Genomic DNA, 50360 nt, shown 5'->3' on the forward strand with positions numbered 1-50360 from the left:
CTTTCCGGAAATACATCCAACCACTGTGGTCTGAACCTAAACCAAGTGTTTATCCCTATGTTTTCTCCAAATCCTGGACATTATACGGAACCTAATTTTATATCCATCACTTCCTTCACACCCGGGGCCACCATCTATATCACTACGGACGGTTCTTTACCGACGACAAACTCTACTCCCTACACATCACCTTCTTCTATTTGGAGGTTGGCAGGACAAAGGATCCGTGCGGTGGCGACCAAACTAGGGATGGACAATAGCCCCGTTGCCGAAGCTACCTATTCCCTTATCCCATTAAAAACGGGCCAAACCACAATTTACAGTTCGGGTGATGATGGATCTGTCCGCTCTGGATTTTCTACCAATTATTCTGGACCTAGTGCCAATGCAACCTACCCCAATGATTATACAACCTATGACCAATCCACCGGGATCCTTTGGAAATCTTGTTCGCAAGGTTTAGAAGGGCCGACTTGTGGAATTAACAGTGTGTCAGTGGGAAATGCTGCCACCTTAAGTTCTTCCTGCACCGCACTCAATTCTTTAAATTCGGGTAATGGTTATGCCGGTCATAAAACTTGGCGCCTACCTACATTAAAAGAATTGTTTACCACTAACGATGCAAGTAAAGCAACAGCAACGATAATCAATCCGACAGCTTTTCCTGCAACGATCGCCTTTGCTTATTGGGCATCAACTCCTTACCTTAACAATGTTACAAATAGCTGGTATTTAGATTACCAATACGGTGATTCGTATATTCAAAATACAAACTCCTATCATGGTCGTTGTGTTGCTTCACCGGCACCAATAGAAACTCTTTCCTATACCGACAACGGAGACGGAACTGTCAGAGACAATGCCACTGGCCTTACTTGGCAAAAATGTTCTTATGGACAAAACAACGATAGCACATGCTCACTAGCAGCGAGTGCTACTACTTGGTCAACAGCTCTCGCTTATTGTAGTTCTTTGAATTTAGGATCTAGAACTTGGAGACTACCCAATCGAAATGAACTAGCAAGTTTGTATGATCATTCAAAGTCTACTCCCCCGATGATTCACCTGTCTGCATTTCCCAATACAACTGGCGATCATTATTGGACTTCTACAACCCATGCAAACACAACTGCGAATGCCTGGTATGTCAATTTTGGTACGACAACAACCAATTTTTACGAAGGATTTCCTAAAATAAATTCGATCTATGTTCGTTGTGTCTCTCAGTAATCTTCAGTTTTCCGCAAAGAAGTGAAATTGGATTTGAAGTTGAGTACAAATACCTTTCTCTCTCTATAATGCTTTCAAAAAAGTACAAAAAGTTATAGTTCACAAATTAAGATCACAAATAATTCTGCCTTAAGATCCTAAAGAAATATTGCAGTGACCAAACGACAAACTGAACAAGCCGTACCAACGGCACTATCTTAGTATAAAAACTGATTCGATTAGGCAATAAGACTACAGAAAGCAAAAAGATTCGTTTATCAATATATTATAAATTACAAATTCAATTGCGTATTGCAAAAAAAAGGTAAGAAAAAAGATTGGGCCTGAACCAAATTCCGATCAAGTTTTGAAATGCGATACGACATAGTTCTGAAAATCTCTTTCTATTTAATTACGAACTTTTTTTCATACGCCCACTTGAATTTATGAATTTATTATGTTATAAATTAAGTCCGTTCAAAATGTATTCTAATTCTAAAACTGAGGCTGAAATGACCGGAATGTCCACGGATGATATGATTAAATCTTTTGCCGGTTCTTTATTTCCCTCCCTACCCTCTGGAACCTACATCCTTCTATCAGCCACTGGAAAAATTGTAGAAACGTATACTTCAGAATCAAATCCATTGCAACTGGATCCAAGTGCTGTTGGCAGATCTTTCGAAGAATTACTTCCGCAAACTTATGTAAACTTGCGAGAAACAATAACTAAGGTAATGGAAACCGGGATTCCTTTTGCTTCCAGTTTTTCTTTTTCAAATTCTCAATTGTATATCAAGGTAGCTCCTTTTTTCTTTCCCGACCAAACACAAAAATTTTTCCTCATCTCTGCTTTGGAAATCTCAGAAGATACTGAAACTTTGACAAACCTTTCCCAAGTAGAAAAAGCAGTCGTACAATACGAAGAAAATTTACATAAAGAAATCATCAAAATCTTTAACTGGCGCCACGAGATTGAAGGTAAAGGAAACCATAAAGATTGGATGGAAAAAGCTTTACCCAATCTCAACACATCGCTTATGCAAGGTTCCGGACTTGGTGCCCTCGTAACTACGGTTGGTTCCTTGATCAGGAAGGCCAAAAAAATAGGTGATCATTATGAAGTCCCTTCCGCAATCTTCGAGTTGATTGACGACAATTTCCGTAGTACAAAAAAATTAGTCCAAACCTTAGCCGAAGCACAAGTGGTTTTTGAAGGAAGTTCCAGCGAAACAGAACCTACTATGTTAAAAGACCTACATGGCATGATTCAAGAAGAAGTCAGTTATCTATCCGATATGACTATTATCAAAAATCAAAGGTTTCATATCTCTAACCTACAAAATGGACAAGAAAATAAATTCAACTGTCATTTTAAACTACTGAGAACCGCCATTCGGGAACTTTTGATCAATGCAATGAAGTATGCACCTGATAATTCCAGTATATATATTCTATTTATGAGAGCAGGAAGTAAACTCTCTCTAAAAATTTTAAACTCACCGATGGATCCCTCCATCCACCAATTTGATTTTAAAAAATCAGAAGAGATCATTTTATTCCAACCATTCTATCGCGTGAATCGATATGTAGATGAAAGGTATTCGAAAGAAGAATTTGGTTTAGGACTTGGATTACCAATTGTTAAAAAAATATTAGAAGATATGAATGCGAAAATCTATTTCAATGTTTTAGATTCAAATATTTATAAGGATAAATCTTCAGAAGTATCTGTAACTTTGGAATTTGATATTATTCCATAAAATAGATATTTTAGTTACTTTATGATTTTGATGACGTTAGCTCCGATTTTACTTTTTTCGATCACAAGTAGGCGACACGATGAACAACTTAGACATGGACTCACTTTCCGACGAAAATGATGATTACGATGACGATGATACCTTAGATGGTCGCTTTCTAATCTTCTCACTCGCTGACCGAAGTTATGGGATCGAAATCAAATTCATCACCGAAATCGTAGGAATGCAGAACATTACCGAAATCCCCGACATGCCTACTTTTATCAAAGGAGTCATCAATCTCAGGGGAAAAGTGATTGCACTTATCGATGTTCGTGACCGGTTCCGTATGCAATCCATTGGTTATAATGACAAAACCTGTGTTATCATTCTCAATGTGAACCAACAACTCATTGGACTTATTGTTGATACCGTAAAAGAGGTAATCAAAATTCCACCAACAAATATGGAAGAAGCACCAAAGTTTGGAGACCACCAAGGGAATCAGTTCATTAAGTCCATAGCAAAAGTCAGCGATGATGTCAAAGTTTTACTCAATATTGAAAAACTTCTGAAAGACGAAGACCAACTTGCGTTAGATGTAGCAATTAATAATCAAACTTAAAAAGAGGAATAAAAATGTTTAATTTAAAATCCATGACAGTGAAAGGAAAATTGATCCTCGGATTCAGTTTGTTAATTTTATTTATAGGTATAGGTACTGGATCAGGAATTTACAGCGTTAATATCTTTAACCAAAAAGTAACCGATTTGGTTTTGATTTATTCTCCGAAGGTTCAATTTTCCGAAAAAATTCGAACAAAATTCATCTGGCTGGCCCGGAACGAAAAAAACCTAATTCTCGATCAAACTATGGAATTAATGAACCAAAGATTAACTGCACGAAAAAAATATGAATCGGAGTTATTTGGATTTATTGACGAATTAGAAAAGTTAGGAAATCAAAAGGATAAAGAAAAATTAAAAGAATTAAAGGAAACATACAAAGATTATGACGCGGCCTTTCAAGAAGTCAAAGTTGTTGCTTTAAAAAACTTAACCCAACAAGCGCAAGACATTTCAACATTTAAAGGTCGACCTGCCGCAGATAAGTTTGACTCAGTAGCCGATGATATTGCGGCCATGGCAGCTGCCGATATGGACGAAGCTAACAAACTTACAGATGAACTCTATCAATGGATTTTTATTTTTATGGCAGGTCTTTTTGTAGTTTCTGCCGTTATTTCTATAGTAATCGCTGCTTGGATCATCATTAGTATCACAAAGGCATTAAACTCTGCGGTGGAAATCGCAACAACTGTATCAACCGCCGCAGAACAAGTTTCTTCCACAGCGTATTCTCTCAGCCAAGGTGCCAGTGAACAAGCAGCTTCGATTGAAGAATCAACCGCTTCTATTGAAGAGATGTCATCTTCCGTAACTCAGAACTCACAAGCGGCCAACGAAACAAATGAAATTGCATCTAACTCTGCCAAAGAAACCACAAAAGGTAGAGAATCTGTTTTCAAAACTTTGGACGCCATGAAAAACATTTCTTCCAAAATCAAAATCATCGAGGAAATTGCTTACCAGACCAACTTACTTGCATTAAATGCTGCGATTGAAGCCGCTCGTGCAGGAAAACACGGAAAAGGATTTGCGGTCGTAGCAGATGAAGTCAGAAAATTAGCAGAAAGAAGCCAAGTGGCAGCACAAGAAATCAATCAACTTTCGTTTAATAGTGTTTCTCTTGCTGAAGAAGCTGGTAAAGTCATTGAAGAAATTGTTCCGAGCATTCAAAAAACTGCAGAACTTGTTTCTTCCATTGCAGATGCTTCCAACGAACAATCCTCAGGAATCAACCAAATTTCTCTAGCCATGACACAAATGGACCAAACAACTCAAATTGCTGCGTCCTCTTCGGAAGAACTAGCGGCAACGTCCAATGAGTTAAAAGAACAATCCGGCCACCTAATGGAAATTATGGGAACCTTGGTTAAAATAGATAAAGATAAATTGGCGCATTTAAAACAGAAAAAAACTATCCCAGGCAAACCTGGTGATCTCAAAAACATAGCTGCTGAGTTTGGAAAAAATAATAAATCTTCCAATGTTTTTGGTTCTGGGCATGAACACGCTGCTTTAACTGAAAAATTCTGAGTTAAGTTATGGGAAGAGAACAGCTCTTACTCGATTTTATCCCTGAAGGATTTGAACTCATAGAGGTTTGTGAATCAGCAATTCTCTCTATTGAAGAAATCAATGATAGATCAGGTGATTATGATGAAGAGTTAATTAATAACTTATTCAGGGCCGTCCATACCTTTAAAGGTTCAAGTGGATTACTAAAACTGGAAAGTTTGGTAAAAATTTCTCACGAAGCAGAAACCCTGATGGATATTTTGCGAAAAGAAAAATTACTTCCAAACGAAGATATATGCCAAGTATTAATTAACACCTGTGACCAACTCCGAAGGTTATTACAAAAAGTAGATGAAACCAAATCTAACCCGGAACTAGATGAAGAGTCAGAAGCAATCATTGAAGTTCTCAAACGAGAGATCAAACAACTGGCCCAAGAAACAAATGTTTCGGAAATAGAAGCCAAAACAAATGAACCAAAGAAAAAAAGTTACGAAATTTTTGGAGAGGAATCTTCCAATGTTTCTACGGCAGTCGTAACAAAAAAACCTGCTTTTGAAATTTTTGGTGAATCACCTGCACCTTCTCCCCAACCGGAAGAAGTCAGAAACCCGGAGATTCTGCAACCTCAAATTAATACGGAAAAACAATCAAAGGATTCATTTACCCAAACAAAAACCCCTATCGACAAAGAGGGAATGAATGTTCCGACAGCAGTCCATAAAAAAGAGATAAAGGTCGCCAATGAAAAGTTAGATGCTCTTATGGATTTAGTTGGTGAACTAGTCATTGCGGAATCGAATGTAACCCAACACCCAATGTTGAAATCGTTACGAAACGAAGATTTTAATTCTTCAATCAATCGCCTTCGTAAAATTGTTTTAGATCTACAAGAAGTTGCACTCTCCACACGAATGATACCAATTAGTGGAGTTTTTCATAAAATGTCCCGCCTGATCAGGGATCTACAGAAAAAAGCCAATAAAAAAGTAGCATTGTACATAAGCGGAGAAGAAACAGAAATCGATAAATCCATTGTTGATTTAATTGCAGATCCCATTATCCATATTTTAAGAAACTCAATCGATCATGGAATTGAAAATGCCGAAGAACGTTTATTATCCAATAAACCTGAAGTAGGATCCATCCAACTAAGCGCCAAACAATCAGTTAACGAAGTTTGGGTGATGATTCGTGACGATGGGAGAGGACTGAACCGAGAAAAAATAATCAAAAAATCAATCGAAAGAGGAATTCTATCTGGTGATACGGATCAACTTTCTGATAAAGAAGTTTACAATCTAATTTTTGTTCCTGGTCTATCAACTGCAGAATCAGTAACGGATATTTCTGGCCGTGGTGTCGGAATGGATATTGTTCGTCAAAACGTAGAAAGGATGGGCGGAAAAATAGAAATCCATAGTCGTTATGGTAAGGGCACAAGTTTTATATTAAGAATTCCATTATCCCTTGGAATTATGGAAGGAACCGTTGTCCGTATAGGAAATAAATTTTTCACAATCCAAACAACTGAACTGAGAGAGTTTATTAGCCTTAGAGATAGAGAAGAAATCCCTTTGGAAGACAACCAAAAGGTAATCGATGTTCGTGGGACATTCATACCCATCTTTGATATTAATAGAATCCTTAACCATAGAGAAGAAATTTTTTATGATGGTTTGGATCCACTTATGATTGTCCTTGAATATGAAAAAAAACTAATAGGGATCCGAGTTGATGAAATCATCGGCAACCAAAACGTTGTCATCAAACCGTTGCAAGGAATTTTAGAAGAAGCAAATGGTGTAAACGGATTTACCATTCTCGGCAGTGGGAATGTCAGTTTGATTTTAGATGTTAAATCCATTTTTCAAAAAATGCAAAGAATCGACTGATGATTAAGTTACTCATTGTTGATGATCAATCGGTTGTGCGAAAAGTCCTTTCGGAGATGTTTATTGGTGACAAAAACATACAAGTTGTTGGAACAGCAGCTAATGCTTTGGAAGCCAAACGTTTGATTCCTCAACTCCTTCCAGATGTAATAAGTTTGGATGTGGACATGCCTGGGATGTCAGGAATCGAGTTTTTAGACTGGCTTATGCCAAACTTTCCAACGCCAGTAATTATGCTTAGCACCTATACAGTATCAGGTGCTAATGCGACAATCAAAGCACTTGAAAGAGGTGCCATGGATTTTGTAAAAAAACCAGATGGTACGGAAGCTGATTTTTTACGAATGTTAGAAGAACTTACAAACAAAATTAAGAAATTAGGTTTAGGCGCAAAACCAAAACAATACGTCACAAATTCCCAACCAAAACTGGTCAGCCCCAAAGGCAAACAAACCAACATCAAACTGATTGCCATTGGTGCATCAACCGGCGGAACCCAAGCATTAGATTTTATTTTACATAAATTACCAAACGACCTACCCCCCATTGTTGTTGTACAACATATGCCAGAACATTTCACAACCTTGTTTGCGCAAAGGCTTAACCAAACGACTGGCCTTCCCGTGAAAGAGGCAACCCATGGAGATATTTTAGAACATGGTCATGTTTATTTAGCACCCGGTGACCAACATCTCCTCGTTCGCCGAATGGCAGGACGTTTTTATTTAGAAGTCGAAATGTTTGATAAAGTTAGTGGCCATCGTCCATCCGTAGACGTAATGTTTAACTCTATCTCACAAGGAAAGATGGGAAATCATTGTTTGGCCATTTTACTCACAGGAATGGGAAGAGATGGAGCTAGTGGATTAAAAGGAATCAAAGATGCTGGTGGACGAACCATCGGTCAAGACGAAGAGTCTAGCGTAGTTTATGGAATGCCCAAAGAAGCGTTTTTGTTAGGTGGTGTTGAAAAACAGGTAAGTCTTTCCGCCATACCAGATGTTATTTTACAATATTTATAATGAAAGTGGAGATTCAATATGTCAAAAAAAATATTACTTTGTGATGATGCACCAACTGCCTTAAAACTAATGGAAATGGTTCTTGGTGATGAAGGTTACGAAATATTCAAAGCAGAAAATGCAGAACAAGCAATGAAAAGCCTGGAACTCAATGGCCCTTTTGATGGTTGTGTATTTGATGTCAACATGCCAGGAAAAAATGGAATCGAATTATCTCGTGATTTTTTAGCCCACCCCAAAGGAGCTGGAGCCAATATCGTGATAGTTTCTACAGAATCTAGTGATCACTTGCGGCAAGCCGGAAAAGACGCAGGTGTAAAAGCTTGGATTGTGAAACCATTTGATGATGAAGATTTGATCGAAGTACTAAAACGGATTACAGCTTAAAATGTATAAATGGCCGTTTTTTTAACCATCCTTTCGCGAACCTTAGTTTCAAAATGTCTTTCTTGTGTGAGAATTTCAGTAGATAGGTTCGCAGGTATCCTGGTTATAAAAACGTCATAACTATCCGTATGGAAAACCAACTTTCGATACAACTCCCCACCTGTGTCTTCACTGACGATTGGGATTTTTTCCGTTTGCAAAAAACTTTTAACAAAACTTACATTTTTAGGGCCAGCATGACTCGTTGTTAGTTTTAAAGTCTGGGATCCACCAAAGATTTTTGCCTTTAATTCATTACGTGGGATATTGAGTTTCACAAATTCATTGATGATAAGTTCCATGGAAGTAATTCCGTAACGTGAACTTTTTTTCTCTTCTATTTTGTCGTTACTACCTGGTAAGAGAATATGATTGATGGCGCTATGTTTTGTTTTTTCGTGAAACAAACAGACAGAAACACAAGATCCCAAAATAGTTCGGATTTCATAAAAGCCTGAGGTAAAATAAGCTTCACCAATATTTAGAAAAACTTGTTGTTTCATACAAAGTGATACACGGGGCAGAGATCTATTTTCATAATTACCGAAGAAATGAATTTGTCATTCCAAATTATTTTTCGTGAGAAACCATTCGTGAGAAAATATTCGCATGAATGATAAGACGTATTTTTTTCTAAAAAAAACGACCACCCAAACAAGGGGATCCCTAAATCTATTGGATGGTCAAAATGTAGTTCTAGTATTTTATCTCGTAGTTCGGTATCTAGCGTACACTCCGTCAATGTCCGGCCCATTGGAAATGGCTTCTTTTACAAAAGCCAAATTTGTATCTGGGTTTTTCCAACGAACCGAAGATGCAGAAGACAATCTGATGTAAGTAAATCCAGTTTTCAATTCATCTCTTAAACTGGAATTACATCCAGATCCACCTGCTGAATTAGATACATCACTTAGTTCATCTAAATCAAATCCATCTCCGCCAGAGTTTGCCAATTCAAAAACTAAACTAGGATCATGTCCAAAATTTTTCGTTGTTTCATGAAATAATACTGAATTTCTGCCAGCAAACCTTGGCCAATCAGCAGGATTTTTAGAATATGTTGTTTCTGGCGCAAAACTATAATTCGGATTAAACCCACACCAATTGGTAGTATCGTTACTAACTTCAACGATAATGATATCCATAAAATATGTACTCGGGTTAGATACTTTGAATGCATTTTCAAAAACAATAAAATCAATACCAGGACCATTGGTAATTTTGTGACCAGACCATTCTAAAATAATATGATCATTTGCTAATGTATAGTATAAAGAAAATACATCGGTTCCACCTCCAGTAAGACCAGCACCGCGAACTCCATTCACTGCATTATTACTATTTCCGATTCCTGAGCCTGTATGCCCAGGCGCAGACTTTACTGTATCTGCCAACCAAACACCAGGATGAGAGGAGACGGGACCAGGAATGTCTGGATTGTCCGATCCATCGATGGGGTTTGTATTTTCCATTTGTAACAATGGTAAAAGTAGAGTCGAATCTACGTTAGATGGTTTTGTTTCGCAATTCCAGACCAAAAGAAAGGAAGTGCTGACAAGAAGTAAGTTTGTTTGAATTTTCAATTTTGTCTCCTTTGTTGTCATTAGGAGCGCAGAATTTGTTCAGTTGTAGTTTGTTCAATTGCAGACGACCCAATGACATATTTGTCCGGGGCCCTGAAAAAAATTTTCGGTGCAAATGATCGTTTACGGGCGATTCATTTACGGGAAGATCCGACTTATTCCATAGTAGTATGGAAATCACGGTTGCGCCGTCAGCTGAGGATTTACACCCCATTCCTCCCGGAATTAAGTCCAGCTTTTGCAAACGAACAATTTAAACAAGAAATAAAGAAAATATCATTTCAACTATCAAGACATTTATAAATGAAATTCGGTTTGAAATCGGTTACACAATTGGGCTCCGTAGCCATAGGCAAATCATAAAGGATCTAAACACAAATCACAATTCCCACAAATCTCGAAAGGAGAATCAAAATATTCATGGATGAACTTCCGCCGACAATCTTTTGTTTTTGTATAAAGAACCGTTTGATAGAGTCGTTTTTGATTTTCCTTTTTTTTATCCAACAATTCGGCTTCTGAAAAAAAGGAATCAGACCAAGTGGACTCAATTTGTAAAGTTCCACGTTCGATATCCCCAGAAATAAGACCTTTACTTGCCAATAAACTTAGAGCTGTTTGAATTCGATGGTCTCCTTTGTTTTTATAAGTCAAATAAGATTGTAAGGTTTCATAATCCAAACTGGGTAATTCAGTTTGTTTTTGTAGTAAGGTTTGAAATAATTTTTTCAAATACGATACATCAGGGTTTTGCCATTCAATAAATTCCATTTGTACACTGAGATCATCTTGGCAATAATAAAGTCTACAATCAGAAGGGTGACCATCTCTCCCTGCGCGACCAATTTCTTGGTAATAAGACTCTATACTTCCGGAAATTTGTGCATGATAAATATTACGAATATTTGGTTTATCAATCCCCATTCCAAAAGCGTTAGTAGCAAGTAGAAGCCCATCTTCTGATTTAAGAAATAAAGATTGTATTTTGTTTCTTTGATCTGGAGAAAGTTTGCCGTGATAAAAAAAATGCTTTTTATGTTTCGTATCCAAAAAGTGGCTAAACTTTTCTAATTCGCTAATCAAACTAAAGTAGATAATAGTAGCACCTTTCGACTGATTCAAATCTTCCAAAATTGTTTTGTATTTTGATTCCGAATCAAAACAATCCATTACCGATAGTTTCAAATTTGGACGAAACAAACCATTGTCAAAAATCTGAATTTTTTCTTTGGAAAATCCCAATTGAGTGATGATATCATCTTGTACTCGTTTGGAGGCAGTCGCCGTCAATGCAATGGTAGTTGGAGAACCTAAAATTTCACGAAACCAAGCAACTTTAGTATAGTCAGGCCGAAAGTCATGACCCCATTGGCTGATACAATGTGCCTCATCAATGGCAAGAAGAGAAATATTGATTCCACTAAGTGCATCCAAAAATTCTTTTTTTTGAAATCTTTCCGGAGAAACATATACTATTTTATACTCTCCAGATTTTAGTTTGTCATACCGATCCAACCTTTCCTTTTTCCCCAAACTAGAATTGATAAATGTTGCAGGAACAGCTTTACTTTGTAAGGCGGCAACTTGGTCTTTCATGAGAGCTATCAGAGGAGAAATGACAATACACGTTCCTGGCAATGTGAGAGCAGGGATTTGATAACACAAAGATTTGCCCATACCCGTTGGCATAAGGACGAGAGCATGTTTTTTCGATAAAACATGTTTGATGATTGTTTCCTGGTTTCCACGAAATTGGGAAATGCCAAAAATTTCACAAGATTGCTTTAGAGTCATTTATTTTTTTAGAATTCTAAGACTCATGTGTGACAAGAAAAACTTCAATTGGCTTTAGCTTTCCTTTTACAGTTTCTTCTGCAACAAACTTTGTCTGAAACAATTCAGGCCGCTCCAAACTAGCAATCGTAGATCCAGAAACAAGAATATCGGCAGAATATTTTTTTGTTAACCCTTCTAAACGACTGGCGGCATTGACAGTATCGCTAATGACAGTGGAGTCCATCCTTCTGTTTTCACCGATAGTCCCAAGCATTAGTGGGCCAGTATGAATTCCAATCCCAAACTCCACAGCCTGATATCCACCCCTAACCCGCCCATCGTTGTATTCCCGAAGTGCATGCCTCATGGCGATGGCTGCCACCAAAGATTCATCAGGTGGGCCAGGAAAAAGTGCCATCATTCCATCTCCCAGGTATTTATCCACAAATCCATTATGATCTCTAATGATGGGACCAAATAGTTTAAGAAACGAATTGATAAACTTGAAGTTTTCTTTTGGACTCATTGATTCAGATAAACCAGTGAAATTTCGAATATCCAAAAAGAATACAGTCATTTTCATTTCGGTAAAATCACCTAAAGCAATTTCTGTGATACTTTTTTTATTCAATAAACCCAACACTTCTCGAGGAATGAATCTTTCAAGAGAGGAATTTATTTTTTCTAAGGCGGCAGAATGCATTTCGCTCGTAGCAAATGCATTAGCAAAAAGACGTGCAACAACCAAAGACTGTGCTAATAAAAAAACGAATGTCCCTACATTCACTAAAGATGGAAGATTCCAGAAAAAATGACTTTTTACAATATCAAGCAATACGGTGAACAAAAAAACAACTGTTCCCCCAACAAATAACCCTGCTCCGGGTTCTTTATGAAGAAGTGCTCGGCCAACAATGATTAAACTATAGATTCCATAAGAAACAAGTAACAATTGAAAAGGAACTAACAATTTGGTTGTCCAAACAATAGGGGCAGTAACATTAATGACTGCATATAAAATCCCACCAATCATGGTAATGATTGTTGCTGGCCGATATGAAAATTTGGGATACAAACGATCAACAAAGGCAGCAAAACTTACCAATGCCAATGCCATGGTAACATATACACCACGAATCACAAAATACCAGCTAACATCTGGGAAAATTTCTAAAAACAATGTTTCACTGTAAAAAGTAGAACGAAATGAAATCATCAAACAAAATACACCGAACCATAGTGGCGCCCTATTTTGACTACGGAAGAAGAAGGAACCACAATGATAAAGTCCCATAAGAAAAATGGCGCCAAAGAGAAAGGCCTCCCAAATCACTGCTTGTGTTCGGATCCCTTGAATTTGATCTAAAGTACCGAGTGTTAAACTATAATAGATACCGCCAAATTGATCATCCCAGTTTGATACCTCAACCTCCAAATCCATTTCAGTTTTTTCTGTTTTCGGAATTAAGATGACCCTTGGCCGATAAGAAGGAAAACCACTTCCCGATACGGGCGAAACAAGACCTTCTTTTGCTATGACAGCCCCATCAACTGACAACGAGAAGGCGGTTCCGACCAAGGGAGACAATATAGCTAATTGATGAGAATTGTCCGGTAGTATAATTTTTAACCGATAAACACCATGCCCCAGAGGATTTCCATGAAATCCCTTGGTGGACGGGACTTCCCAAGGAACTCCATCGAGTTTCCATTCCCCATCTAGAGGAACCGTCCCCTGAAGCCATGACCACAAACTTAGATCTAATGTTCCTGCCGCCGCAGTGGGAATTTGTAATTGTCCAGATCGCGGCGAACAGTACGAACAAATACTAATGGCAATCAAGACTACAGCAATACGAATATATGGAAACATTTCCTGGAATGCTAACGGACAGTAGGAGATTGTCAATCGAATTCGATCTTTAAGAAGAACAAGAAAAGGCAAAATCTCGATTCTTGGTTCGTATAAATTCAATGAAGTAAGAACGATTCATTCATAACAAATCTATTAGTAATGAATCCAACGAAACCACTTACAGTAATTACGGTGTACTACTAATCCTTTCCAATGATATAAAGTTTTTTAAACCAGTTAGTTATAAAGAAATGAAGAGACCTTAAACAAAAAAGAAGTCCAAAGAACTTGACAATGAATTTTAGAACTTTAAAGTTTTGTAATCTAAAGGAGACTAGATGAAATTAAAATTTTCCAAAATCATTTCGATTTGTATTTTTTTTACGCTGACTGCATCCGTTTCAGCACAAAAAGGACAACAGTACGAAGCAAAACCACAAGGTGGATTTACAAAAAATATATCAGGCACTTGGGATTGTGGTGACTTTGGGAAACTTACACTCAAACAGAACGGAATTTCAGTCACTGGTGTTTATGATAACAACGGAGGAAGTTTGAGAGGAACCATTACTGGTAATACATTCAGTGGTGTCTGGTCTGAATCAGAAACTGGTGATTCCGGAGCATTTGAATTCGAACTAGCCATCAAACGTATGTCTCCAGATCCAACACATTTAGATGGGAAGTGGAATCACACAAACGATCGCAAATGGCAGACCGGATGGAACTGCGTTAAGTAACATTATGATAATAATAAAATCAATTTTAATTATTGCAGGGTTCATTGTATTAGGCGGGGTCGTCGGTTTTTTTGGACCTTTCATCATTGCGCAATTCGACCAAAATCCTGCTTGGTCTATGATCACAATGGTTACCGTACCAATAGGTTTTCATCTAGGACTTGTCGTCGGTTTGTTTTGGGTTTTTGGATTTTCCTTTCCCGGAGTCATCGTTCCTTTAATTACAAGTCTTGGTTTAGCTACAATGGTTTACTATTTAATTTTTAATCAGTAGGTGTTATGAAATTTCTTTTAACTTTCTTAATTTTCTTTATACCATTACTTGCTAAGTCTAATCTTCCAATTTCTTTTGAAGAAAATGGGCTTTATGGTTTTAAAAATAAATCGGGCAAAGTCATCATCAAACCCCAATACCAACATGTGATGGACTTCACCAAAGAATCAGTCAGTTTTGTTGTGAGTGACAACAAGTGGGTATGTATTGATACCAAAAACAAAATTCTTTTGGAAACCTTTGTTTATGATAATGGGCCTGATTATTATTCAGAAAAACTCGCGCGGTTTGTAGAAAACGGTAAGTTTGGTTTTTTTGATTCTCATTGCAAAAAACAAATCCCTGCGAGTTATGATTTTGTTTTTCCTTTTGTAAACGGTTTTTCTATCGTATGTAATGGCTGTAAATTACAACCAGAGGATGAACATTCAAGGATTGTAGGAGGAAAGTATGGTGCCATAAATAAAACAGGCAAACTAGTCATTCCAATCCAATATGAACAGATTGACTCCATTGATGCAAAAAAGAAAACAGCCAACGTTACCAACAACAAAACAAAGATTACAATCAACTTCAAATAGAGAATCACAATGCCAATTCGAATGACAGATGACGACAAGGAACCAGAAGAAGAATCAAAGTCAAAAGGAAGTTCTTTTTTTCTAATAGCGATTATCGCCTTCCTCGGTGGACTTATTTTTAAATACCCTAAGGTAATGATCCCGATTCTACTGATAAGCCTACTTGGACTCATTTGTATTGGAAGTATTTCAGATGATTCTGACACAGAAGAGGATCATTCCACCGAATCTGTGTCAGATGGCCCTCATAAATTAGGTGCAAAGTTTGATACGAAAAAGTATGACAGAACACCCGTTTATGAACCACTTTCGAAAGATTCTGAGAACACGTTACCTTCCGAAGTTTCCTTACTCAAATACGCTCCCAAAAGACAAAGCCAAGGGGAGCAAGGTTCATGTACAGGTTGGGCCGTTTCCTACGCTGCGCGAACCATTTTACACGCAAAAGCAACGGGAGAGGATCCAAACAAGGTTAGTTTTAGTCCGGCTTATCTGTTCAATCAAAACACAGATAAAGATTGTGACGGGGCTTACCCTGTCGACTTACTGGAAGATTTAAAAAAACAAGGGAATTTACAATTTTCAGAATTTCCTTACAATGAAAATTCGTGCCGCAACAAACCTTCTTCAGAACAAAAGGAAAAAGCAAAAGAGTTTCGAATTGAGGGTTACCAACGCCTAACAGAAGATGGCGAAAAATACGAAACTGATATTGATTCAATCAAACAATATTTATCTCAAGGTTCTCCTATAGTGATTTCGATGGAAGTTGGTGGAACTTTTTTAGACCTAAACAAAGCAGTTTGGATTCCCACTTCAGAGGATTACAAAGCAGTCAAACGTTATAAAAAAGGAAAAGATTCATCGGGAGACTGGGGTGGCCATGCAATGACTGCCATTGGTTATGATGATAACAAAGAAGGTGGTGCCTTCCAAATCATGAATTCCTGGGGGGAACGATTTGGCCATAAGGGAATTTTTTGGATTCGTTACGAAGATTTTAATTTATTTGTTAGAGAGGCTTATGCTCTTTATCCACCAAAAACTTTTGCACCTAACGAAACTTTTTCTTACCAACTTGGTTTGATTGACAATTCCACCAAAGAATTCATCCCATTAGAACAAATTAAGGATAATATCTACAAAACAAAAAACCCAATCAAGATTGGGACTCGATTCAAAGTCAGTGTAAAAAACGAAAAACCAATTTATCTTTATATTTTTGGCCAGGAGACGGATGGTAGCTCCTATGTTCTATTTCCTTATACAGATAAACATAGTCCGTATTGCGGAACCAGTGGAGTCAGAGTTTTTCCCAAAAAACAAAGTTTAGAAGTAGATAACGTTGGCAAAAAAGATAGTATCGTTATTGTTTTTGCGAAAAAGCAGTTAGATTACAAGTCAATCAATGTTTCCGTCAATCGATCAAAATCAAATTCCTATTTAGAAAAGTTCCAATCAGTAGTCCAAACAAAACGATCCCAAGGATCCCAATTCGGAAAGAACGGAGATAAAATTGATTTGGTTTCCACAGACCACGATCCGAACTCACTAGACTTTGTACTAATTGAGTTTGATAAAGAAAAATAAACCTATGACACTAGAACTCAAGTTTGCACGATTGCAGTGTCGGGTAAAATCCGAATCATCGGTTTTTTCGAAAAATGAATTGGAAACTTTTGTTTTGGTTGTTTTGCCTATATAGTTGCGTTCCGCTTTCTCATACAACAGACAGTCCCATTGCCATCCATGGACAGATTGACTTTAGGGATTGGGATTTCCAACAATCCCTTCCCCTATCAGGGGAATGGACTTTCCACTGGAATCAATTCAACCTACCTAACCAATCCATACCAGAGAAATTAATTAGCTCTCATAAACAAAATCAAAACTCAGACAACTCTGATGATTTCCAAACTATCGGAGAAAGATGGAAAAATAAATTTGAAGGCACTGGTTACGCCACCTACCAATTGAATATTTTATTCCCTGAGTCTGCAAAAGAAAATATATACGCACTTCGATTCTTTCAAACTGGTGGAGCAGCGATGTCCATATATATCGATGGAGTTTTGAAGTTACAACTTGGAAAAGTAGGAACATCCAAAGTTACCATGGTTCCCACTCGTAGTTCGGGACTCATAATACTTCCTTATCCGAAGGCAGAAACAAAAATCCTTGTCCATATATCTAATTTTCATCATGATGACGGAGCTTTTTGGTATCCGCCGGTTTTAGGTCTTCAAAAAAATATAAGTCACGATTCCTTCCTAGAAATTACAAGAGATTCTCTACTCACCGGTGCCCTATTATTTATGGCATTCTATCACTTTGTCGTATTTTTATTCAGAAGAAATCGAATTCTAATTTTTTACTTTGGTTTGTATAGTCTCATCATTGCCTTACACTCCATTTCGCTCAATGGAGATTCGTTATACTACTTATTTCCAAATGTCCCTTACCGAATTGCTTTTGTACTTTCTTTGATTTTTTTCTTAGCCATGCCTTCTTATCTTTTATTTCTAACCGAACGATTTCCAGACAACTTTTCAAAACGAATTACTAATTTCTTTGTCATATCTTGTTCATTATTATTTCTTTTTGTTTTAATAACACCATCAGAATTGGGGTCACAAACAACATTTTACGGATTATTTTTAACGATCGTCGGATTATTTTACACCATCATTGGTATTACCCACGCTGTTTTTCAAAAAAAAGAAATGGCCATTCCACTGTTAGTAGTTCAAGTTTTTTTATTTTTGACTGCGATCAATGACACTCTTTATCTCTACGGTATACTGAACTATTTTTTGATCCTAAAATATTCTTATCTTTCAACAGTATTATTTCAATCATTGGTTCTTGCTTCTTATTTCACAAAATCTTTTATCAAAAACGAAACTCTAGGAAAAGAACTGATCGCGCTCAACGAATCCTTAGAAAAAACAGTGATCCTTCGTACTAGTGAATACAAAGAAGCAAAACAAGTTGCCGAAGAAGCGAATGAATGGAAAGATAAATTCATATCTCTTGTTGCTCATGATTTACGTTCGCCACTTAGCACCGTTTACTCTGCGTTAACCATTGCGACAGACGAAGATTCTAACGAAGTCGATAAAACGCATATTTACAAACAAGTGTTTGTGATCTTAGAAAATGCAATGTCAACTGTGGAACATCTATTAAACCTAAACCGGTTCCGCAGAAACCAGGGGCAATACCTTTTACAACTATCAGAGAATCGGTTAGTTGAAATAACGAATCCTCTTAAGACTGGGATCATATTTGATCTACAAAAAAAATCATTACAAATTGATTGGCTCATTCCTGAAAATGTAACCGTTTATACAGATCCGTCCATTCTAGCCGAAATCCTTCGGAATCTCATCTCAAACGCAATTAAATTCAGTTACCCGAATGGTTGGATCCGTGTGAGTTCAGAAGAACAGATTGATTATACGGAAATCACTATCGAAGATAATGGCCAAGGAATTTCACAAGAACTGCAAAAAGAAATTTTTTCTAATCCGAAGCCATCACAAGGAACCATGGGAGAAAGAGGGTTTGGGATTGGTCTTAAACTTTGTTTGGAACTTATGCGTCTTCATGGAGGGAATATCAAAGTGGAATCGGAGCCAAATCAAGGGAGTAAGTTTATTTTAGAGTTTCCGAAAAAAACATCTGCACTCTAATGCAGACAGGATTCACTTTCATTTCTCGGTTTAGAATATTCTTTCCGTTTAAATCATTGATTGCATTGTCTGCATCTTTACGTTCTTTCATTTCGATAAAACCGAAACCTTTTGAACCACCAGTGTATTGGTCTGTAATGATTTTAGCAGAAGAAACTGCTCCGTGCACTGAAAAAAGCTCATTTAGCTTGTTTTCGGTCATTTCGTAAGAAAGGTTTCCTACATAGATATTTACTGACATTTGATTTCCTCAAATTTAAATCAGGAAATCAAAAACTTCCGGGTTTTGCCTATGAAATTTCTTGATTAATTAACCCAAAACTATAGACTTGATTTAGGTCAGGGACAACCAAATGAAGAGATTCACACTACCGTTGGTATTTTTTCTCCTCTCTTCCTGCTCTCTTCCCTCACTGTCTCGTAGTCCTCTAGATTTTTTGGCCTTCCTTCGTTTTTTTTCAGGCCCACAGTTTACAGGACATAGTATCGGTGGTGTGGTCTCTGGACTCATACCAGGAACTTCCGTCACAGTCACGAACAACCAAGAATCGGTTACAGTGAGTTCCGATGGAAACTTTATTTTCCCAACGAAACTCAGTTCAGGACAAAGTTACGATGTTAGTTTTGTTACCAATGGTGCTGGACTCACTTGTTCCATAGCCAATGCCCAAGGTGTTGTACAAAGTAGCAATATAACAAACGTAAGTATCACATGTGGGCTTGGTGCAAACTTTTATGAAGTGGGCGTAAATGTTTCCGGACTCAGTGGAACCATCACAGTCCAGAACAACGGAGCAGATACTTTAAATATATCAACAACCGGCCTGACAAAATTCACAACCCTTGTGTCCACAGGTAACAATTATGCAGTGACCATTACCTCACAGCCGGTGGGTACAATCTGTTCGTTTGATGATCCAACGCTTACTGTGGGAACTATAGCTGCTGCCAATGTAACTATATTTATAACGTGTGTTAACGGATACATCGTAGGTGGAAACATACACCCGAATCCAAGTTCGGATCTTGGAACCAGTCTTATCTCAAGGAAATCTTTTTTAAAAACAAAAGTTGGTTCCTTTCCAGTCAATGCTGGTGGAGCCGGTGCTATCACAGGAGGGGCGGTTGCCAGTGCAACACCTACCACTGCTCGGTTTAATGGCCCGAATATGATCACTACCGATGGTAATTTTATCTACTTAGCTGATTCTGTGAATGCAGTGATTCGAAAGATTGATAAATCCAACGGAACTACCACCATCCTCGCCGGAGGAAATTCGGGAGGGGGAACTGTTTGTCCCGGTACTCTAACAACCAATTGTCAAGATGGCGTTGGAACCGCAGCACAGTTTAATGGAATAGTTGGCCTAACCACCAATGGAAACAATTTATTTGTTTTAGAATCAACAGGCGGAAGGATTAGAAAAGTCAATTTAGCTACTTCCACAGTATCTACGTTTGCTGGAAGTGGAAATGCCGCCTCAGCTGACAACGTATCAGGAATCCTTGCGTCTTTTAATAATCCTTCTTCCATTACCATGTTTAACGGAAGTCTTTATATTGTAGATCGCGGGAACTGCACCATTCGTGTTGTGAATCCGACCACAACTGCCGTAAGCACCATCGCCGGAGGCCCCACTCTATGCAGTTTTGTAGACAACACAACAGGAACTAACGCTCGCTTTGTGTCCCCAATCACTGCGGTTGGTTTAGGAGGATACCTTTATATTACAGATCTCGGCGGAGGAGGTGGCCATAAAATTCGTAGACTTTCCCTTAGCGGCACCAATGCAGTAGATACGATAGCGGGAGATGGAGTGCAGGCATCCACAGATGGATTAGGAACGGCTGCCCAGTTCAATGACCCACATGGACTCACAACAGATGGAACCAATTTATTCATCTCCGAATGGTCAGGACATAAAATCAGACATCTCGATCTATCCACAAACAAAGTCACAACTCTCGCAGGAAACACACCTGGTTATTCTGACAATACTGGCGGAATGGGTCTTTTGAATTTTCCCGGTTATCTATTGTCAGACGGACTCAATATTTATATTTCCGATACGGGAAACCATTCCCTTCGATATTTAGAACCCTCCGAATTGCTTCGTTATACATTTGATGGAAATACAAACGATTCAATTGGAACAAATCACGGAACTATCGTAGGTGGCCCCACTCCCACAATGGATGAAAACGGTTTTGCGGGTGGTGCTTATGAATTTCACGGAGGTGTTGAATACATCCAATCAACTGTAAACATCGCAACCACTATTACAGATAACTTAACAATCTCCGCCTGGGTTTATCCTGCGGGTGGCCTGGTTACACAGTTCATATTCAGTAATGGACAAGGTGGTTCGAATGGATATGGACTCGCCATTGATCCCTCTCGTAGTTTACAAGTGATCCTCGCAGGTGTAGCAGGTAGTGGACTGACTACAATGCGGCTTCCATTAAACCAATGGTCTCATGTATTGCTTCGCAGATCCTACCCCAACTGGCAAATTTTCATCAATGGTAAAGCAGATTCTCTCGTTTTTACCATGAACCCGATCCTACCGGCCAGTACTTTCAAAGTGGGGGAAGCAGGACACGGATACCCATTTAAAGGTAAAATCTCCGATGTTCGATTATTTAATGGAGCCCTAGACAACGATGCTATCCAAAAACTTGCCACACAAGTTCCTTCAGGACTTGTCACCTACTTCCCGTTCAATGGGAATACAAAAGACTATGGAAGCGCTGGAAACCATTTAACCATTTCGGGGGTAGCGGCCACTACAAACGATAGAAATGGTCACCCCAGTGGAGCCTATTATTTTAATGGTGCCTCCTTTATGCAAAGGTTAAACCCAAATGGTTTACCAGTAGGAAGTAGTCCAAGAACCATTTGTGCTTGGTTCAATAAATCAAGTACTATTGGCGAATACATTGTAGGTTATGGAACCTTCATCAATTCCCAAGGGAATGGCCTCGTAGTTACTGATACCGTCACAGGAATGTTTGGTGTAGCCGATGATGTAGTGATCTTTCACGAAGGTTTTCGGAACCAATGGATGCATCTTTGCGGAACATATACTGCCGGCAACATTGAAATTTATGAAAATGGAGTTTTACGTGTTTCTGGATCTAAATCATGGTCTACCGTCCCAGGTCCTAGCCTGGAAGTAGGAAGGCGCCTCGATGGAGTTGGCGGCAACTTTAGTGGCGATCTAGACGAGATTAGAATCTACGATCGTGTCCTTAGCATTTCGGAAATCAGAGCTCTATCAGGACATTATCCAACACAAGTCAGCAGTTGGAACCAAACACCTGCTAGCAGTAGCTTAAAGTTATTTTTAATGCCAGAAGCTGCATCCTTTGGACCGGGAGCTTGCAGTGGAGGAGCCAATTGTGTAGGTGTTTTGGATGACCGGAGTGGGAACGGACTTCATGTCAGTCAAGGCACGGGGGCCAATCAGCCTATTTTCAGTGCTACCGGGCTCAATGGATCAAAAAGTTTACGTTATTCAGATTCTACGGGAACGTTTTTATCAAGAGCTTGTACTCCTGAATTAAATAGTATAGCAAATACCATTTTTGCTGTATTTATTGATTTGCAATCTTCAGGAAGTGATGGTATTTTTCAAAATGGCAATTCTGGTAAGTTATTGTATCTACCTGGTTTTTTAGGTACAAAAGTTGTAAATTTATTTGATTTATCAATTGTTACTACTCGATTGATTACCAATCCTTCTTACCATTCAATCAATGAAGCCGTTCTCATGTCACTTGACTACAACGGAACTTCAGGAAATGTTTATAAAGGAGGGGCCGTAGTAACTTCCTCGAGTTTCGGAACACCTACTTACAATTGCACTAGTGGAAACTTGGATGTCGGAAGGTATTATTGGAATATAGGAGGTGCTCCACCATCTGATGGAGATTATTTAGAAGGTTTTATGGGAGATTTAATTTATTTCGACCAATCCCTTTCCACAAGTGATAGGGAAATCGTTGAATGTTATCTTTCGAATAAATACAATCTCCCTCTGGGTCACACCTGTCCTTAATCTTATTTCAAAAGTCTAATTTACAGTTTACCTTTGGGTAAATATATTTCCGTGTGCACTAAATCACCCACACCTAACTTTCGTTCATCTGTGTTTCTCTTAAACACCAAATAGGGACTAGGAAACCACAAAGCTACTTCATCCGTATCTTGGTTTATTTGCATCACCTCGGCTTCTATTGAATTAAGATTTTTTTGCCGAAAAATTTCCATTGGATTCCCGCTAAAAAGGATCTGGCCTCCAGACACCATAAAGACTCTTTTTGATAGTTTGATGACTTCCGGGATCTCATGGGTGATAAGCAGAACCGTCATTTGAAATCGATTCTGCAATGTTTGGATGAGGGAAACGAGTTGGTTACGAATTCTATGGTCTAGGGAAGTGAATGGTTCATCCAAAAAAAGAAATTTGGGTTTTTGTATGAGAGCACGAACAAGAGCCAATCTTTGTTTTTCTCCCCCTGACAATCCATCGACCTTTTGATTGAATAGATGCCCCACTTCCGCAATAGAGATTAGTTCCGTTAAAAAGGGTTGGTCGCCTTTTCCTTTATGAAAGGCAAACTCCAAATTTTCGCGCACATTCATATTTGGGTACAAGGAAGATTCTTGGAATAAAAAACCAATGGATCTAGAAAGAATGGGTAGGTTTATTTTTTTTTCGGAATCAAACCAAGTTTGACCATCAACGGATATAAAACCACGGTCAGGAGTTAGCAGTCCCGAAAGTAATTTCAAAAAAGTAGTTTTTCCAACCCCTGATTCACCAAAAAGAGAATTTGTTTGGTGTAAGGGAATCTCACATTGAAAATTAAATTCCAGTGGTTTAGAGGATCTGGACAAAAAAGTTTTTTGGATGTCTATTTTGATCATTCGAAACTCAAGACTATGAACTAATTTTTCCCGGCCAATATCATAGTCAAATTCCTCTTATAACGAAAGAGCAAAAGAAGAACTGTCATAGAAATAACAACTAACATCGCTGCATATACATGCGCTGAAAAATAATTCATAGCTTCCACCTCTTCAAAAATTGCGATCGAAGCTACTTTAGTTTTTCCGGGAATACTTCCACCAATCAAAAGCACTACTCCAAACTCACCGATGGTATGAGCAAACGTTAATACCATCCCAGCTAATATGGCTGCCTTACAATTCGGAAGGATCACTCGGAACAAAATAGTCAGTTTAGATTTACCTAGAACCATTGCTGTTTCTATGTAAGATTTCGTTATGGACGAAAATCCAACTTGGAAAGCCTGCAACATAAAAGGCAAACTAAATAACAATGAACCAATTAGAATCCCAAAAAAACTAAATGCAATGCGAAAATGAAATACCTCCTCAATCCATCCGCCAAACCAATGGTTGGGGCTAAAAAGAAGCAAAAGATAAAAACCAAGTACAGTAGGAGGTAACACCAGAGGCAAATTGAGAATGGTTTCGAAAACAAAACGATACCGAAAAGAAGAGAATGTTAGCCAATAAGCAATAGGAACAGTGATGACACTTAAAACAACTGTAGTCAGTAGTGCAAGTTTCAGTGTCAAAAGAAGAGGATCAGGATCAACTAACATAACTCTCGCTAATATTACTATATTTCTTCATAAATTCTAAATAAAAACAATCATTCTTCGTAAGAATCATAACCATATTTTGTAAGAATGGATTTAACATCCTTAGAAGAAAAAAAATCAAAGAACTGATGGAGTGCTAGATTCTTTTCTGTGGCCGGAGTTTCCTTAGGCTTAATGATGACTACACCTTGGTGGATGGGAGAATAGGATTTTGAATCGATATTTTGCCAAAACAAATTGTGATTTTCTTTGGACTTTGCTGTGGAGAGCGAAGTAAAACCAAAATCAGCAGAACCAGTCGACAAGAACTGATTGACCTGAGTGATACTTTCACCAAAAACAAGTTTATCCTTAACCTTTTCATAAATCCCATAATACTTCAAGGTTTCTTCTGCCGCTCTACCATAGGGAGCAGTTCTCGGATTAGCAATGGCAATAAACTTTGTGTTTTCACTCAAAAGATGTTCCGAAACGGAACTTGATTTGTTTTTCTCCTTATGCGACATGAGTATCAATTTTCCAATGGCATATACTTTTGGTTTGTTTTGAGTAAACCCTTCATTGAATAGGGCAAGAGGGAAATCCATATCTGCGGATAAAAACAAATTTACCGGTGCACCATTCCGTATTTGACTCGTTAGTTGGCCAGAAGCTCCGAACACCATAGTAATTTTTATCTTTGGGTTTTGTTTTAAAAATATAACCCGAATGTCTTCAAATGGACTCTTAAAGTTTGCGGCCACAGCCACAAAGATCTCAGTTTCACCTTTGGGATTGTTAAAATCAGGCTCTGCGGTTTCAGAAAAAACACCGTTCACAAAGATTAAGGATAACAAGATCAAGGTTTTGAAGTTTTTCATGATTCGGCCTAACCTAGAAAAAATATTTTTTTTCTAGTTGTGTTCTACTTATTTTAATCACTGAACTTGATTCAGCCAAGAGAAACAACAGGAAAAAAGAGAACTGTTGAAAAAATACTAAAAAAAATCATTTGAATCAAAAGTAAGATATACTAAAACACTAACACTTCTAGTTTTAGCGAACCTTCCCTATGTCTGTTTATAAAAAATTTACCATTTTTTTCCTATCCGTCATCCTCTTAAGTTTACTTGTCAGCTTACTTATTTACAACTTACAGATGTTTGCTTATCATAAAAATCCAGAGACTCAACTAAAACCATTTCATTTTTCAAAAATCCTTTCGCGGACAACTACGGTTGTACTTTTTATTTCACTGATTTGGTTTCGAAAAAAGATCGACAAAAAATCAATACAATCCCTCGGCCTTGAAAATTTTTCTATAAACAAACACCAACTCTGGATTGGATTTTTAGCCGGAATTTTATCATTATCACTTGTGGTTGTTGTTAAAATTTTCTTTGGTGTTTCTACCTTAGCACCAAAAACTTGGGAGTTATTCGATTTAATTAAATGTTTATATTTTTTAGGTGCAGTGTTTTGTATCGCATTTGTTGAAGAATTGTTTTTTCGAGGTTATCTTTTACAATCATGGATTGGTGATTTAGGAGAAAAAAAAGCTGCCGTATACACAAGTTTATTCTTTTCTCTCACTCATTTCATCCGACCCATTTCTGATCCTATGATTTTTGTATCTGAATTCATTGGACTATTTTTAGTAGGATACATTCTATCTTTAGCATGGATTTATACTCGTAAATTGTATCTCTCAATCGGAATCCATGCTGGTTGGGTTTACGTAGTTAAGATGCAGCCGTATTTTGTAGATTCCATCCCCCACGACAATCATTTGGTTTTCGGTGGAGAAAGGCTTGTCTCAGGTGGAATCTCTTGGATGTTTATGATCCTCTTTGTATGGTTTCTCAAACTTTCATACGATAAAACTTTAGAGAATAAAAATATAAATCTGGTATAAATGTATTTCTATAATGAATGCGAAACTCAGTCCATCTCAGTCGGGATCGATTTTCCTGCACTTTTTTCAAATTCCAACATCCTTTCTCGACTAATTCCTATTAGGTTATGCGTTAAAGTCAATTGATCCCCTAAAAAATCAGGTGCCAAACGAATTTCTACAACACGATACCAAGTTTCCTTTGGTGGAACGGTAAATGCATGATTGACACAAAGGCATTTGAATTTGAATCCAAAACTATGTTCCACTGGCATCGCGGAATGTGGAGCAGCAAAAAAATAAACAGGGGAATCCGTTGGGTTTTTCATCACGAGTAAAAATTGTTTTTTGGAACCTGGTTTTAAAACGAGCATATCCTCAGGAATCAAATCCCCAAATGGAGCCCGTTTTCCTTCCTGAACTGAACCAGTAGTCCATAAAACCAAACTTTGTGCTCCACTAGGTTCACGAATTTCCATTTGTAAAGGAAGTTTGGTTGTCTCCCATTTGATAAAAATAGACACCTTACTTGCTTTAGTTGGATTAGATATAGGAGTATCTGTTGATGAAACCTTCGGCCTCTCACCTTCTCCTCCACAGGAGAAGGCAAACATCAGAACAAAAAAACATATAACAGAGGTTAAATTACAGAATAAACGAACCATAAAAATTTTATTCTAAACTTAATTCTAAGGTTGAAAAATCAAGATTTTCCGTTTTTTTAGAATTGGTTAAGTAATATTGTTTGCCTCGAACTTGTAAAGTGACGAACTCCTGAAAAATTTTCTCAGTGTTGTTTGGGTCTGGATTTTTGACTTGGTTACAATCTCGCCCACAACCATTACAATCACCTTCACCATAATCTAAAAAATTAGTGAATGTTTGTTTGCGAAGGAATCCAAAAATACGGAGATGAATTTTTCCTGGACTAGTTTCTTTGACTTCATAATTTCCCATTCCATAAAATCGATTCGAACTTTCTTCGCCCGCGTCGTAATTGGTACGAGCCGTTGAACCCTCTAAAAAGAAAGTTCCATCGGAACGCAAACGAATGGTCCAATCAGAAGCAGTTGGTGGATCCAAATTTTCTTCTACCGAAACTTCGTTATCTGCACCTGCCGGTAGGTCTGTTACCTCACCTTCCGCTACCTCAGTCACTTCCCTTCCTGTCAAACCACGATTCAATACTTTCCGTAAAGCGGCTTTCGTAAAGGCATCAAAATTTTGGGAAGCTGTCGCCTTGGATTTGGGAAGTGTGTCCATCGCAAACCAATCCCCATCATGTCCAAAACGTAACTCGGATAAAACGATTCCCTTTTCGGTTAAACCTGGGTAAATTTCGTCTACCTTCATCGATAGTTTTTGTCCCTTATAAGGAGTGGGAAGTGTGATCTCTTGGCTTCCCATTGTATCTTCTACATTTATCTTTGCAGAATAACCATCATCTCCAGTTAAAAGAAAAGATTTCACTCGTCCATTTTTTATACAATGAACATCGGAACGTTGGTATCCATTCCAAATTTTAATTACAGAAATCTTTTTCTTTTCCGCAAAATCAAAGTTAAATGTGACTCCGACACCTCCTTTGACAGAAGCATATCCATTTTCATATTTAGAATCAAAAAGATTCATTACTGAATATGTTGGTTCTGGTGATGCTGTTTCCGAAGCAGTCACCGAACCTGATATAATTTCAGGAGCGTATGTTCTGTATGATTTTTTCTTTTCATCATAAAACTTCACAGATTTAAGGCAAATATTTTGGTTTCTCTGAAAATTCAAAGTCACTGACCTTGCCTGCACCACGGGGTCAAAAATGACTTCTGAATTTGAATTTTGAACATCTGTACTTGCATACACTTCGTCAAAATTTACATAGGCTGCGATACGGTCTTTGAACTGGCCCGAACAAGACTCAATAGAAACTTTACTGAGAGAGAACGCATTGTCCGCATAAAAATGTAATTTGACAAATTCAGCTCCCGGTTCCGCCTTCCACTCTTTACCATCTAACACGAAAAAGGGGAGTCCATTTTCCATCGATGTGGATGTCACCATTGAAAAGTGGAGTTTTTTGCCACAATTCATAACTAGTAGGGATGTTAAGACCAGAAAGGGAAGTAAATAGGATCTAAATTTCATAACCTGTCCTCTGAAAAGGTGGGTTAAGGAAAACCTGATTCCAAAAAGAAGGCAAGAAATTTTTTAATGACTCATCGTATCTTTTAAAACTCGTTCCCAAGTTTCTGCATTTAAGGCCCCAACCACCCACCGCCCATTCACCCAAAAACTGGGAACAGAATTCACTCCGAGTGCTGCAGCTTCTTTCATATCAATTCGCACTTTTTCGAAGTAGATAGATTTTAAATTTTGCGGTTGGCAATCTGGATAGGATCCCCACTCACTCACATATAAATCTTCACCTTTATATATTTTTTTAGCATTCGCATATAACCCTTGCATATGGAATGTAAACCTCTCAGGATCTTTTTCCCATAAACACCTACCCAATGCTAAAGGAAGTAAACCTTCTTCGGAATCTCCATCCAAAGGGAAATCTTTGTGTATGTAAAAAATTTGAGATTTGTATTTGGAAAGTATATTCTTTGTATGAGGGAATGTTTCACGACAAAAGTTACATAAGTAATCGCTCCACTCAATCACTACCCATTTAGCACTCGAAGAACCAAACTTAGGTGAACTTTTCAAATTTAATTTTGCTAAAATTTCTTTTTTCCCAATCTCGTAAGATTTTTCTTTCCATTTAAGTCCTGACTTGTGGAACAAACGACTCCAAACAATGCGGATCCGAATCGATTCTCGCAAGCGGTCAATTGAATCTGTATCCGAAATCTCCCTTGGCAAAATTTTTTTTTCTACCGACCAATACTTTGATATTTCTTGGTCAGTGACAAACGAACGTTCTGACTCTTTCCATTCCGTTAACGTTTGCCCTTTTATATTCGCAACTTCCCGTAACTTCGCCAAATTCGAGTCAGACGAAAGTGATAGTTTGACAACCTCTTCCGAAGGTAATGTTTCAGGCAAAAACCGATCCTGTTTTGGATTCTCCCCGCAGGAAAATAACTGAAAGAAAAATACAAGCACTAAGATAGGCATAAAATTCATTATTTATAATCACTATGAACCAAGAGCAAGACCTTTAATTGATCAATACAAAAACTAATTCCAGGAAAATCTGGATCCCATCGTTAAGAATTTTTGGGACGTCCCCAATGGTGTTGTTTTTTTTAGTTTTTTTCTGATACGGGCCAGGCTACTTCGGGGTGCGCTTTCGCTTCCGTCTGACGAACGTCAGACCAAGCCCTGCGTATCCTTGACGTAAGAAGATGGTTACTTTAATTTCAGCATCTTTACTATATTTTGGTGTCCATTTGCGAAAGCAAGATCCAGAGCTGTCTGTCCCTTTTTATTTTTAAGTAAGGGATTGGCTTTTTTTTCCAAAAGATATTCTACTATTTCCGGACTTCCATCCCTTGCCGCTAAAATCAATGGAGTTTGACCCTCAATTGAATCGGCACGGTTGGTATCACAACCAAATGAAACTAACTCTTTCACGATCCCTTCATTTTTAAGTAATACTGCTAGTATCAATGGAGTTTGTCCAAATTCATTGATGGCTTCTACATCGGCCCCTTCCTTGAGGATCGATTGTACAAATGGAAGCGAACCACCTTGGATCGCCCAAAAAAGAGGAGTGTATTTGTGTTCATCCATTTCATTCACTCCAACTCCGAAAAGTTGTAACGTCTGAAAAAGAAAAATATGATTTTCTCTAGCTGAGTAAATCCAAAGTAATTTTTTTCTTCTAGAATAATCTAAAAAGAATAAACTAATCAAAACAAATAACAGTAAAAAAGCAGTGAATGCTTTTTTTGCCGCAGATTTAGAATCTGGATGAAAAAATAATTCAGAATGATCACCCAAAATCAACATCACTGATTTATATTTTCGAATGATCAAATATACCAAGATAAGATTTGTAGGTAAAGTAAATGCGATTAGATATGGGATGTTTAATATTTTTCCGTTTCCTGCATATAACAGAAAATATATCGGGAATAGAAAAATTAGAAAACCATATACAAAAAAACTATTTGTTATATAGGTTTTTGTGGATCCTCCTTTCTTAAGTTTAAGTCCTCTTTGAAAACTCATTAGCTGTAATAATAACGAAGAAAGGATGGCCCAAATAACAGAACTGAGTATCTGTAATGAAGGGAGAGGGATGGGCATATCCCAACGGTTTTTACTCATTCCAACGTATAAACCGGCAAGAATGGCCACTCCTCCGACAAACCAAAGGGAAAAAAATACCCTAACAGAATGTCTGGCCCGTATCATTTGAGATTTTTTATCTTCAACTACATCTTCTTCCCCGAAAATTTCATCCACGGCAGATGTAACACGTAACATCCCAAAAACAGAAACTGCGATATAATAACAAAAAAAAGAAACTGCCAAAAGGTTACGTTTCCAAGACTCATCGTTAGAGGATAATCGAACGATAAAAATCAAAACAAAGGTTAGTATAGCAGGTGTAAACAATCGGATGATAGGAATGATTCCACCGTGAAATGGATTCATCTGGGGAAGTTTTTTTTCTGTATTCATATTATTTTACCACCCCTTTGGCCCCTTCATCTTTCAAATTCAAAATATAATTGGAAACGGCTGTTAACTTCTCATTTCCTAAATATTTCTGAGAAGGCATTTCAATAAAACCTGCTCTTACTTTTTTAGGCATAGAAGCAAAGGAAACAACTCCATAAACATCTTTTTTATATTTTTCCTGAATTTCTTTAATTGGGGGTCCCACTGTGCGAATATTCATCGAATGGCAACCAGAACACACAGCACCAAACACTTGTTTCCCCAATTCTCTTTCGTCTGATTTAGCTTCCCCCAACTTCGGATCACCAATCATAGTTTTAATTTTTTCAGTTGTTTCTTTTGGATTACAAACTTCGTAACTACTCGTACCAATTTTTGTCACTGAATCTGGCGCAATCAAACAATTGTCTTTGCCTTTACCGGAGGCAACAATATCATATCCATCTGGAAAAACTCCCACCTTCCCTCCGTTAGGAGATTCGGGGATAGGATTTCCTGAAAATAGAATTCTTATCACGTAAAATATCCAGGAGATAAAATCATTCCACTTGCGGACTCCGTTATCGATAAAAACATTTTCTAGAACTTTATTGCGGTCTGGATTTGGTTCTACATCTGGATCTGGAGACTTAGAATTCGGAAGTAAGTTATTATCACCAATCCCAATCCCGGCAAAACTATTTCTACGAATGATATTACCTTCAATGGTTACTGCATCGCCAGCCATCACTCCAATCCCAATTCCAGGAGGAACACCAGCAACAAGAGCACCTGGCTCTGCAAAATTTCTATGATTGTTATCAAAAATAAAGTTATTTCGAATAATCACATTTTCTACTTTTTTTAAAGGAAGACCGGGCAAAGCGAAGGCAACAATTCCTGCTGAATTATCATAAACAGTATTTCCTTCAATTAATACATTGGTCGAATTTTCGATTTCAATCCCAATCACACTTCCATACACTTCATTTCGCCTAACATCAACGTTGTGGCACATACCAATATATATGGCTGCATCAGCAATCCCTAAACTTACGGTATCTTCAATCAATACATTGGTTCCCATTGTAGGATAAATTCCATAAATCCCGGTGTTTTCTACAATGAGTTTGCGCATGATGATATTCCCTGCTCCTTGGGTCATCACTCCGTTTGCTTTATAATTTTTAATATGAAAATTTTCGATGAGGAAATTGGCACCCGATCCAATCACACCATCATTCAACTTACCCCCTCCGTCCAAAGTTGGCCATCTACCATTGACTATCACACCAGATAGGGTAAAAAATGTTTTATCTACAAACAAAAATTCATGATAAATACCAGGATAAACTTTAACCGTATCTCCTTTTTCTAAAGAATCAATTGCCTTCTGGATGGATTCACCTTCATGAACTTCAATTGTGCGTGAAAAAATTTCGCTAGTGAACAAAAAGAAAAAACATATAATGAGTAGTATGCGAGATAAACGATTAACATTAAAATAAAATCGAGTAGATGGAAAAGGTTTTTTAAAATTCATTATTATTTGGAACTCCGATGATGATATGATTCAAATTCAATGGCTACGGGTAGACCAGATGGAACAAACTTAGGAATCTTTGGCATGTTCGTTTCATCATTCAATGTACCTAGAAATGAAATTAGAGACTTAATTTCCTTTTCGCTAAGGTCCATTTTTCTAACATGCCAATGGATTCTGAGATCATTAGAAGCACCGTTCCCCCTTCCTCCGCCCTCATTATAAAAATTGATCACTTCTTCTAAAGTTTCTAAATTTCCCGAATGCATATAAGGTGCGGTTTTCGTAATATTTCTCAAAGTTGGAACCCGAAAAGATCCTCTTAGTAATTCTTGTCCTGTAATGGATTCTCTACCATAGTCTCTTTCTCCTGAATCAAGAGTCCCAATGGTAGCAAAAACATTATTCGTAAACATTGGCGGTGGATGGCATTCGGCACATCTTGCTACAAAAGAACGAAAGACATTATAACCTAACAATTCTTCGCTACTCATTGCTTTTTTATCTCCGGCAGACCATTTATCAAATCGACTGCTAAAAGAAACCAGTGACCTTTCAAAAGAAGAAATGGCATCAATGACTAACGCTGCTGTTATTTTTTTTTCTTTTACGCCATAGGCTTGGCGGAACATTTTTTGGTAAAACGGGAGAGCATTCAACCGTGATTCGATTATTTCTTGCGAACTTCCCATTTCTTCTGGAGAATAGAGTGGCCCTTCTGCTTGGTCTTCCAAACTAGAAGCTCTCCCATCCCAAAATAAATTTTTCATATAAACAACATTCCATAAACTTGGTGCCGACCTTTTTAAGGTAACTCCATCTTTTCGATTCGGCCCATATCCGATTCCACCATTCCCAATACTTTGTTTTCTACCATCGGATAAACTATACGCGGGATGGTGACAATGAGCACAGGATAGTTGTTTATCACCTGATAGAATTGGATCGAAAAAAAGATATCTTCCTAAATCTATCACACGGGGATCAAGTTTAGGCATTGGAAGGGGTTGGCCAAGACCACCATTTTTCTCTAATGAAACAATGTATTTGTAATCAATTACACAAAACTGATTCTGTTTTTTCCATCCCGAGGGACAAATCGAAGAAAGAAAAAAATCGGAAGGTGGCACAACAACTTCGAACGCGGAAGTTTCTTGAATGATCTTAGATTCTACTTTAGAACAATAACAAAATAAAATGAGAGAGGCAAAGAATCCAAAACAAAAGTGAGACTTCACAAGACAAAGGAAACAAAGAGAGTCAAGATAGAAATCATTTTAATCAATGATTAAAAAAAGAAATCATACAAATTAACCATCAAAATTTTATACCCACCAAAGGCTCATTGATATATATCAATCATTACAAATGTGACTTCAAGTTCACATGAAAACGAATCCCATTGATCCAAAGAAGCAGAATCCGCGACAAAAAAAGATTGTAACATGAGGACTATTATCATTCTAATTTTATATGCCCCATGAAGTTAATTTGATTTCAACTGTTGCTGTCGGCCTTGGTCTGGCAATGATCTTAGGATTTATCTCCATCCGTCTAAGAATGCCTCCACTCGTGGGATATTTAATTGCTGGCATCATTGTTGGTCCTTACGTCCCAGGTTTTGTGGCGGATGCGGAACTTACTGCACAACTTGCTGAAATAGGTGTCATGTTGCTGATGTTTGGTGTAGGACTTCATTTTTCCATCGAAGACTTAATGTCGGTAAAACGCATTGCGATCCCTGGCGCCATTGTACAAATTTTAGTAGCAACCATACTCGGAGCCGCTGCCATTTTATTCTGGGGAGGCAGTTGGGGAGAAGCCGCTGTATTTGGGTTGGCACTTTCTGTTGCCAGTACAGTAGTACTCCTCAAGGCACTGGAAACACGCGGTGTCATCGATAGCATCAATGGGCGCATCGCCATCGGTTGGTTAGTCGTAGAAGATTTAGTAATGGTACTTGTGCTTGTATTATTACCACCTTTAGCGGGAATCATGGGTAGCCAGGCTTCCGGCATCAATCAGACAAATGATACAAATATAATGGTTACACTTGTTGTGACCCTCGCCAAAGTAATCGCATTTGTGATCGTTATGTTGGTAGTAGGAAAACGTTTGTTACCCAAAGTTTTGTGGTGGGTTACCGGCACCGGTTCACGTGAGTTATTCAGTTTGTGTGTTATTGCTACAGCAGTCGGCGTGGCTTATGGATCCGCCCTATTATTCGACGTATCTTTTGCATTAGGTGCTTTTTTTGCCGGTATGATGTTACGTGAATCTGAATTCAGTCATCGAGCAGCAGAAGAGTCACTGCCCTTACGTGATGCCTTTGCCGTATTATTTTTTGTTTCCGTCGGAATGATTTTTGATCCACATATCTTGGTGGAACAACCGTTAAAGGTGTTTGCTGTCATTGCCATCATCATGTTCGGAAAAACACTCGTTGCCATCGCACTAGTGCTCATCTTTCGTTATCCGCTAAACACCGCATTAACAGTGGGTGCGAGTCTTGCCCAAATTGGTGAATTCTCGTTTATTTTAGCCGGCTTAGGTGTGAGTCTGGGTCTTTTAGACATAGAGGGTCGAAACTTAATTGTCGCAGGTGCTTTGGTTTCCATTGCATTTAACTCCACATTGTTTGCAGCACTGGAACCGTTTCAAAAATGGATCCGCAAACATTCCTCTTTCGCACGCAAACTAGAAATGCCGGATGATCCTCTTTCCATGTTACCAATGTCTACAGATAATGTTTTTTTATCTGGTCAAGTTGTGTTAGTCGGTTATGGTCGAGTCGGAAAACGGATTGCCAATGCTCTGGATGAACATAAAATCCCTTACGTTATTGCAGAATCCAACCGTGAGATTGTGGAAAAATTACGCGCAAGAGAAATTCCTGCCGTGTGCGGTGACGCATCAGATCCCAATGTATTAGTTCAAGCACATATTGCCCATGCAAGTTTGTTAGTTGCTGCGACTTCAAATACATTCCATGTACGCCAAATGGTTGAAATCGCACGTAAACTGAATCCAAAAATCGAAACCGTCATTCGCACACACAATGAGGACGAGGCAAAGTTATGGACAGAAGAGAAAATTGGTAAAATTTTTCTCAGCGAACAACAACTTGCTTCCGGTATGGCAGAACACGTATTAAAACGTATGGGAAAACTAGTTTAAATCGAGATCTTTTTGTAGGTTTCGTTAGGTGATAAACTCAGCTAAACTGAAATCCATATTGGTTTTGGCTTTCGAACATACCTGGTTTGAAATTTCCGATTTTCTCTAAGGGACTTGTAATTTGCAAAAGGGAACCGGGACTCACATGTAAATATACGAGCGTCGTTTTTATATCCGCATGACCTAGAAGTTTTTGAATATAAACCAAACCATATCCATCCTCCAGAAGGTGAGTTGCAAAAGAATGGCGGAGAGTATGGACAGTGCCATATTTCCGAATCCCAGCGAGTTTTCTAATTTTTTGAAAGGCAGCTTGGATGGAGCGTATACTAACAGCAACATCTTTCCCTTTATGAGAAAAAAACAAATAGGATTTAGGATTATAAATTTTTATATATTGTTTGAGTAAAGCGGCAGTTTTATCTGCTAAAATTGCATATCTTGCATGACCACCCTTCCCTGATTCGATAAATATTGCCTTCCTTTCAAAATCAATATTTGATATCTGTAAGTTCACCACTTCACCAATACGTATCCCTGAAGAATATAGTAAGGTAAAAATAATTTTCTCCCAAAACGTACAACAATTGGAAAGTAAACTAACTATCTCTGTTTGGCTAAACACAGAAACAACCGTTCGTTTTCTTTTTGGTAAGGGAACCAGCTGTAACATCTCTTTTCGATCTATTAAAGAATAAAAAAGCAGAATTGCACTATAAAAATTAATCAGAGAAGAATCAGAGCGATTTTCCAACCTCAGATATAGGAAAAATTTATATATATCTGTAGGTTCCAAATCCAAAGGAGACTTTTGAAAGTGCCGAGTTAATACAGTCATACATGTTGTGTAATTCCGAATTGTTTTCGTTGCATATCCATGGACGATCATATCACTGATCATTTTATCTTTTAACATACCCATTCTTACATAAGTTTAAATGTATGAAATAGGAAAACGGTTTTTAGGTATTACTACTTTGTTTTATTTGTCCCGACAGTATCATTTTATTCCCACTGATTCCGAACAAAAAAATCAAGATATTCAAATTCCCTATGTAAAAATCTCGTTTTAAATCGATACAAAGTTTCTGAATCAGTGCAGTCAATTTCCATACTCAAATTTGTATCCTTTTTAAGAAATTAATCATAAATTATTCCCTGCGTTTCCCCGTCTTATTTTAATAGCAATACAGCGAGATCGAATGACCCAAATGAATTCTAATAACAAAGGAGAAGATAACGACGACGGCCAAATAATCCGCCATGAAAGGCATCGTTTTGCTGAGTTAGTGAGAGCAATGAATGCAGGTACCTGGGAAACGGATCTCATAGGCAATACAAGTATCGTCAACGAACGGTATGCAGAAATTTTAGGTTATACATTAGAAGAACTTGGACCAGTCAATTATGATGTATGGACAGGACTCACCCATCCGGATGACATGATCCGACTCAATCAAGTACTCGAAGAACATTTTGCAGGGAAAAAACCCTATTACGAATGTGAAGTCCGAATGAAACATAAAAATGGTCATTGGGTTTGGATTCTTGATAAAGGGAGAGTTGCTGAATGGACAGAGGATGGGAAACCAGCGTTTATGTTTGGGTCTCACCAAGACATAACATCCATTAAAGAAACAGAGGAAGAATTAAGAATAGCAAAAGAAGAAGCAATTCGTGCGACCCAATCTAAATCTGAATTTCTAGCCAACATGAGTCACGAAATCCGAACACCATTAAACGCAGTCATAGGTTATCTGGATCTAATGCTTCAAGGGAAAGAAGAAGTTAGAAAAGAATATTTAGAAATTGCTCATACATCTGCTTTATCATTACTCGACCTGATCAATGACATCTTAGATTTTTCGAAAATTGAAGCAGGAAAGCTAGAACTTCATTTTGAATTCTTTCCTATCCGAACCCTCGTTGACCAATTAAGATCTATATTGTTTTACTCTTTTCAAAAAAAGGATATTGAGTTTAAAATCCAAATTGATCCCCAAATCCCTGAATTTTTAAAAATGGATTTGATTCGCCTTAGGCAGATTCTGATCAATCTCATTGGGAACGCGGTGAAATTCACCGAAAAGGGATTTGTCACTTTTGAAATTAAAGTTTTAAAACTGAATAACGATACCGAAGCCAATCTTCTTTTTAGTGTTCAAGACACTGGAATTGGAATCGAAAAAGAAAGTTTTGATAAAATCTTTGAAATGTTCTCCCAAGAAGATTCCTCTACTACAAGAAAGTATGGTGGAACCGGACTTGGACTCACAATTACCAATCATTTATTAAAACAAATGAATTCAAAACTACAACTTGAAAGTGAGTTCGGAACTGGAAGTAACTTCTCTTTTGTTTTAAAAATGGAATTTTCAAATTCGATACAAGAACCAGTCCCAAAAAATTCTGAAGAATCCAAACATGAAACCATTCAATCAAACCATTCACTCATTTCGATCCAACCAAAAATTTTAATCGTAGATGACAACGAAATCAACTTAACCTTACTTAAGACAATGCTCCAAAGGATTGTACCAAAAGCTCTAGTCTTACAAGCAATAGATGGCGAAGAAGCAATTTCTATTTATCAAAAGGAAACCCCTGATTTTATTTTTATGGACATTCAAATGCCTAAAACAAATGGATTTGATGCCACTTTAAAAATTAGGGAAATTCAAAAATCAAACCCCAAAAACGTGATCATTGTAGCGTTAACTGCCGGTGAAACCACTGACGAAAAAGAAAAATCTTTCCAAGTTGGCTTTGATGATTTTATCTCAAAACCTGTCGTTTCAAAAACAATTGCTAATTGCCTTACTAAATTTTTCCTAAGGTAAAATTACACATAAAATATAATTCCGATTTATATACTCATGGTGGTGAACCAAAAGGTTCGTTGGCCTGACTCAAAGGGGATGGAAAGTTTGGTGTGATTTGGGGTAGAATGTTTTGAGCGTTCCCAATGCGATTTAAGTTTTAAAATAATATTTAGGGCTGGGTCGGGCCTCTCTGGGGTGCGCTTACGCTCCCGTCGCCAAAATAGACTCGCCTTCCACACAACTCACCTCCTATCATGACGGATAGATTCCGAATTTTTAAAAAACTAAACCTTCATTTTTCAATTTGATTTCGGAATACCAACTCTAAATTTTTGATATGGTTTAATACATGAAACTTTCATTAGTTGATGAAATCTTAATCGCAAGGGAGATGAAAAACGAAAAAACTGTCGCTTTTGTTCGGTTTGCCCTATTTTCAGTCACTTCTATTTTAGATAGTTTATCCTATTTTGGATGGATCCATTATACCATTGTTCCGACAAGCCTCATCACTGTTGGATTGGATATTTTATTTCTAATCTTTGCCACCCTTGTTTTGTTTTTTTTGTTTTATTTACCTTACAAACCGTATCTGAAATTTTTCACGATCACTTTAGATTATTTCATCATTGGCCTTATGATTTTTCTTGACCCAACGATTCTAAAAGGAAACGGCCTCATCTATTTTATCGCAATGACAAGTGCCATGTTTGTTTTCCAGTTCAATCTTCTGAGGCACTCGAAAGCAGGAACGATCTACGGCGCTATTTTGGCATTTATCTATTTCCTTGTGGTCTCCATTGGATTAGAAGATGGTTACCCATTTGATTTGATTCCCATGATATTTGGATTGGCGATGATGCTTGGAATGGGATATCTAACTACAGTTTCCAATATCGAAATGGTAAAAGAAGCCAATGCAAAACAAATGATGGAAAGATTTCTTCCTTCACAGTTAGTCAGTGAATTTTATAAAAACAAGGTGCAGTTAGAGCCTGGTGGTGAAAACAAAGAAGTAACCGTTCTTTTTTCAGACATCCGATCTTTTACAAAATTTTCAGAACAACGGTCTGCCGAAGAAGTTGTTCAATTTTTAAATGAATATTTATCTCGCATGACAGATGTCATATTCAAATTCAACGGAACAATTGATAAGTTTATCGGCGATGCCATCATGACCATATTTGGTGCGCCATTCAAACGAGATGATGACGCACTCCGCGCCGTCAAATCTGCTGTGGCAATGATTCGCGAATTGGAAAAATTAAACCAAAAGATGGTGAATCCAGAAGACAGATTACAAGTTGGAATAGGAATCCATACTGGAGATGCCATTGTTGGCAATATCGGCTCAGATCGAAGGTTGGATTATACCGTCATTGGTGACAATGTAAACTTAGCCTCTAGGATAGAAGGATTAACAAAACATTACAATTGCCCGATACTCATATCGGATGCCACTTTCAAACAAGTAGCCGGCAAATACTCGCTAGATGATGGTTTCGAGATTAGAGAAATTGATCAAGTAGTTGTCAAAGGGAAATCAAAACCAATCACCGTGTATGAAGTGATTTGTTTTTCCCTTCCTTGATATCTTTCCTTTGAAGGGCCGATTTTAACAAAGTTCTGGTTCCTAAAATTGGTATTGTGCGATTGTATACCGATAGAACATCCTGATTTTAGCGGATCATTTTGCAGCAATGCCTAAGTAGTTCCGAACGGAGAAATGCAATGTCGGAATCAAATTCATTTTTCAAACGCAGTATCAAATCAGTCTTTAGTATTTTTCTCACACAGACCAAAGTTTCCAAAATGGAAAGACTCGCAGAAGGTTTTGTTCTCATCGAAATGACGGGAACAAAGTTAAAGGAAGCCAAGTGGGTTCCAGGAAGTAAGGTGCAAGTCGATGTAGGTAATCTTACCTACCGCACGTACACTCCCATCAGCGTGGATAAAAATGAAGGCAAACTCTCTTTTATCGCTTACAAGCGAAATGATGGCCCTGCCTCCACTTGGATCCATTCCTTAAAAGTAGGAGACCCTTGCGAAGTTTTCGGCCCTCGCGATTCTTTGGATTTTTCTAACATTGAAGAAGATGCCATCCTTTTCGGTGATGAGACTTCCTTTGGTATCGCGAAGGTTCTGCAAAACAATGTGAAAAAGACATCTCACACTTTCCTCGAATTGAATTCGCTTGCATCAGGGAAAGAAGCTCTAGGTCATCTGGGAGTTACGGGGCATAGAACGATGGAACGATCCCTTGATGGATCTCATCTCCAAGCAATGGCAAAGGAAATGTTTGATCTGATTTCAAAAATTCCCGACGCAAAAGTTTTTCTTACCGGACGGGCCAGTTCGATCCAACAAGTCAGAGCCTATTTGAAAAATTCGGGAATCCCCACTAACAAGCTAAAGGTTCGTGCCTACTGGGCAGATGGGAAAAAGGGATTGGACTGAGGAGTGTATGTCTTGGCCCACTCTTTTTTTGCGATAAAAATTTCTCTTGCGAATCAAAGAGATTCGGTCTAAATCGTTCGTTGTAGATACGAAAGAAAATGACTCCCATTAGAACCTATTTACTCACAATTTTTCTTTTGATTGGATTTGGAATTCCGCTCATTGCAGAACCATTATCGGTGACTAACCGAAAAGCCATTGATGCCTTTTACCAGAAAAACTGGTCTCAGGCCAAAATGTGGTTCAAAGAAAGTTTAAAGAAAAATCCGAATGACCCATACGCAAACTATAACCTGGCCTGCGTTTACACCATCCTACTCAGTCAATGCGAGAATTTGACAGAAGAACAAGACGTTTTTCAGTTATTGCAACAGGCAGTCACATATAAAAAAACTTACAAAAGTTTGATGCTGAAAGATAAAGATCTTTCCTTACTTCATAATACATACCGATTTAATGAGATTGCAGGTTTAAGTCCCAAAGAACTCTTTACAAATATAATTTGGTTTGGTCCAAGTCCAGGTGCTTATGGGCCAATCTCGGAAATCAAGTTTGATGCCAATGGTTCCTTTGAACTCTCTTTGGTTGCATTTCGGGAAAGTGACGGCACACTGGAAAAACCAAAGTATAGAGGAAAGTATCAATGGATTTCCGAACAAGTCATTCAATTAGAATTTCAAAAACTCCCTTCCTCACTTCCCCACCAAACAAAAAAAAGACAAGCCCGTTGGAATAAAGATAAACTCGAAATCGAAGGCTTTGACTATCAATTTCAAGATACACCCGACCGTTGCTCCGCCTAAATCGATATGTAAATCGAATGTATGATTTAAAAGATTTGGGCGTTCCCGGTTTGGTTTGAATCGTTGAACGTTATTGTGTAAGGGTCGGGCTCTCCCTCGACGAGGGCGCTCGGTCGATCCCTAACGCGGGGGATTTATTGTTTATCTACAACAGATTTAATAAACCAGGCAGGAAGCTTGTTTTGTGTAAATTTTTCTACTTCGACCCCATTCGTAACACCTGCGAATAGTAACGATTCAAAGTCATCACTGGACGTATCAAAAAGATAAGCCCGATTGGATATACGGATTGCTTCTTTTAAATTTTCTAAACTACGATAATAGCGTTCTTCTATCTTTTCCGGAGGAACGTTATGCCCTTTTTCTTTTACTCTGATTTCAACTCTGTTCTTATTGATCTCTGGATCGACAGTGCAAAAAAAATAAAGATAAATTACATACCCAGCGTCCTTTGCTTTTTTCAAAAAATCGAGTTTCCTCATATCACTCATAACAGTCTCAAATGAAAAGGAGATGTTTGCTTCGAGCAATTTTTGTCTCAGAAATTCTGCCAAATCTGCAGCTATGTAGGAATTTATTTCTAAGTTTTCATCAATACATAGCTTGTTATCCGTGACTGAAAAGTGTTTCCAAAGATCCAAAATTTCACTTTTCTTGGGAGAAAACTTGGAAAGGCGAAAGAAGTTTTGTATTTCCTCTGTTGCAATTTCTATCTTATAAGGATTGATAACTAAAAAATGATCATTTTTTAATTTCTTTTCGATCTCATCTGCATTCACATAAACACCAAGTTTGTGTCTAGGATCAGTATTTTCAAATTCTTTGATAAAGGAAGATTTTCCCGAACCATTGGGACCAGCAAAAATACGAAGACGTTTTTTACTCATCTAAGATAGCTTAAAATAAGTAGGTAAATGTTTTGAGTTGTTTGGCAATTCTTTGAAGAATTCTTTCCGACCATCGGAATGTTTCCAATAAAGAGAATTTCCCTCTTGCACTAAAACAGGAATCTTTGTCTCTTTTGCTCTTTCCGATGCCTTAAACGAAGCCAGGATTGCCGCACCTAGAATCGCACCAACAGCCATATCTTCACCATCGGCCTGACGTTTTAGGAGTGCCGTCAAACCTGCGCCTAAGAGTCCACCTTTGATTAAATTGTTTAAGGTTTCCTCATCTTCCCGATTCATAGATATATCGTAAGGAGAATTGGTTGTTTTGTCAACCAAAGAGAGGGGGGATTAATTGATTGAAAACTCTAGAATTGGCGATCTTAAAATTGATTTTAGTTTGCTAGTTGTAAGATTCGAAAATTTGTATAAGTAAAATTGATTTTTTCCATGTTTTACTTTTGTTTTGAAGTTACTCATCAATGATTTACACATTTATGACTATATTTTCCATATCGGACAATCTTCCCAATTCATAGGAAATCCCATTTGGTTCATCGGAATGTTTGAAAAACCATCTAACAATTCTCTGAATCTCATCGGCCACTGGCTCTGAGGCACAATCGTATTTAAGCAATATTTAATCACTGTTAGAATACCAAAAACTCTATCATTCCGAATTTGAACAGGAGTTTTCCAATCATTATCTTTCCTTGGAATGATAGGTTTATCACCAAACTGACGGTTCCAAATCCTCCCGTGATGCGCACACATATTTCTGACACCGTTTAACGACCGTATCCATGATAACAAGACAGATGTGTCAAGATTCAAATCATCTGCAATTGGTTTCCTAACATTTGCGTTGACTCCTCGTAATAAAGAAAGCATAGTCCCAAAACTAAAGAGTTCTGCAACCATCCAAAGAGGTGGTAACGGATGTGAGTCTTGATATTTCTTATTAAAATGTTCTATAAATGTTTCACTACTACGAAGAACTTCTTTTTCAATTTTAACTATGAGTTTATGGTGTTCACTTGGCAAGATGCCTGGAAAATTTTTTGCCTCCAAATATCCGAATGCTCCATGCTGAAAAGTAAACTCATATGTCAAACGTGACCGAATATAGACTTCAATTCTTTCAATCCCATCTAACAAATGAAAACGTAATCTTCTATCGAATGCATATCGATTCCAAATTTCATCTAACGAAGTATTGGGCTTGAACTGTTCACCAGGAAAATCGCGAAAGGGGAACCAATACCCACTGAGTCGATAATAAGAAACTTGGCTTAGTTTTTGAATCAGCTCGGCCCGATCTGCAATGAGCCCTCGCTCTAAAAGTTGATCCGCTTGTTTTTCGTAGGGAAGATGAGGTTTGGTGTATTTCAAAGAAAACCCCAAAAAAAGGAAAACCCGCCACAAGTGTGCATGCAGAGCAGAGGCATGGCGGGTATGCCATCTATAACATCGGTAGATTGACAATACTTGTCAATGGGATTTCTAAAAAAATGATTCACTTCTCCCTCTCCCTAGAATCCACGTTCCATTTCCTCACACCCGCACCATCCCCTTCAAAATCTCTCCTCTTTTCTCCTCCGCCTTCCCGATCCTTTCTTCCAGCTCATCGCATAACGCCAAAAACTCGTCCACCTTTTCCACAATCCGTTTTTGTTCGGCAAGAGGAGGAAGGGGGAGAGGAAATTTTGACAGCTTTGTCATACTTAATCCTTCACGGGATACACCAACCTGCTCTTTAAAAACTAAATTTTGAAAAAAGTCTGATATTATCAATTTATGCAAATATGTGACTATACTGGGAGTAAATGTTCTTAATATTGCTACGTGCTGTGAAACATTTGCCTCCTCAAAATTCAAAGGAAAAATTGTCGAACGTCCAATTGATGCTCCAGTAATATTCAAAAGAATATCATTTCCGATTACTTTGGTTCCTTTCATTTTTTCATGAATTGATTTTGAAATCCGTGCAACGTCATCCAAATATAAACCATCATTCCAAACATTTTGAGATCTTAAAAACATTATACCATCAGTGGTATAAACAGATTTTCCACCTAAAGGAGTACTTCCAGCACCAAACTTCTGGAGAACCTCCCCCAACCGCACCCACTCCCATCCCTTAGGAATGACAAATGGCTTCTCTTCCTCCTTTACTACTGGCAGTGCCTCACTCTTTTTGATCTTCCCCTCTGCCAAGAGACGCGCCTTTTCCGCTTGGATCTCTTTTAATAACTCACTCGCAGGCTGATCATTCGGATCCTGAGGAACCAACTTCCCCATCACCGCCAATTGCAACACTGCCTTCCGCAGTTCTTTGACATTCTCTTTCACAGAGTAAAGTTCCTGAAAATGAGTTGTGAGAAATTGAAAGTGTTTTTGAAAACTTTCCTGCGAATCGGCTTCTAACATCTGTGTAATGACTGATTGGTGGAGGTCTTTTCGTTTGGTGTCTTTGGATTTTTTGAGTGTTTCCAGTTCGTCGCATAACAGAAAAAGTTCACCGATCTTATCTACGATTCGTTTTTGTTCGGCGAGCGGAGGAAGGGGGAGCGGGGTTAAAGCTATAGTTGATATATTTAATTCAATTTGATTTGTCGAACCCGAAGCATTTGATTCAAATCTATTCTGAATTTCTCTTGTACAGAAATATTTATATAGGTAGGTTGTGTGAATTTTTATTGATCGAACAATCGTAACATGAGAATCACATACAACTATTTCGAAATTCAAATCATTTTGATATAAATGAATTCTTCCTAGTGTGCCTGTTCCAGTAGAATTTATGAGAACATCATTGTTACGAACATATCTGTCGGCAGAATATGATTTTAGGGAATCTGGTTCTATATACTTTATCAATTCCGAACGAAATCCATTCCATTGGATACATTTTTGTGCAATTACAGGGATCTTAGGTTCTTCTGAATATTTTGGGCTTTTTCCTCTCTGTAAATATTCTAACACCTCCCCCACCCGCACCCACTCCCATCCCTTCGGAATCACAAATGGCATCTCCTCTTCCTTTACCGCTGGCAATGTTTCACTCTTCTTCACCTTGCCTTCTGCCACCAAACGCGCCTTCTCCGCTTGGATCTCTTTCAGTAGTTCGCTTGCAGGCTGGTCGTTTGGATCTTGTTCAACAAGTTTTCCCTGCATCGCAAGGGTAAGGATGAGTTCTCGGAGTTTTTTGATTCCGTTGGGGTGTTCGAGGGCGTTATCAAAATGGGTTTGGAGGAGTGGGTTCATTTCCCACCTAACGCTTTCATCAGCTCGCGTTTTAGTTTGTCTCTTACCTGGTTTAGTTCTTTCGAAACCTCTTCATATTCTTTTGTTAGTTCTTCTGGATCACGGTGCACCACATCCACAACATGCGGATTTTTAAAATCCAGATTGTAATTGCGGGAAACAATGTCTTTGGCACTCACCTTCCAGGCAAATTCCGTTTCCTTTCGTTTGTTCCACCATTTTTTTTCGAGATCAAATTCCGCAATCGTCAAAGGTTTAGAACGTGAATAGGATTTGTAACCTGGTGGATACGGATGTTCAAAAAACCAAACTTGTTTGGTAGGACCTCCCTTTTCAAAAAAAAGGAGGTTAGTATTGATCCCGGTATAAGGACTAAACACTCCTTTGGGAAGGCGAACAATTGTATGTAAGTTAAACTCTTCGAGTAACTCTCGTTTGAGATTGGTTTTCGTTCCTTCTCCAAACAAAAATCCATCGGGAAGCACCACTGCTGCACGACCTGTATCATGTTTCAGAAGATGCATGATGAGGGCCATAAATAAATCGGCAGTTTCACGCGTTTGGTATTTTTTGGGGAAATTATTTTCAATCCCATCCTCTTCCATTCCACCAAATGGAGGATTTGTGATGATAATATCCATTCTATCTTTAGGACCGTAATCCTTCAAAGGTCGGCTGAGAGTATTATCATGGCGGATATTGGTAGGAACTTCAATCCCATGTAACATCATATTGGTGAGAGAAAGCATATGAGGAAGAGGCTTTTTTTCCACACCGTGAATGGTAGTTTGTAAAATCTGTTTGTCTTTTGCAGTTTTTGTCTGATTTTTTAAGTGTTCGATGGATGTGGTGAGAAACCCACCTGTCCCACAAGCTGGATCCAAAATGGTTTCCCCCAATTTCGGATCAATGATATCCACCATAAACTGAGTCACAGCCCTTGGAGTATAGTATTCTCCTGCGTTTCCTGCAGATTGCAAATCGGCAAGGATCTTTTCATAAATATCATTAAACAAATGTCTGTCGGTAGAATTATTAAAATCCAAATCTTCTTCGATGGTGTTGATCACCTGTCGAAGTAAGGTGCCAGACTTCATATAGTTGTAAGCATCCTCAAAGACACTACCAACAACTCTTCCTTGTGCACTCACTCCAGCCTGGGTTGCCAGTTTCTTTAACGCAGGAAAAAGATTATTATTCACAAAATCAATCAGCTCTTCCCCGGTCATCCCTTCAGCATTGGATGCCCAACTGCTCCATTGAAACCGAGAGGCAAGTGGGGATTTATAATCTTTGAGGGTCAGTTTCCATTCTTTTTCTTTATCATCAAAAATCTTTAAAAAGAGAAGCCATACCATCTGGCTGATTCGTTGGGCATCGCCATCAACGCCCACGTCTTTACGCATAATATCTTGAATCGACTTAATTAAAGTTCCAATTGCCATACTGTCTAAATCAATCTTAGTTTATGCTATCTCAAGGTACAGTGCATTTTCCAAACCTGTAATGGCATCGTTGTATTTTTCAATCCCACCAAATTCTTGGATGATCTCCATCGGTGTTCCAAATTCAGGAAATGGATTGATCGTAAGGATTTGTGTTTCTTCAATTTGAACCACACCTGAGTCTGCGTATTTTTCAAGAAGCGCATCCAAAACCTTTCGTGCTGCTTCCCCATACTTCTCAAAGTAATTCGTTTTTTTGACTCTGTCGGCCCGTTCCCGTCTTGTCAAAGGACGTTTGTCCCAGACTACGTGGCAGATCAAATCAAAGGGATCCACATCCTTTCCCACATCTTCCGCAAGAGCTTCTAAAAAGACTCCTTGGTTTGCTAGTTCTTCTAAGATCGCTTGTTTTCTTTCTGTAGCATTCCAATGCTTTCGGAACTCATCAAGTGTGGAAAATTCTTTGGTCACAGTTTTTCTGGTGTAGTCTTTCAAAGACTCAGTCACCAGTTTTCCATTGGCATCAAAGTATTGCACTCGCTCCGAAGCTACACGAACTTCCACACTATCCACATAGTATTTCAATACACGATTTCGAGGCAAATCCCCTTCCTGAAATTCTCTTCCATCGAAGCGTAAGGAGGGATCAAATTCAGATTCATTTTCGCCGAATCCAGTGACACCGTTGGATGAACCAACATCTCCATCCATTTCCTCATCCAAAGATTCCGGAGGTGTTACTGACTCTCCTTCCTTTGGTTCATAAATCTGCACGGGGTCTCCATCAAAATCAGGATCCGCAAACAACTCCGTTGCCCGTTTAAAATCCATAATGGTGAAATAGTACTTATCAAAATCTTCGTTAATGCGTGTTCCGCGACCAATGATTTGTTTGAATTCCGTCATCGATTGGATATGTTGGTCGAGGACTATCAGTTTGCATGTTTGCGCATCCACACCTGTTGTCATGAGTTTGGATGTCGTTGCAATCACTGGGTATTTGGATTCAGGGAAGATAAAATTATCCAGCTCTTCTTTACCTTCTTCACTATCCCCTGTAATCCTCATCACATACTTACTATTTTGACTAGCCAAATCGCTGTTTTCATTGACCAGTGCTTGCCTCATTCTTTCCGCATGATCTATATTTTCACAGAATACAATGGTCTTATGAAAACGATCGTTCTGCTTCAAAAATTCACTGACTTTCGAAGCAACAAGTTCCGTTCGTTTGTCTAAGATAACTTTTTTATCAAAATCACTTTGTTTATAAACTTTATCTTCAATTTCATTTCCATACTTATCTCGCATTCCCTTTTCAGGTCGCCAGCCAGATAAATCCTTATCTAAGTCAATCCGAATCACTTTGTAAGGCGCAAGAAACCCGTCTTCAATCCCTTGTCTTAGCGAATATGTATACACTGGTTCCCCAAAATAATGGATATTAGAAACATCCTTTGTTTCTTTGGGTGTTGCGGTTAGTCCAATTTGAGTCGCAGAAGAAAAGTATTCAAGTATAGCACGCCAATTAGAATCTTCGGCTGCACTTCCCCTATGACATTCATCCACTACGATCAAATCAAAAAAATCTGGCGAAAATTGTTTATAGATATTTTGTTCTTCTTCCGTGCCAGTGACTGCTTGATACAAAGAAAGATAAATTTCGTACGATTTGTTCGCTTGTCTCTTTTGAATTTTGGTCATTGCAGATCCAAACGGCTTAAAATCGTTAGTCATTGTTTGGTCTACCAAGATATTTCTATCTGCCAAAAACAAGATTCGTTTTTTTGTCTTGGATTTCCATAACCTCCAAATGATTTGGAATGCCGTGTATGTTTTCCCAGTCCCTGTCGCCATAACAAGTAAGAGACGCTTTTGACCCTTCGCAATGGCCTCGATCGTTTTGTTAATTGCTAAAATTTGATAGTATCTTGGTGATTTATTTGATCCATCACTATGATAATCTTGGGTGACAAGCTCTTCCTGCACTGAGTCAAGTCCTTGTTCCTCTTTCCACATTTTCCAAAGTGATTCTGGATTTGGAAATTGATCCAAACCCAATTCAGTTTCTAGGTTTCCCTCACTCACAAGTTTGTTATGAAATAAAAAAGAATCTCCGTTAGAGCTAAAAACAAATGGAACTTCTAACAAATCTGCATATTGAAGGGCTTGTTGCATTCCATCACCAACAGAATGCCGATTGTCTTTTGCTTCGATCACAGCAATCGGAATATTAGATTTATAAAACAAAACATAGTCTGCACGTTTATTCTTTGCTCTGGTATGAAGTTTTCCACGAACAATAATACGTCCGTTTGTAATCGGAAATTCCTCTCTCACTTGCCACTGCAAATCCCAACCAGATGCTTCCAGTGCAGGATTAATAAATTTAGAGCATATATCTCGCTCAGAGAGGCTTTTTTTATTCATTTAATGCATTCCGATCAGAATATGAAAATCAAATTCCTGTTTTATTATTTGAAATCAAAATCTAACAAACATTACTTTCTAAGATTCATAACTCAATTACTTTTTAGGGTATATCCTACCTCAGACAAAACAGGGATGCGAACAGGTATTCAGGCATAAAAAAAGCCTCACATCTTTCGAGGTAAGGCTTCTTCTTATCTTACTTTTCTTCAACTATATACGACAAGGGTTCTATCTTCCCGATGAGGGAAAGCCAACCGCAACGACCCATAGGGAGTGAGGTTGGGACTTTTGCGGAGCGTTAGCCTAGCAAAAAGTCCATCGGCGCAGACCGCCAAACAGAACAAAGTAAAACAAACAACGCTATAATCTATACATACACGTTGAACACGTGTATATTGTAATATGGTCAAGCCGATCGAGCGATTAGTATCACTTGGCTGAATCCATTACTGAACTTACACC

Annotated in this window: 40 protein-coding genes (1 of these 40 running past the window's edge); 19 read left to right on the forward strand and 21 right to left on the reverse strand. The window is 38.1% G+C overall.

Translation table 11 applies throughout. The features are described from left to right. The 7 genes from EHQ16_RS10860 to EHQ16_RS10890 form a co-directional block, all read left to right on the forward strand. Positions 1–1230: the 3' portion of an Lcl domain-containing protein gene (locus EHQ16_RS10860; protein ID WP_167482655.1), read on the forward strand. It extends 150 nt beyond the left edge of the window; 1230 of the gene's 1380 nt are visible here — the last part of the coding sequence; the start codon falls outside the window, past its left edge; it ends in the stop codon at positions 1228–1230. 425 nt (positions 1231–1655) lie between these two features. Next, positions 1656–2972, forward strand: a complete 1317-nt coding sequence (locus EHQ16_RS10865; protein ID WP_244242043.1) for a sensor histidine kinase — start codon at positions 1656–1658, stop codon at positions 2970–2972. 79 nt (positions 2973–3051) lie between these two features. Then, positions 3052–3576, forward strand: a complete 525-nt coding sequence (locus tag EHQ16_RS10870) for a chemotaxis protein CheW (RefSeq protein ID WP_135635669.1) — start codon at positions 3052–3054, stop codon at positions 3574–3576. A gap of 14 nt (positions 3577–3590) precedes the next feature. Beyond that, positions 3591–5111, forward strand: a complete 1521-nt coding sequence (locus EHQ16_RS19665) for a HAMP domain-containing methyl-accepting chemotaxis protein (RefSeq protein ID WP_135635667.1) — start codon at positions 3591–3593, stop codon at positions 5109–5111. Positions 5112–5119: 8 nt separating this feature from the next. Beyond that, positions 5120–6988, forward strand: a complete 1869-nt coding sequence (locus EHQ16_RS10880) for a chemotaxis protein CheA (RefSeq protein ID WP_135635665.1) — start codon at positions 5120–5122, stop codon at positions 6986–6988. Further along, positions 6988–8010, forward strand: coding sequence for a protein-glutamate methylesterase/protein-glutamine glutaminase (locus tag EHQ16_RS10885; RefSeq protein ID WP_135635663.1), 1023 nt, complete (start codon positions 6988–6990; stop codon positions 8008–8010). The genes EHQ16_RS10880 and EHQ16_RS10885 overlap by 1 nt, the downstream gene beginning before the upstream one ends. An 18-nt stretch (positions 8011–8028) precedes the next feature. Further along, positions 8029–8397, forward strand: coding sequence for a response regulator (locus EHQ16_RS10890; RefSeq protein ID WP_135635661.1), 369 nt, complete (start codon positions 8029–8031; stop codon positions 8395–8397). On the opposite strand, the gene EHQ16_RS10895 is transcribed toward EHQ16_RS10890, so the two are convergent. From EHQ16_RS10895 to EHQ16_RS10910, 4 genes are all read right to left on the reverse strand, one after another. Continuing rightward, positions 8394–8939: a chemotaxis protein CheD gene (locus tag EHQ16_RS10895; RefSeq protein WP_135635659.1), complete on the reverse strand. Its 546-nt coding sequence runs from the start codon at positions 8937–8939 to the stop codon at positions 8394–8396. The genes EHQ16_RS10890 and EHQ16_RS10895 overlap by 4 nt on opposite strands. A gap of 201 nt (positions 8940–9140) precedes the next feature. After that, positions 9141–10019: an LIC_13355 family lipoprotein gene (locus tag EHQ16_RS10900; RefSeq protein WP_167482656.1), complete on the reverse strand. Its 879-nt coding sequence runs from the start codon at positions 10017–10019 to the stop codon at positions 9141–9143. Between the two features lie 357 nt (positions 10020–10376). Next, positions 10377–11813, reverse strand: a complete 1437-nt coding sequence (locus EHQ16_RS10905; protein ID WP_135635654.1) for a RecQ family ATP-dependent DNA helicase — start codon at positions 11811–11813, stop codon at positions 10377–10379. Positions 11814–11829: 16 nt separating this feature from the next. Continuing rightward, complete coding sequence (locus EHQ16_RS10910; protein WP_135635652.1) at positions 11830–13668, reverse strand: adenylate/guanylate cyclase domain-containing protein; 1839 nt, start codon at positions 13666–13668, stop codon at positions 11830–11832. Between the two features lie 320 nt (positions 13669–13988). Here EHQ16_RS10910 and EHQ16_RS10915 point away from each other — a divergent pair, with 320 nt between their 5' ends. From EHQ16_RS10915 to EHQ16_RS10935, 5 genes are all read left to right on the forward strand, one after another. Continuing rightward, positions 13989–14390 (forward strand): hypothetical protein, encoded by a 402-nt coding sequence (locus EHQ16_RS10915; RefSeq protein WP_135635650.1) that lies wholly within the window; start codon positions 13989–13991, stop codon positions 14388–14390. A gap of 4 nt (positions 14391–14394) precedes the next feature. Beyond that, positions 14395–14664 carry a hypothetical protein gene (locus EHQ16_RS10920; protein WP_135635648.1) on the forward strand — a complete coding sequence of 90 codons (270 nt, stop codon included), beginning with the start codon at positions 14395–14397 and terminating at the stop codon, positions 14662–14664. 5 nt (positions 14665–14669) lie between these two features. After that, on the forward strand, positions 14670–15245 hold the full coding sequence (locus tag EHQ16_RS10925; protein WP_135635646.1) for a WG repeat-containing protein: 576 nt from the start codon (positions 14670–14672) through the stop codon (positions 15243–15245). 9 nt (positions 15246–15254) lie between these two features. Further along, positions 15255–16835, forward strand: a complete 1581-nt coding sequence (locus EHQ16_RS10930; protein ID WP_135635644.1) for a C1 family peptidase — start codon at positions 15255–15257, stop codon at positions 16833–16835. A gap of 74 nt (positions 16836–16909) precedes the next feature. Continuing rightward, on the forward strand, positions 16910–18940 hold the full coding sequence (locus tag EHQ16_RS10935; protein WP_135635642.1) for a sensor histidine kinase: 2031 nt from the start codon (positions 16910–16912) through the stop codon (positions 18938–18940). Here the strand turns inward: EHQ16_RS10935 and EHQ16_RS10940 are convergent. Beyond that, positions 18903–19181: an RNA recognition motif domain-containing protein gene (locus tag EHQ16_RS10940; RefSeq protein ID WP_135635640.1), complete on the reverse strand. Its 279-nt coding sequence runs from the start codon at positions 19179–19181 to the stop codon at positions 18903–18905. The two genes, EHQ16_RS10935 and EHQ16_RS10940, sit on opposite strands and share 38 nt — an antisense overlap. Positions 19182–19293: 112 nt before the next feature. Here EHQ16_RS10940 and EHQ16_RS10945 point away from each other — a divergent pair, with 112 nt between their 5' ends. Further along, positions 19294–23001, forward strand: a complete 3708-nt coding sequence (locus EHQ16_RS10945; protein ID WP_135635638.1) for a LamG-like jellyroll fold domain-containing protein — start codon at positions 19294–19296, stop codon at positions 22999–23001. 20 nt (positions 23002–23021) lie between these two features. On the opposite strand, the gene EHQ16_RS10950 is transcribed toward EHQ16_RS10945, so the two are convergent. From EHQ16_RS10950 to modA, 3 genes are read right to left on the reverse strand one after another with little or no spacing between them, the layout of a single operon-like run. Then, positions 23022–23873: an ATP-binding cassette domain-containing protein gene (locus EHQ16_RS10950; protein ID WP_135635636.1), complete on the reverse strand. Its 852-nt coding sequence runs from the start codon at positions 23871–23873 to the stop codon at positions 23022–23024. 20 nt (positions 23874–23893) lie between these two features. Continuing rightward, positions 23894–24577: a molybdate ABC transporter permease subunit gene (gene modB / locus EHQ16_RS10955; protein ID WP_135635634.1), complete on the reverse strand. Its 684-nt coding sequence runs from the start codon at positions 24575–24577 to the stop codon at positions 23894–23896. Positions 24578–24627: 50 nt separating this feature from the next. Further along, positions 24628–25437, reverse strand: coding sequence for a molybdate ABC transporter substrate-binding protein (gene modA, locus EHQ16_RS10960; RefSeq protein WP_135635632.1), 810 nt, complete (start codon positions 25435–25437; stop codon positions 24628–24630). A 191-nt stretch (positions 25438–25628) separates the two neighbouring features. Here modA and EHQ16_RS10965 point away from each other — a divergent pair, with 191 nt between their 5' ends. Beyond that, positions 25629–26471 (forward strand): CPBP family intramembrane glutamic endopeptidase, encoded by an 843-nt coding sequence (locus EHQ16_RS10965; RefSeq protein WP_135635630.1) that lies wholly within the window; start codon positions 25629–25631, stop codon positions 26469–26471. Positions 26472–26497: 26 nt separating this feature from the next. On the opposite strand, the gene lsa20 is transcribed toward EHQ16_RS10965, so the two are convergent. The 6 genes from lsa20 to EHQ16_RS10995 all read right to left on the reverse strand — a co-directional run bounded on the left by lsa20 (position 26498) and on the right by EHQ16_RS10995 (position 33737). After that, the gene (gene lsa20 / locus EHQ16_RS10970; protein WP_135635628.1) at positions 26498–27115 is read right to left on the reverse strand and encodes an LIC11469 family lipoprotein adhesin Lsa20; all 618 of its coding nucleotides are present in this window, start codon (positions 27113–27115) and stop codon (positions 26498–26500) included. Between the two features lie 7 nt (positions 27116–27122). Beyond that, entirely contained in the window at positions 27123–28592 is a 1470-nt protein-coding gene (locus EHQ16_RS10975) for an NADase-type glycan-binding domain-containing protein (RefSeq protein ID WP_135635626.1), read from the reverse strand. A 63-nt stretch (positions 28593–28655) separates the two neighbouring features. Then, entirely contained in the window at positions 28656–29579 is a 924-nt protein-coding gene (locus EHQ16_RS10980) for a thioredoxin domain-containing protein (protein ID WP_341867430.1), read from the reverse strand. A 225-nt stretch (positions 29580–29804) separates the two neighbouring features. Then, positions 29805–31085: an ankyrin repeat domain-containing protein gene (locus EHQ16_RS10985; protein ID WP_135635624.1), complete on the reverse strand. Its 1281-nt coding sequence runs from the start codon at positions 31083–31085 to the stop codon at positions 29805–29807. Between the two features lies 1 nt (position 31086). Beyond that, positions 31087–32607 carry a parallel beta-helix domain-containing protein gene (locus tag EHQ16_RS10990; RefSeq protein WP_135635622.1) on the reverse strand — a complete coding sequence of 507 codons (1521 nt, stop codon included), beginning with the start codon at positions 32605–32607 and terminating at the stop codon, positions 31087–31089. A 2-nt stretch (positions 32608–32609) separates the two neighbouring features. Next, complete coding sequence (locus EHQ16_RS10995; protein WP_244242044.1) at positions 32610–33737, reverse strand: cytochrome-c peroxidase; 1128 nt, start codon at positions 33735–33737, stop codon at positions 32610–32612. A 361-nt stretch (positions 33738–34098) separates the two neighbouring features. Here EHQ16_RS10995 and EHQ16_RS11000 point away from each other — a divergent pair, with 361 nt between their 5' ends. Next, entirely contained in the window at positions 34099–35784 is a 1686-nt protein-coding gene (locus EHQ16_RS11000; protein WP_208742282.1) for a cation:proton antiporter domain-containing protein, read from the forward strand. A gap of 37 nt (positions 35785–35821) precedes the next feature. Here the strand turns inward: EHQ16_RS11000 and EHQ16_RS11005 are convergent, their stop codons facing one another. Then, a complete protein-coding gene (locus EHQ16_RS11005; RefSeq protein WP_135635616.1) occupies positions 35822–36700 on the reverse strand; it encodes a tyrosine-type recombinase/integrase in 879 nt (292 codons plus the stop codon). 286 nt (positions 36701–36986) lie between these two features. On the opposite strand from EHQ16_RS11005, the gene EHQ16_RS11010 reads away from it, so the two are divergent. The 4 genes from EHQ16_RS11010 (at position 36987) to EHQ16_RS11025 (ending at position 41866) form a co-directional block, all read left to right on the forward strand. Beyond that, a complete protein-coding gene (locus tag EHQ16_RS11010) occupies positions 36987–38624 on the forward strand; it encodes a PAS domain-containing hybrid sensor histidine kinase/response regulator (protein ID WP_135635614.1) in 1638 nt (545 codons plus the stop codon). 331 nt (positions 38625–38955) lie between these two features. After that, positions 38956–40197 carry an adenylate/guanylate cyclase domain-containing protein gene (locus EHQ16_RS11015; RefSeq protein WP_135635612.1) on the forward strand — a complete coding sequence of 414 codons (1242 nt, stop codon included), beginning with the start codon at positions 38956–38958 and terminating at the stop codon, positions 40195–40197. Between the two features lie 140 nt (positions 40198–40337). Then, the gene (locus EHQ16_RS11020; RefSeq protein ID WP_135635610.1) at positions 40338–41063 is read left to right on the forward strand and encodes a siderophore-interacting protein; all 726 of its coding nucleotides are present in this window, start codon (positions 40338–40340) and stop codon (positions 41061–41063) included. A gap of 98 nt (positions 41064–41161) precedes the next feature. Then, on the forward strand, positions 41162–41866 hold the full coding sequence (locus tag EHQ16_RS11025) for a hypothetical protein (RefSeq protein ID WP_135635608.1): 705 nt from the start codon (positions 41162–41164) through the stop codon (positions 41864–41866). A 134-nt stretch (positions 41867–42000) separates the two neighbouring features. Here the strand turns inward: EHQ16_RS11025 and EHQ16_RS11030 are convergent, their stop codons facing one another. From EHQ16_RS11030 to hsdR, 6 genes are all read right to left on the reverse strand, one after another. Next, entirely contained in the window at positions 42001–42645 is a 645-nt protein-coding gene (locus EHQ16_RS11030; protein WP_244242045.1) for an ATPase, read from the reverse strand. A gap of 108 nt (positions 42646–42753) precedes the next feature. Beyond that, entirely contained in the window at positions 42754–43053 is a 300-nt protein-coding gene (locus EHQ16_RS11035) for a hypothetical protein (protein ID WP_135635604.1), read from the reverse strand. Between the two features lie 201 nt (positions 43054–43254). Beyond that, positions 43255–44145 carry an Abi family protein gene (locus EHQ16_RS11040; protein ID WP_135635602.1) on the reverse strand — a complete coding sequence of 297 codons (891 nt, stop codon included), beginning with the start codon at positions 44143–44145 and terminating at the stop codon, positions 43255–43257. 162 nt (positions 44146–44307) lie between these two features. Beyond that, positions 44308–46020: a restriction endonuclease subunit S gene (locus tag EHQ16_RS11045; RefSeq protein WP_135635600.1), complete on the reverse strand. Its 1713-nt coding sequence runs from the start codon at positions 46018–46020 to the stop codon at positions 44308–44310. Beyond that, entirely contained in the window at positions 46017–47465 is a 1449-nt protein-coding gene (locus tag EHQ16_RS11050; protein ID WP_135635598.1) for a type I restriction-modification system subunit M, read from the reverse strand. The genes EHQ16_RS11045 and EHQ16_RS11050 overlap by 4 nt, the downstream gene beginning before the upstream one ends. A 21-nt stretch (positions 47466–47486) precedes the next feature. After that, positions 47487–49895 (reverse strand): EcoAI/FtnUII family type I restriction enzme subunit R, encoded by a 2409-nt coding sequence (gene hsdR, locus EHQ16_RS11055; protein WP_135635596.1) that lies wholly within the window; start codon positions 49893–49895, stop codon positions 47487–47489. Positions 49896–50360: the final 465 nt, after the last annotated feature.

Source organism: Leptospira kanakyensis, from assembly GCF_004769235.1.
In the GTDB taxonomy this organism is placed as follows: Bacteria; Spirochaetota; Leptospiria; order Leptospirales; family Leptospiraceae; genus Leptospira_A; species Leptospira_A kanakyensis.

Coding starts and splice junctions, on each gene's coding strand:
- EHQ16_RS10865 (WP_244242043.1), top strand. CDS start 1,656: ATGAATTTATTATGTTATAAATTAAGTCCGTTCAAAATGTATTCTAAT.
- EHQ16_RS10870 (WP_135635669.1), top strand. CDS start 3,052: ATGAACAACTTAGACATGGACTCACTTTCCGACGAAAATGATGATTAC.
- EHQ16_RS19665 (WP_135635667.1), top strand. CDS start 3,591: ATGTTTAATTTAAAATCCATGACAGTGAAAGGAAAATTGATCCTCGGA.
- EHQ16_RS10880 (WP_135635665.1), top strand. CDS start 5,120: ATGGGAAGAGAACAGCTCTTACTCGATTTTATCCCTGAAGGATTTGAA.
- EHQ16_RS10885 (WP_135635663.1), top strand. CDS start 6,988: ATGATTAAGTTACTCATTGTTGATGATCAATCGGTTGTGCGAAAAGTC.
- EHQ16_RS10890 (WP_135635661.1), top strand. CDS start 8,029: ATGTCAAAAAAAATATTACTTTGTGATGATGCACCAACTGCCTTAAAA.
- EHQ16_RS10895 (WP_135635659.1), bottom strand. CDS start 8,939: ATGAAACAACAAGTTTTTCTAAATATTGGTGAAGCTTATTTTACCTCA.
- EHQ16_RS10905 (WP_135635654.1), bottom strand. CDS start 11,813: ATGACTCTAAAGCAATCTTGTGAAATTTTTGGCATTTCCCAATTTCGT.
- EHQ16_RS10910 (WP_135635652.1), bottom strand. CDS start 13,668: ATGTTTCCATATATTCGTATTGCTGTAGTCTTGATTGCCATTAGTATT.
- EHQ16_RS10915 (WP_135635650.1), top strand. CDS start 13,989: ATGAAATTAAAATTTTCCAAAATCATTTCGATTTGTATTTTTTTTACG.
- EHQ16_RS10920 (WP_135635648.1), top strand. CDS start 14,395: ATGATAATAATAAAATCAATTTTAATTATTGCAGGGTTCATTGTATTA.
- EHQ16_RS10925 (WP_135635646.1), top strand. CDS start 14,670: ATGAAATTTCTTTTAACTTTCTTAATTTTCTTTATACCATTACTTGCT.
- EHQ16_RS10930 (WP_135635644.1), top strand. CDS start 15,255: ATGCCAATTCGAATGACAGATGACGACAAGGAACCAGAAGAAGAATCA.
- EHQ16_RS10935 (WP_135635642.1), top strand. CDS start 16,910: ATGAATTGGAAACTTTTGTTTTGGTTGTTTTGCCTATATAGTTGCGTT.
- EHQ16_RS10940 (WP_135635640.1), bottom strand. CDS start 19,181: ATGTCAGTAAATATCTATGTAGGAAACCTTTCTTACGAAATGACCGAA.
- EHQ16_RS10945 (WP_135635638.1), top strand. CDS start 19,294: ATGAAGAGATTCACACTACCGTTGGTATTTTTTCTCCTCTCTTCCTGC.
- EHQ16_RS10950 (WP_135635636.1), bottom strand. CDS start 23,873: ATGATCAAAATAGACATCCAAAAAACTTTTTTGTCCAGATCCTCTAAA.
- modB (WP_135635634.1), bottom strand. CDS start 24,577: ATGTTAGTTGATCCTGATCCTCTTCTTTTGACACTGAAACTTGCACTA.
- modA (WP_135635632.1), bottom strand. CDS start 25,437: ATGAAAAACTTCAAAACCTTGATCTTGTTATCCTTAATCTTTGTGAAC.
- EHQ16_RS10965 (WP_135635630.1), top strand. CDS start 25,629: ATGTCTGTTTATAAAAAATTTACCATTTTTTTCCTATCCGTCATCCTC.
- lsa20 (WP_135635628.1), bottom strand. CDS start 27,115: ATGGTTCGTTTATTCTGTAATTTAACCTCTGTTATATGTTTTTTTGTT.
- EHQ16_RS10975 (WP_135635626.1), bottom strand. CDS start 28,592: ATGAAATTTAGATCCTATTTACTTCCCTTTCTGGTCTTAACATCCCTA.
- EHQ16_RS10980 (WP_341867430.1), bottom strand. CDS start 29,579: ATGAATTTTATGCCTATCTTAGTGCTTGTATTTTTCTTTCAGTTATTT.
- EHQ16_RS10985 (WP_135635624.1), bottom strand. CDS start 31,085: ATGAATACAGAAAAAAAACTTCCCCAGATGAATCCATTTCACGGTGGA.
- EHQ16_RS10990 (WP_135635622.1), bottom strand. CDS start 32,607: ATGAATTTTAAAAAACCTTTTCCATCTACTCGATTTTATTTTAATGTT.
- EHQ16_RS11005 (WP_135635616.1), bottom strand. CDS start 36,700: ATGTTAAAAGATAAAATGATCAGTGATATGATCGTCCATGGATATGCA.
- EHQ16_RS11010 (WP_135635614.1), top strand. CDS start 36,987: ATGACCCAAATGAATTCTAATAACAAAGGAGAAGATAACGACGACGGC.
- EHQ16_RS11015 (WP_135635612.1), top strand. CDS start 38,956: ATGAAACTTTCATTAGTTGATGAAATCTTAATCGCAAGGGAGATGAAA.
- EHQ16_RS11020 (WP_135635610.1), top strand. CDS start 40,338: ATGTCGGAATCAAATTCATTTTTCAAACGCAGTATCAAATCAGTCTTT.
- EHQ16_RS11025 (WP_135635608.1), top strand. CDS start 41,162: ATGACTCCCATTAGAACCTATTTACTCACAATTTTTCTTTTGATTGGA.
- EHQ16_RS11035 (WP_135635604.1), bottom strand. CDS start 43,053: ATGAATCGGGAAGATGAGGAAACCTTAAACAATTTAATCAAAGGTGGA.
- EHQ16_RS11045 (WP_135635600.1), bottom strand. CDS start 46,020: ATGAACCCACTCCTCCAAACCCATTTTGATAACGCCCTCGAACACCCC.
- EHQ16_RS11050 (WP_135635598.1), bottom strand. CDS start 47,465: ATGGCAATTGGAACTTTAATTAAGTCGATTCAAGATATTATGCGTAAA.
- hsdR (WP_135635596.1), bottom strand. CDS start 49,895: ATGAATAAAAAAAGCCTCTCTGAGCGAGATATATGCTCTAAATTTATT.